Consider the following 45,699-nt stretch of genomic DNA (forward strand, 5'->3'; position numbering starts at 1 on the left):
CGCCCGCTTGACGCTCGAAGCGGCCACGGCGAGCTTCCGTCTCGCCGTCATCGGCCTGGTGCTGACGGCTCCAAATGAGGGGCTGTACGGCACAGGTAGCACGCTTGAAATCATCTTGACTTACCGCGAGGCCGTCACGGTCTCCGGTGTGCCGTATCTCGGTATCACGCTGGGCAGTGGTCCTGATGCCGAGACCGTTCACGCCGTCTATAGCGGCACCGCAGGAGAGAACGGAACAGCGCTGCGGTTCACGTACGAGGTGCCGGCTGGGCTGAGCGCTCTGGACGGTATCGTACTCGATGCGCAGCTGTCCCTTCCGGACGGCGCGGCGATCCTTTACAGTGGCTCCAGCGAGTCGGCTGTAACGTCATTTGCCATCCCGGACACGAGCCGGGTTCGCATCGCATCTGTCTTGCCGGCAATTGAGCTTGCCGCCGGCAGTGGTGCCGGGACCACTGCCGAGATTGCGGTAACGGCCAGTGCACACGGAAGCGCAGCGGGCAATACACTCACTCACCTGAGATGGCTGGTCGGCAGCCGCACGGTGGTAGACTTTGATGGCGGCACCAGCGGCGCCGATCTATTGGCAGAGCGAACCTTCACGGTGAGAGAGAACCGTTCGTATACGGTTTATGCCAAAGACGCTGCAGGCAACGAAGCGGTCGGTTTGATTACAATCAACAGTATCGTTACACCCGTCTATCCGTTCCCAGTTGATCAGCCGCCGGTGAAGACGGATGACGAACCTGGCGGGACTGAGGAGCGGCTGTACACGCTGCAGCTCGCCACAGGTGCCGAGAGGCTGGAGGTCGAGTGGACGGCGCAGGACTTGACGGCCTTGCTCCGCGAACTGGACGGTCGTGCCCTTGCATCCGAGCCGGATGGGGTGTGGACTCTGACCCTGCCCAAGGTGACTGCCTCTGCACTTAACCCGGACAGCATGCTGCATGTGCGAACGGGTCTGGGTGATTATCTCCTGCCCGCGGCCCTGCTGCAGGAGCTCGATGATCAGTCTTATAGCGAGGTTCGGATCGCGCTATCCGAGGGCTCCATATCGGAGCGCCGAGGGCTGCAAGCTGCAGCAGCAGCTCTCGGTGCGGAAATACAAGGTCAGCCTCTTCACTTGAAGGTCAGTGCAGTGATTGCGGGGGCCGAGCGGGTACAGGCGGAGTTCGACCCTGCCTTGACCCTCATGATGCCGCGGCCTGCAGGGCCGGGGCACAACCAATCTTTTGTTGCGCGCTATGATTCTGTGCAAGGAAGTTTCGCCTATGTCCCCACTTCCGCTTCCTCGGGCGAGCAGGATTGGACATGGCGCGCACGCTCAGGCGGTCTCTATGTGATCCTGACATACGACAGACAATTCCTTGACATGGAAGGCTCTTGGGCGGCAGAGGCCGTACACCAACTCGCTTCGCGCCTGATTGTGCAAGGTGTAGACCATGAGAATTTCGCACCCAAGGCGCCGGTTACCCGTGCCGAGCTGACAGCAATGGTTGTGCGCGCGCTCGGCTTATCGACGGATGCGGCCGGTCAAACCGAATTTGATGATGTCGATCGTGGCAGCTGGTATGCAGCCAGCCTGGCTGTAGCTGTCCGCGAAGGGCTTGTACAGGGCGATGCCCAGGGTGGATTCCGTCCCGACGCCTCGATTTCCCGCCAGGAGGCCGCCGCCCTGTTGCTGCGTGCGCTCCAATGGGTCGGTCCTGTACCGGCTGCAGGCTCGGAGCAAGCACTGCATGGCTTCACGGATTCGGATCGTATCGCCCCGTGGGCGCGTACGATTCTCGCTGATGCTGTGAGCAGCGGCCTCTTGCAGGGAGATCCGGAGGGTCGTCTGAAGCCGCAGGCGAGCATTTCGCGTGCAGAGGCGGCTGTCATGCTCGTTCGATTATTGGAGAAGACAACGTCGTTTTAAAAAAATGGGTTGCCTCTTTTGTGTAAAATAATGTATGATGGCCCTAATAGCTCTGAGGTGAAGCACACCCAAGCAGGACGTCCCGTGACGTCTTGGCTTGGGTGTTTTTTTTGTCTACAGGGACACATGGGGAGGTTAGGATATGAATACAGTCAGGGTCTACGAGAAGCCAGAGCAGTTCGCCGAAATGATGCAGGGGCAGTTAAGAGAAGCGACGGGGATGCGTGTGCAGCCTAAGGGAGACAACCCGTTACTTTTGGAAGTGTGGCCGGACACGAACCGGCCGGAGGAGAAGGTAGAGATCAGTCTGCATGAGACGTACGGCATCTATCAGAATACAGGGGACCTGAACATGGCGGTTGACTATCTGAACGGGATGGTACGGTCGACGCTGTATGTGCAGCAGCATGAGGAGAAGCTGATGACGATCAGCGCGCGATATCTCTATCCGGCAGTCCGGGACGAGCGGTATGTAGTGGATAACGAGGATATGGGGTTCGTTTCGGAGCCGTTCCTGCCGGGGCTGCGGATGGTCTTTCTGGATATTAAGGACGATGTCGTGAAGGTCGTGAACCAGAACATGCTAGAGCGTAACCCCCGGTTCACGGAGGAGAAGGTCAAGCGGATTGCCAAGAATAATCTGCGGGCAGAGGGCTGGCAAGAGCCCAAGCTGGAGCTGCCCAGTCCAACGCGCAAATCCTGCATCATTGATGTCTATCAGGACTATCCGTATCCGGTTGAAGCCCAATTCTTCACACCAGAGCTCAGCGGCAAGCACATGCCAGAGTCCTATGCCATTGCCTTCACGAACCGGCGTATTGTGCTGACCTTGCGTTCCAGCGAACCCATGGATACGCCAGAGCGGGTCCGCGAGCTGGTACACCGCTCCAAATTCAAGGAAGTCGTGCAGCGGAGCTGCCGTGTGATGCCGGGGCCGGTGTCGGAGCAGATCTATTGGGTACATAAGGGAAGCCCGTTGCTCTTGTAGGACTGCTGTGAGAGGCTGACTACTCCTCAGGCCCGTTCTCATCCCCTAGTTTCACCCGGATATAGTCCGTTCCCTGGACTCGGTACCCGTCCCTGATTTCGGAGCCGACCGCAACGGTAAAGGCAAGCGGTTGCTCCGGGACCACGTCAGGATGCGAAAGGTCCACCAGGACTGTCCCGCGGCCGCCTCCTTGCGGGGACACCTCTTCACCCGGTAACCAACCGATCTTCAGGTCCGTGGCCCACGGCGCATCCTCGCCAGCGGTCGTCCATATAGAAACTCCGCTGCCGGGTTCCAGCTCCGAATGGCCGTAAGGATAGCTGCTGCTGACCTCGTCGATCTGCCACCCATGCGGGAAGCTGAAGTGCACGCCGCCCCAGTCTAGCGGATCTATCGTGAAGGAGGCGACGATGCGGGTCCGGGCGGGGGCATCCCCTTAGAACACAGTGCCCTCGACGGCTGTGGTCAGATCGGTGGAGTCGGATGCCACCTCGAACTGCTGGACGAGTGTGATTCCATCATTAACCTGCACATGCTCATCGATAGGGGGGCTCCTGAACGGGTACAGCAGGAGTACGACCAACAGGATCGCAGCAACGGTGACGGACACGATAGTTACTCTCGTCTTCGCCAACGGATTGTCCTCAGTTCGCGTCATGAAGTTCGCCTCCTTGTATGCACGATCCCGTACATGGCCGCATTCCCGGACCCAGAATCATGAGGAGGTCGAATGCTGGGCTCGGAACTCTGAGGGGGTCATGCCGGTATATTTCTGGAACACTTTGGTGAAGTAGCGGCGCTCTTGATATCCAACATGGGCGCCGATGCGGGCAATGGACACCTCACTGGAGAGCAGCAGGGACTTGGCCGCATCCATTCGCTGCCGGGTGACATACTCCACGAAGGTCTCGTGGAAGTGATTCTTGAACAATAGACAGAAGTAACTCGCGCTGATACCGAGGTGGGCTGCGGTCTCCTCAATGCCGAAATCGCTGCCCAGCTGACGCCGGATATAGGATTCGGCTGCCTGCATGAGTCGCTCGGGCGACCGCTTGGCCAGGCCGAGCGGTTCTTCCGGCGTCTGTGGCAGCTCCTGCAGAGGCTGTACTTCAGCGATCTGTCGCTTACGGATTTCTCCGGCCAGACGGTCGATGATGTGCGCCAGCTCCTCATAGTCAATCGGCTTGCTGATATAGTCCTTAACCCCATAACGCAAGGCGCTGCGGGCGTATTCGAACTCATTGAACCCTGTCAGCAGGAGGACTTCGCAGTCATGGCCTCGCTCCCGGATCTGTCGGAGCATCTCCAGGCCATCCATCAAGGGCATCCGGATATCGCTGAGGATCAGGTGCGGCCGGCTCGCCTCTACAGCGGCCAGTGCTTCGGCACCGTTGCGCGCCAGCTGGACGATCTCGATGTTCATCGCTTCCCATGGCAGCACCTGGAACAGGTTGTTCAGAATCGGCTGTTCGTCGTCGACGAGCAAACCTCTAAGTCTCGACTGACGCAAGCTTCTCACCCGCCTCCTGTAGTGGAATGACACAACGTATCATCGTTCCCTGACCCGGCGCTGAGCAGACGAACAGGCCGTAGCGGCTGCCGTACTGATAGCGGAGTCGGTCCGCCACGCTTCGAAGTCCAAGCCCGCGGCGCTCGGGATGAGCGGAAGACTCCGCATCTGTAGCTTCGTCACTGGTCGGGGCATAATGCAGCGCCTGCAGCTGCTGCGCCGTCATGCCGTTTCCGTCGTCGTTCACGGTCAGGAGGAGCCGCCCTCCTTCGGCCCGGGCAGTGACCGTCAGTCTGCCCTGGTGAGCGATTCCATCGAAGCCGTGCTGCAGACTGTTTTCTACAAGCGGCTGCAGTGTCAGCTTCAGCACTTTGACGGGCAGCAGGTCATCCGGTATATCAATCGTGTAGTCGAACAGGTCCCCGAATCTGAACTTCTGGATATCGAGGTAACTGCGCAAATGCTCGATCTCCAACTGCAGGGGGATCTCGTCTGCGTCCTGGATGCTGATTCGCAGGATGCGAGCCAGCCGCAGCACCATCTGGCTTACCTTGCGGCCTTCATTCTGCACAGCCAGCACATTGATCGACTCCAGTGTGTTGAACAGAAAATGCGGTTTGATCTGCGCCTGCAGCAACCGCAGCTCAGCGGCGGCCTTCTGCTGCTGTTCGCGCTTCACCTGGTCGAAGAGCGCGTGGATTTTGTTCATCTGGTTGTTGAATCCCTCTTCGAGCAGCCGCAGCTCGCCGCTGCCGTTTTCCTCTACCCGCACGCCGAGCTCGCCGTCTTCGACTTTGCGCATGAACCGGACAATCTTGCCGATCGTTCCCGTAATCCGGTTCATGAAGACGAGGCTGAACACCATCGCCGCGAGTAGACAGAGGAAGACGATGGCCATGAACCATCGGGCAAAAGTGACAATTTCGCTGGACAGATAGCTCCAAGAGATAACCGATACGAGTCGCCAGGGAGTGTCTGGCATCGGGTAGATGGAGATCAGGCTCTCCTGGCCATCGAACGTTTCTTTGAAGCTCTGATAGGTTGGCGCCCACGCAACGGGAGGATCGATGAACTGCAGGATGTCCCGTCCGTTCAGCCGCCCTTCATCGTCATAGAGAATCATGCCCTTGTCGTTCACCAGCATATAGCGCGTGGTTTGCATGTTGCTGCCCAGCTTCAGATTTTTGAAAATATCTTCAAATTCCCAGTTCTTGATCTGCACGAACAGGATGCCGATCCGCTCCAGCTTGCTGAGCTCCTTGATCAGCCGAATCTGGGTGAAGACATGGCCAGATCCGGTCAACTCGGGGTACTCGTACGGAGCGATCCAGATGGGCATGCCGTTGCGCTGCATCACTTGCTGGTACAACGGATGTGCCATGAACTGCTCATAAGGCAGCGTCTCGAAGTTCTCCTTGTTGAAGATCGTGATGACCCGCGATTGCGTCGGCTGCTCCCCGGTGAACTGATACAGAAAGGCAAAATCGATCGAAGGATGGCTGTACAGCAGAGAGCGAAAATGACGCTGATTGGCGTTAAGCGTCAGCTGATCGGCATCGGTCAGATTATGGACATCCGGCTCACTGGAGGACAGGGAGCCCTGGAAGACGCCTCGGGCAATGCCGGTGTCCGTCACGCTGTCGATGTTGTCGAACACATTCGTGATGCTGTAGCTGATCGCTTTGAGCGCATATTCAGCCTGCTGGCTGTGCTTGGTCTCGATCGAGCGAAAGGTGACCAGGAAGATGATGACGCCCAGTATGCACAATGGAACAATGACGAGTGCCATAAATGCGGTTAACAGCTTCAGACGCAGGTTCATCACATTCGCTCCCGGAAGATTTGCGTGTAGTATACGGTAATTTTTATGCTCTTGGGGCCCCCGCAAAGTATCAGAGTACGCTTTGAAGCCAAGCTTCACTTTATGGGGATATAGTTAGCCTTTTACACTGCCGGCTGTTACCCCTTCAATAATCTTCTCCTGCAGGATGGCGTAGATGATCATCACCGGCAGCACGCTGAACACGATGCCAGCGGACATCTGCGCGTAATTGGTGTTGTACGCATCCCGGAAGCCAACCATGCCTACCGGCAGCGTCTTTAGCGCATCATTGGACAGAAAGTAATTGGCGAGCAAAAACTCATTCCAGTTCCCCAGGAAATTGATGATAAATATGGTTACAATGGCTGGTATAGTCAGGGGTAAGATTATCTTAGCAAATAACCCCGCAGGTCTCAATCCATCCATTACGGCGGCTTCTTCAATCTCGCCAGGGATAGACCGCATGAAAGCAGTCAGGATGATGACTGTAAAGGGAATCGCATTGGCTGTATACGGCACAATGAGCGCCAAATGGGTGTCGAGAATATCCAGCTGGCGCATCATACCGTAGATCGGCAGGAGCAGCGCATTGTTGGGAATCAGCATGCCCAGCAGAACCAGTTGGAAGAGCAGGGCGCTCGTGCGGTGGTAGCGCATCCTTGAGATGGCAAATGCCAGCATCGCCGCGAACAGAATCGACAGGCAGGCGGAGAGGATGCCGATATACAGGCTATTAAAGAAGTACGTGCTGATCTTGGCATTCACCCACGCGTTGATGTAGTTGTCCCACTGAATCGCGCTTGGCCAGCCGAACGGACTGGCGGCGATCTCCTGATTGCTCGTCTTGACGGATGAGAATAACACGAACAGGAAGGGATACAGGATGACGAGCAGGTAGCCCATCAGAAACACATGGGGGATCGTCTGCTTGACCGTTCTCATCGGGAATCCATCCTTTCGACCCGCCTGGCAACGAGCAATTGGTATGCGGCAGTGATCAAAATGGTGAAGACGAAGATCAGCACGGCAATGGAGTTGCCGAAGCCATGCTTGAAGCTTGTAATGGCGTAGCGGATCATATAGGTTGCCATCACATCCGTGGACCCCGCCGGCCCGCCTTTGGTCATGACCAGGACGATATCTGCCGCTTTCATCGCGCCCGCAATCGATAGCATGATGACGACGGAGATGATCGGCAGGATGAGGGGCAGAGTAATCCGGAGCGCCCGCTGCAGACCGGTGGCACCATCGATGACGGCAGCTTCCTCCAGCTCAGCGGGGATGGACAGGATGGCGGCCAGCACCATGATAATGTAGAATCCGGTCCACTGCCAGCTATTCGTGATCAGGATCGCCAGCATCGCCCACTTACGGTCCGACAGCCAATAGACAGGCTCGATGCCGAGCAGGCCCAGCGCTTCATTCATCAGGCCGAAGTCTGGATGATAGATGAAGCCCCACAGGATGCCGATCACCGCCGTAGACATAATGGAAGGCAGGAAGACGGCCGTTTTGTACAACCCCTTCAGTTTCTTTACCTGCGCGATTAGCAGGGAGAAGATGATGATGACAGGTACTTGGATCAGGCAGGAGAACAGGATGAAATACCCGTTGTTCTTCACGGATTGCCAGAAGGCGGCATCGTCTAGCGCGGTCGTATAGTTGCCGAGTCCGATCCATGCTTTGTCCTGGGAAATGCCGTTCCAGCTCGTGAAGCTGTTATAGACCGCCGTGAACACCGGATAGATGAAAAAGGCCAGAAACAACAGGAGTGCGGGCAGCACAAACAGCAGATAGGTCAGGGGGTTGCGCAGCGCTTTGTTCATGGTAACCTCCGTGAAGAAAAAGGGCGCCCCGTGCAGCACACGGCCTGCGCCCTCTTTGTATAGTTTAGAATTCAGGTGCTTCGGGTCACCGTTATTGCTCCGCAGCGTTGGCGGATTCCTGTGCGGACTGCACCGTCTCCAGCATCGACTCAGGCGTGCCTTCGCCCCCAATGATTTGCTGAATGCCAATACTGAGAGCAGTGTTCACGTCAGCTTGCACAAGCGCATCGAAGGCCGGGAAGGAGATGTCGATCTCGCTCACTGCAGCGAAAATATCTTGCATGAGCGGATCCTCGGATGCAGTTTTCATCTTCTCCAGATCGATTTTCATGGCGGGCAGCACACCATCCTCTTCAAGGCCGCGCAGCTGCATCTCTTCGGTCCACATATTCCCGATGAAGGCTTTTACCGCCGCCAGCTTCTGCGGATCGTCTGCCACTGCGGCGGAGAACCCGTAGCCGTTGTTGGCATCCTGCATGACGACCACCGGGTCGCCTTCCTTCACTGGAGGCATATTGAAGTAGCCGATCTTGCCCACCATATCGCCCGCCTGTTCCGGATCCCGGAACACCGAGTTCGCCCACGAGCCGTCCATCATCATCATTGCCTCGCCGGTGATGATCTGATTGCGCATGTCCGCATATTCGAAGCCCAGCTCGCCTTTTTTGAAGTAACCCTTTTGCACCCACTCCTGGTGCTTGGCAACGCCCTCTACTACACTCGGATCGGTCCATTTGGTTTCGCCGGATTTGAAGCCATAAGTGATCTCCGGTCCGCCGTAGTAGGACCACAGATTATTGGTTGTCATGAGCGGAATCCAGGCATCTTTGGAGGACTGGGCGAATGGAATCTTACCGTCTGTCTTGATTGCTTCGGCGATCTGCTCCAGCTCTGATAGCGTTTTGGGGATGGTCAATCCTTTGTCTTCAAAATATTGCTTGTTATAGAAATAGCCTTCTACAGAACCCCCGATGGGCAGACCGTAGACCTTGCCTTCATAAGTAAAGGGGTCAAGGGTGGTGAATTGATCCTGAATGCCCAGCTCGGCAATGATTGGCGTGAGATCCAGCATAAGTCCTTCCTTGGCGAACAGGGCGGCATCTGGACTGCCGAATACGTCGAACACCTCTGGCGGCTTGCCCGCTGCCATCTCGCCGCGGAGTTTCTCCTTGCGGTTTACCTCAGAATCAACGCCGTCCAGCTTGATTGTTAGACCCGGGATGTCTGCTTCCGTCTGCTTGACGACATCCTCTAGCATCGCCAAGCGGAATTTCTTGGATTCTCCGACCTGTGTGTGGCGAATCGTAATCTCAAACGGCTCATCCTCGGGCTGGGTGTTGTTCTCTCCGTTGGTTTCCGTTCCGGTGCCGCCGCTATTTCCGTTGTTTCCGCCATTTGCAGGCGCATTCGAGCCTGCGCATCCTGCTGTAATGACTGATGCAGTAAGCAGCAGTAGCGTCAGCTTCACGATATCCTTCCTCATCCTTATGTCCCCCTTAACGATATGGTTGGCGCCATATCTTCATTATAGAAAGGCCAGATGAGGTTGATAAGTGCGACATCTCTCTATTTAGGGGATAATATCCTCTAAAACCACGCTTAACTTACTAGCGCTCCTCCGCTCCCGGAAGGGAAATGTGGTATACTAAGGACAGCCGAACAGCTTGGACTACAATTAAAGAAAGGGCGCAGAAGGATGCCTGAATTTGAAGACTGGAATTTAAAAGTAAAGAAAACATTCAACGCCACCAGCAACGAAGAGGTGCTGACCGTAACGGAAGCCGGGACCCTGATGGGACTGTCCAAGGACCAGATGAAGGCCTACGTGGATAAAAGCCAACTGACTAAAGTGCCGATTAGCCGTAGCGTTCATCGATACCTGTTGCTGAAAAGCGAGATTGACGAGATCGTCAATAAGCGCTAGCTATTGGGTGGACGGTGTGGTATAATTAGTACATCGTATATGAGACTTCCGAGTCACATATTGGAAAGGGTTGCGATGCTGCTGCCTTTTTCAGTAGTGACTTTTTTTACATCGGTCCATGTAACAATCAGGAAAAGGAGGAGATATCATGCAACAAGGAACAGTAAAATGGTTTAACGCTGAGAAAGGCTTCGGTTTCATCGAAGTTGAAGGCGGCGAAGACGTATTCGTACACTTCAGCGCAATTACGGGTGAAGGCTTCAAAACACTGGACGAAGGCCAACGCGTCGAGTTCAATGTCGTTCAGGGCAACCGTGGACAGCAAGCCGAAAACGTAGTAAAGCTGTAATAAGGAGAGCCGCCTTGCTTAGCCGCAGGGCGGTTTTTTTAGTAGGATAGAATGTATAAGTTTTTCGGGGGCCCCCGCAAAGGTTCTGGCTAAGCTTCGAAGAAAAGGCTCCACGTTGTGGGGATATTTTACCAAGGGGAGGGTTAGTCGATGTATATTTCTCGAAAAAAATCGACAGAAGAAACGCCTTGCGAGGAAACGGCGATCTGGTCGTGTACGAACGATGGTTGCAATCTGTGGATTAGAGACGATTACTCGTTCGAAGACATTCCCAGTTGCTCTCAATGTAACGTACCCATGCTGCGTAGTACTAAAATGCTACCCGTTCTTTTGGATTCAGGTTACGGTCTGAAGAAAGGGTAACGGAACGCACCAAAAAACCCGATGACATGCATCGGGTTTTTTGGTGCGTTTAGCCGCTTGGGCTTGGGCTCTTCCGTCACTCAGCGCTCCGAGACTGTTCTTGCCGGAACCGGAGTTGGTTTGTCAGGACTTCGCTGAGCACTTCAAGCTTGACTGGCTTGCTGATATAGTCATCCATCCCGGCAGCCAGACAACGTTCCCGATCCCCTTTGAGCGCATTAGCGGTCACGGCGATGATACGAGGACGCTGGCCGGGGGGCAGCTTGGCCTTGATGGCGCGGGTAGCTTCGAGCCCGTTAATCGAGGGCATGAGAATGTCCATGAAGATCAGGTCAAACGGCTGACGGATCGCTTGCTCGATGGCCGCCTCGCCATCAACAGCCACCGATACGTGGTGGCCCATCCGCTCCAGCATCGTCTTGAGCACCAGCGTATTGATCTCATTATCCTCGGCGACGAGAATATTGACAGGCACCATGGCCGTTGTTGCAGCTGCTGGAACTGCAAGATCCTCGGCAGCTTTTTCCTTCAGAGCGACGGTGAAATGAAACGATGACCCCTGCTTGCCATCACTGCAGGCATGGATACTCCCGCCCATCAGGTCGACAAGCTTGCGGCTGATGGCCAGGCCCAGCCCTGTGCCGTCGTACTGGCGTGTCATCAGACTATCGATCTGGGAGAAGGGCTCGAAGATATCCTCCAGACGGTCCGGCGGCACACCAATCCCCGTATCCTTGACCACAAACGCCAATTTCCGCTCGTCCCGGTCTTTTTTGACCTCTACAGAGACCTGGCCGCTAGGCGTGAATTTGACGGCATTGCTGAGAAGATTCAACAGCACTTGTCTGAGCCGGTCCACATCGCCATAGACATAATCAGGCACATCATGGCTGATTGTGTAGGAGAGACCCAGCTGTTTGTCCTCGGCTTGGGAGGAGACGACGGACAGGCTGTCCTTGATACACTTGCGCAGGTCAAATGTAGTCTCCTGAAGCTCCACCCTTCCGGCCTCGATTTTGGAGATATCCAGAATATCGTTAATAATCGCCAAGAGAGACTCACCGCTCTGGCGAATAATCTCCACATATTCCCTATGGTCACGACTGAGCTCGGCATCAAGCAGGAGCTCGGTCATCCCGATGACGCCATTCATGGGCGTGCGAATTTCGTGGCTCATCATAGCCAGGAATTCGCTCTTGGATTTATTCGTGGCTTCGGCGCTTTCTTTTGCCAACTGTAGCCTTTTATGTTCAGTCATATCTTTGCAGATCAGATAAAAACCGATGTTGCGGTTATTAACAAAAATCGGTGCGATACTGGTGAGGACCTCCACAGCTTGTCCATCTTTTCCGGTTATGGTGTCAATAAATCGTTCCACCGTGCTGTCGTGCAGCGCATGGGCCAGCACGCGATCCACATTGGCTTGTCCGATCAGATGACCCAGATCCATCCCGAGGAGCTCATTCTCGACACCGTAGCCTGTCAGCTTCTCAGCCATCGCGTTGCCGTTGATAATTTTTCCATTGAGATCAAACGACAGCACGGCATCATGATTATATTTTTTCAAGGACGTGTAACGCTCTACGGACTCCTGCAGGCGCAGTTCAGACTCCTTTTCCTTCGTAATATCACTCACTTGGGCAATGTAGTACAGGGGCTCGCCCTCGTCACCGCGAAACAACCGCATTGTGAGCCGCGTCCAGATCAGACGGCCATCCTTTCTATAGTAGCGACGGTTCAGTTGAATCTCTGTGCCGTTCTCGCCCATCCGTGCCTTCAGATCATCGATAGTCTGCACCGGTTCATCCGGATGAACGAAATGCCCGAACGGCTTGCCATCGAACTCCGCGGGGCTGTAGCCGAAGATGCGCTCCATCGCAGGGTTGACTGTGAGGATGATGCCGTCAGGCGTAACGAGCGCGATGCCAAAGGATGCGTACTGAAATACCTGTCCATTGAAGGAATTCGGGTCCAAGTTTACACGATGCATAATAGACCTCCAAGTTAGGTGTGTATAGCCAAAGTCTAGCTCCTGATTAACCGGTTTGTCAACGACCTTCCAAACGGTTCACTGTTCGTTAGAGCGCTGGTAATTGAACGCTTACATGTCTTGGACGATGGCCAATCAGAATCCACTTTTCCAATGATTATCTCCCCTGTCGATTGGCGTTATCTAATATAATGGGAGCATGGGAGGGAATGAGGATGAAGATATTGATTGTGGACGATGAGCCTAGACACCGGAGGGGCATGAAGAATCTTATCGGATCCCTGCGTCCGGCAGATCAGGTCATCGATGCCGGCGACGGTCAAGCGGCGTTGGCGCTGATACGGGATGCACAGCCCGACGTTGTGCTGACCGACATCCGCATGCCCAACATGGACGGACTGGCCTTTCTTCGTTTGCTAGAAGATGAAAGCGTTAAACCCAAGGTGGTGATGATCTCCGCGTATGACCGATTCGATTATGCCCAAACCGCGATACGTCATGGCGCATACGACTACCTGCTGAAGCCGGTGGACGCGGACAAGGTGGAACAGCTGCTGCGGCGGCTGGAAGCTTCCCTGCAAGAGGAAGCGCTTCAGCAGACGGAATCGGAGGCAGTGAAGTTGCAACTACGAGAAGCGAAGACTGCCTATCGGCGACGGCTCCTCCTGTCGTGGCTCAATGGCAGCTTAGACGAGCCGGAGCGGCAGGAGCTGGCGAAGCTGGAGTGGCTTCGTGGCAGAGGTATCGTGCTGATCACCGAGTTGTATACGGGAGGGGGCAGCGCTTATCGGAAAGAGGTAGCCGCTTCGTTGTCCGGGGAGCTAGCGCAGCTTTTGGCTCCGTACGGCCCATTGTGTATCCTGTGCCCGGATGTCCAGCCCGATGCATCCCTTGAGCTGGTTACAATCGTCCAGACGGAGCTGCCTTTCCCGGAGGGTCAAGAGCAGCTGTGTCAAGCGCTGCAAGCTTTGAACGGGCAATGGCAAGAGGACAGGGGCCTCAGACACAGCATCGGCGTCGCCTCTACATCGCTGTGGGAGCAAGGGACGTACGCTTACCGTAAGGCTCGGGAAATTAGTGCTTATCACTTCTATGAGAAAGGTGGCTGTGCACTAGTTGAGCAGAAGGCCCCCCGGTTGACCCAAGGGGCGGCTGTGGACAGTGAAGCGCTGCTGCAGGCTCTGCAGCACAAGGACCCTGCTGCAGCAGTTCAACTGAACATTCGGGTCTTTGAGGATCTGGCTGCAGACGGCAAGCGGCCGCCTACCGAGCTGAGAGAGCATGCAAGTGTACTGCTCATGAAAATCAAAAGCCGCAACCACGTGGCGGTGGACCAGCAAATCGACCACCAGCTGGCGCATGCGGCGGTTGCCGAAGTGCCAGCTTGCCGCACCTTCAGTGAGCTAATGGACGTGCTGAAGACGCAACTGCTGCTGCTGCACCAGTCGATGCATGCCGGACGGGGGGAGCGAGACATAGAGCTGGCCGCTGAATGCGTCAAGTGGATTGGGAATCACTATCAGGAGCCCATCACACTGGAGACGGCGGCGGAGCGCTTCTTCTTCAACCCGTCTTACTTCAGCACCTGGATCAAGCAACACACAGGCAAGACGTTCACAGAGCATCTGCTGGAGGCACGCATGGCCCACGCAGTCCTGCTGCTGACCCAGAGCCGCCTGAGAATCTATGAGGTTGCCGCCGCTTGCGGCTACACGGATACGAAGTATTTTTGCCGTGTGTTTAAGAAGCGGTTCGGTCTCTCTCCCGAGGGGCACCGGCATGCAGTCCTGATGTCAGGGAGAGAGGGTTCACCATGAGAATGTCCTTCCGTACGAGACTGCTGGCAAGCTATGTGTTCCTGATTGTCGTACCGCTCGTCACTTCAGGCATGATTTTTTATACGAAAAGTCTTCAGGTTGTTACCGATCAGGCCCAGCGCAATGTCCAGAGCATCCTAATCCAGAATAACGAGCTTATCGACACCAAGCTGGGCATCGTCGACCGCAACAGCCAGGCTCTGTTTGTTGATCGTGAATTGTTTGACATCTTCAACACACTGAACCCGGCCAATGAAGCGGAGCTTCTCGCAGCCGACCGGCGGGTAAACAGCGTGTTAAGGTCTTACTTCTCGCTCATTGAAGACGTCTATGCTTACCAGCTATGGACGTCTTATTTTACATTTGGACAGATTCTTCCACAGGGCCAGCCGCAGGATTCGGCCATTTATCGTGATGCCGTGCAGGCCGGCGGCCGCATGGTCTGGTATCCCACCTATGACTTCACAACCATGTTCGGCCAGGCTTACCTGAATCAGAGCAGGCTGGAATTTCGCTACCTGTATTCAGCGACACGTGTAGTGGATTTCTCTTATCTCAACAACTCCTCGTTAGAGCGGTTAGGCGATAATGTGGAGCGGCCGGTTTTAGCGGTCAGCTTCAAGGCAGAGTCGCTCACGAGACTGTTCGAACAAAGTATTCCACCGGGCTCCCGCTATCTCATTCTGGATTCGGACAACCTGGTCGTAGCAAGCAGCGACTCGGATGAGATTAGCTCGCGTTATGGCAGCGATTGGGTGAAGGAGCTGCAGGCGCTAGGCAGTGGTACTAGGAGAATGACGTTGGATGGGGAAACCGTGATTGTGTGCTATGACCGCTCCCGTGTCACGGGCTGGCTGTCGATCGTCATCACGCCGCAGTCAGCGCTTGTCGCGGAGCTGGTGCCTGCCATCCGCAACTCAACCCTGCTACTGTCTCTGGTCATGATTGTCATTGCATTAGCTTTTGCTTATGTGATCTCAGGGAAAATTACCCATCCGATCAAGCGGCTGCTCGGAGCGATGCGCTCGGTTGGAGAGGGTGATTTTCACACGCGGCTTGCGGTTCGGGTCAATGATGAATTTGGCCTGCTGATCCAGCGCTTTAACCGGATGAATGACCGCATTCACAGGCTGGTAACGGAAAACTATGAGAGCCGACTGAAGGAGCAAGAGGCGGAAATCCGGGCATTGAACATGCAGATGAACCCGCACTTTTTGTACAATACGCTGAATGTCATGAACTGGACGGCCATGGAGAATGGACAAAAGGAGCTCAGCAGGATGCTGATCTGCCTCTCGCAGATGCTGCAGTACACGACGCGCAAGGAATGGGATACCGTTACCCTCTCGGAGGAGATGGAGTGGATGCGTAGTTACTTCTTCATTATGGCCGTGCGGTTCGAGGACAAGTTCATCGTGCATTACGATATTGAACCTGCCTTGCAGGACAGCTCCCTGCCGCGTCTGCTCTTCCAGCCCTTCGTGGAAAATGCTATCCTGCATGGCTTCGCCGACATCGAAGCAGGAGGTGTCATTGAAATCCTGGGCCGTCGGGATGGAGGGGGAATCCGCTTCGAAATTCGTGACAATGGACGGGGGATGAGTGTCGAGACCGTACATGCGATTCTGCATGAGCCATCGGCCTCCATTGGCATCCAGAATACCATTGCCCGCATTCGTCTGGCGTATGGCGAGCCGTATGGCGTAACGATCGACTCAGCAACCGGCCAGGGGACAACTATCAGCATTACGCTTCCCTTCAGGCATAAGGAGTAGCTGTCTAGAAGGATGGAATGATGCGAATTACCCCAACGAAAGTCCACCAAACCAAAGATATTGGGAATATGTAAGCGCTCCATTATAGCCTATACTGGGGTCATCATAGACTGCAGGCTATGCGGAAGGAACCGACATTTTGAAGATACGGAAAGGGGTTACGTTCCATGATGGTGCGTGGTACAAAAACAATCTCAATGCTGCTGGCGGCAACACTGTTGGCAGCAACAGTAGCCGGATGTACGAGGCCAGCAGCTGATCCTTCGCCTCCGAGCGGCGGGGAAAATGGAGACCAAGAGCCAATCACGCTGCGCATGTCGGTCTGGGGGGCGCCAGATGAACTTGCGGCCTACAAGGTCGCCATTGATCGTTTCGAAGAAGAATTTACGCATATTACAGTGGACCTGCAGCATATTGCTACTGATTATGATACCAAGCTGACAACCATGGTGGCCGGCAACGATGTGCCGGATATCGCCATGATGGAGTCCGGGACCATTGCCTTCCCGCTCGCAGAGGAGGGCAAGTTCCACAACCTTCAGGAATTCTTGGATGAGGATCCGAATCTGAGTATCGATGATTTGGTACCGAACCTGCTGTATTCGCTGGAGCCGGGTCATGTCATCGGCATCGCCCCGGGACCTGAGTCGTTCGGTCTCTTCTACAATGAAGCGATGTTTGCTGATGCAGGCGTCGAGCCTCCGCCATCAAAAGCGTCTGAGGCGTGGACGTGGGATGAGTTCGTCGAGGTGGCAAAACAGATGACAATCGACAACCAAGGCCGCAATGCTGCAGATCCCGGCTTCGACCCCAAGAATATCAAACAGTACGGAATCAACTTCCCGACATGGTGGGGCGGATACAGCAACTTTATCTACTCCAACGGCGGCGATTTCGTCTCGGCGGACGGCGAAACCTTCGCTCTTAACCAGCCCGAGGCCGTAGAGGTGTTTCAGAATATTGCCGATTTGATCAACGTGCATCATGTTTCACCGTCCCCCGTGCAGTCCAAGAACATCCCGGCCACCAATGTGGCGTTGCAGACCAAAAAAGTAGCGATGGTTATCGACGGCCAGTGGGCCTCTACTTCGCTGGCCCAATCGGACTTTGATTACAACGTAGGCGTGCTCCCGGTTATGAAAGATCCAATGACAACCATCGTCTGCGGGATGTTCTCCATGTTTAAATCGACCAAGTACCCACAGGAATCCTGGGAGCTGATCAAGTATCTGATTGATCCCGAATCTTCCATTGACATGATTACAGCTGGTACGTGGATGCCCTCTTACAAGAGCTGGTATACAGAGCCTGAGCTGCTCGCTAGATGGACGGAAAATCTGGCTTCGCGCCCATCCGGCTATAAGGATGCCATCGTAGAGGTCCTGCTGAGCAACAGCCATCAAACGCCAACCGGTTATGTGAAGAATTTCAGTAAAATCATGGACGTTGTTAGTCCGGCGTTGGATAAGGTGTGGCTGGGACAGCAGTCGGCACAGGAAGCACTGGATGCTATCGCGGACAAAGCTCAGGTGCAAGTACAAGGGCGCCGAGATATTCAGCAGTAACAGCCGGCGTGGACATAAGAGCAGGCGGCCTCCGAACGGCCGCCTGCCCGATTTTTGACAGGAGGTATCCATGAGAAAAGGACTGTTCTACGGTTTGCTATTCACCTCGCCCGCTATTCTGGGATTCCTGCTGTTCACGCTGGGTCCGATGATTGCAAGTCTGGTGCTTAGCTTAACCGACTACAATGTATTCAAAGCTCAAACTTCATTCGTCGGGCTGGACAATTATGTGCGTCTGTTCGGCGGGGAAGACGAGTTATTCTATCGGTCACTGGGCGTCACCTTCTACTTCGTGCTGCTACGGGTGCCGGCTGTCATCCTGATCTCGTTCGCGGTAGCACTGCTGCTTAATATGAATGTGAGGGGCAAGTCAATCTTCCGCACCATTATCTATCTCCCCAGTATAGTACCAGCCGTGGCATCTGCGATGATCTGGATGTGGCTGCTGAATCCCGATCTCGGACTTGTCAACTCGGCACTCTCGGCCGTCGGTCTGCCGACCAGCAATTGGCTATATGCAGAGAATAGCGTTGTGCCCTCGGTCGTGCTGACGACGCTGTGGGGCATCGGGGGCACGGTCATCATTTTTTTGGCAGGTTTGACCGGTATTCCGAAGCAATACTATGAGGCAATCGACGTCGATGGCGGCGGCTGGTACAGCAAGCTGCGCCATATTACAATTCCGATGGTCACGCCGACGATTTTTTTTAATACCATTATGACGATCATCGGCTCCTTCCAGGTATTTAATGAAGCTTACATCCTCACGGAGGGCGGGCCGAACAACCGTAGCTTGTTCTACGTCTTCTATCTGTGGCGTACGGGATTCCGGGATACCGAGATGGGTTATGCGTCTGCGCTGGCCTGGGTGCTATTCTTGATTATCCTGTTCTTTACCTACCTGGTCTTCCGCAGCTCGAAATCCTGGGTTTACTACGAAGGAGGGGGACGCTCATGAAGACATCGCAGTCTGTTCAGGTGCTGGGCTACCTCGCGCTGTTGATCGTGTCGGCGCTGTTTATGACGCCATTTGTCTGGCTTATCCGCAGTTCGCTAATGGATCTGTCACAAATCTTCACCATGCCGCCGGAGTGGTTGCCACGACCGTTTCAATGGGGCAATTTCAAAAAAGCGCTCACCATTCTGCCCTTCGGGACCTACTTCCTGAATACCACAATTATTGTCATGGGTACGCTGGCCGGCACGGTGCTAACCAGTACCATTGCCGCCTTCGGCTTCTCGCGTATTCAGTGGAAAGGGCGGGATCTCATCTTCGGCATTCTGCTCTCAAGTATGATGCTGCCCGCAGCAGTTACGCTGATTCCGAGCTTTTTGGGCTGGCAGATGCTAGGCTTTTATGACACCTACTATCCGCTCATAGCCCCGGCTTTCTTCGGTGGCGGCATGTTTAATATCTTTTTGCTGCGGCAATTTTACCTGACAATTCCGAGGGACTTCGACGAAGCGGCCGTCGTGGACGGGGCGGGATATTTCACCATCTACTTCCGCATCATTCTGCCACTCAGCCGGTCGGCGGTCATCGTCGTGGCGCTGTTCACCTTCTTGGCGACATGGAATGATTTTATGGGGCCCTTGATTTATCTCAAAAGCGACAGTCTGTTCACGCTGGCACTCGGTCTGCAGATGTTCCAAGGCACGTATACCGCGCAATGGGACCTGCTGATGGCAGCTTCGACAGCCGTAGTGCTGCCTTGTGTCATCGTTTTTCTGATTGGACAGCGTTATTTCTTGGAAGGCATTACATTAACGGGACTAAAAGGTTAACCGATTCTAGCGTTAAGAGGAGGCGAATGCCATGCCCAGTACAGCAACACAACTTCAGCGATGGAAGAGCGTGCCATTTACGAAAGTAGGGATAGAGGAGGGCTTTTGGCTGGAGCGCCTGGAGATTGTGCAGCGAACCACGCTGCCGGTCTGTCTGGCGCAGTGCGAGAAGACGGGAAGGCTGGATAACTTTGCAAAAGCGGGAGGATTGATGGAGGGGGAGTTCCAAGGCCTCTATTATGATGATTCTGACGTATACAAGGTGCTGGAGGGCGCGGCGTATTCACTCATGCTCCATCGCGATTCCGAGCTTGAAGCCGAGATTGACCGGATCGTGGAGTGGATTTCGGCGGCACAGGAGCCGGACGGCTATCTGACCACTTACTACACGCTTAAGGAGCCAGCCGGCAAATGGACGGACATGGAGAAGCATGAGATGTACAATGGCGGTCATCTGATTGAGGCTGCCGTCGCCTACTATGAAGCCACGGGCAAGCCGCTCATCCTGGAGGTAGCTCGGCGTCTGGCTGATCATTATGACAGGATGTTCGGTCCCGGTAAACGGCATTGGGTCGAGGGCCATCAGGAGATCGAGCTGGCACTGGTCAAGCTCTACCGGCTCACCGGCGAGGAGCGGTATTGGAAGCTGGCGCTGTGGCTGCTGGAGGAACGCGGGCGCGGGCATGGCGCCGGGCGCATATGGGACATCCCGGAATGGGGTCCTGCGTATTGTCAGGACGATGTACCGGTAGCGGATATTGAGCAGGTGACGGGACATGCCGTGCGCGCCATGTACCAGTATGCGGCGATGGCTGACGTGGTACATGCGTCCGGCGATCCGCACTATGTGGAGGCGCTGCACCGGGTATGGGCTCATACCGTGGAGCGTAACATGTACTTGACCGGAGGCATCGGACCATCCCGACACAACGAGGGCTTCACCGAGGACTATGATCTGCCCAATGCGTCTGCTTACTGCGAGACTTGCGCGGCAATCGCCATGGCATTTTGGAATCACCGGATGAATCTGCTGTTCGGTGATGCCAGATACGCGGATATCGTGGAACGTGAGATGTATAACGGAGCACTGGCAGGCCTCTCACTCTCTGGCGACCGCTTCTTCTATGTCAACCCGCTGGCGTCACAGGGAGACCACCACCGAGTGGAATGGTTCGACACCTCATGCTGCCCAACCAATCTCGTTCGTTTCCTGCCATCCATTGGGCAATATGTGTATGCGGCCAGTCATGACAGCCTGATCGTCAATCAATATATGAGTGGTGAAGCAGAGCTGAAGCTGGCGGACGGCGCGGCTGTCCGTTTGAGGCAGACGACCCGTTACCCGTGGGAGGGTGCGGTGGCCCTGGAGGTGGAACCATCACAAGAAGCCGGCGAGTTTGCCATCGGAATGCGGGTGCCGGGTTGGTGCAAGAGCTACCGGATTTCGCTGAACGGAACCTTGCTGTCTGGTGAGGCTGCCTTATCTAATCGTGGCTATGTTACGCTGCGCCGCCACTGGGATGCGGGTGATCGGCTGGTCCTGGAGCTGGACATGCCGGCCCTGCAGGTGCAAGCTAGAGATGAGGTCGAGGCCAATATCGGCCGTCTGGCTGTGCAGCGAGGGCCCATCGTCTATTGTCTGGAGGAGGCCGACAATCCCGATCTGGCTTACGATGCCTGCGTTATCCAGCCGGGCGGAGCTTTTGCGACGGAGCACCGACCGGAGCTCCTGGGCGGCGTGACAGTTCTGCATAGCCGTACAGCAGACGATACGCCGTACACGTTGATCCCCTATTACGCGTGGGATAACCGCGAGGCAGGGCACATGCAGGTCTGGCTCCGTGCAGCGGAGGACCGCAGGCTGTATACTTGAGAGTAAGGCTAAGAAGAACCCCACTGCTGCAGCACGAGAGAGGAGACTACGATGAGCGTGAGCAAGGATAAACGGACGTCTGGCAACCCGGTGTTCGCGGGCTGGTATGCCGACCCGGAGTCCCGTATATTCGCAGGCAAGTACTGGATTTATCCGACCTGGTCGGCGCCGTATGCGGAGCAGAAGCACTTTGACGCCTTCTACTCGGAGGACCTGGTAAACTGGAGCAAGGCAGATCGCATTCTGCAAATGAGCGATATCACGTGGGCCCATCAGGCCTTGTGGGCACCCTCCCCGGTAGAGCGAGATGGACGCTATTATTATTACTTTGCAGCCAATGATATTCAGAGTGACGCGGAGCTCGGGGGCATCGGTGTTGCCGTTGCAGACCGGCCGGAGGGACCCTACCGCGATGCGCTGGGCCAACCGCTGATTGACCGTTTTGTCCATGGGGCGCAGCCGATTGACCCGCATGCCTTCATCGATGACGATGGTAACGCCTATCTCTATTATGGCGGTTGGGGGCATTGTAACGTGGTCCGGCTGGGCGAGGATATGGTGAGTCTAACTCCGTTTGCGGACGGAGAAGTGTACAAGGAAGTGACGCCCGAATTGTTCGTGGAGGGGCCGTGCATGTTCAAGCGGGACGGCAGGTACTACTTCATGTGGTCGGAGGGCGGCTGGGGCGGTCCAGACTACTCGGTAGCCTATGCCATCGCGGACTCGCCACTCGGCCCCTTTCAACGGGAAGCGAAGATTCTGGCGCAGGACCCGAACGTTGCCACAGGCGCAGGGCACCACGGTGTCCTGAACATCCCCGGAACCGATGAGTGGTACATCGTGTACCACCGCCGGCCGCTGACCGAGACGGATGCGAATCATCGTGTGGTCTGCATTGACCGGATGACCTTCGCTGCAGAGGGGCGCATCCAGCCGGTCTGCCTTACCTTCGAGGGCGCCCCGGCCCGCCCGTTGCGTAACGACTAGCGACAGCAGCAGAACTCTAGTCCCCGGCAGACGACGGTTGAACGCTGTTCAATCGCGTCTGCCTGCCGGACATATCCGTCCCCCCCAACCCCTCTCCTCGCCAAAGATGAAGCAGCCATTTCACCTTGTTAATCCCATTAATAACCTATACGAATCATCGTAAGCACGATACACTGATAAGAGCAGATGACGTGAGCGTAAAGGGGAACGGAAGCATGGCAGGGCAGCAAGCCTGGATCAAGTGGAGTGTGGTGCTATGGATTGGAATCCTAGCTACCTTACTCACCGGAACGGTGGAAGCTTTCGCGGAGGAGAGCAAGCGGAACAAGGCTGAGCGCATCCTATGGGAAGCTTATTATTACGGCAATGTACCGGATGGGGAGCTACCTGGTGAGTGGCGGGCCATTTCCGACTTGGATCTGGATAAACAGGGTTCCAGGGCAGGGAGCGAGCTCTGGTTGAGGGCGGATTTGCCGCCGGAGCAGCACAGGATGGGTAACTTGCTCATCTCAGATTATAAAGTCCATGACTATGAAATAGCCGTATTCGTGGGGGAAGAGAAAATCTTTACGTCCAAGCAAGTATTGCCTTCGGGATTCATTACCTCCCGAGTTGTCTCCTATCAGCCCGGAGATAGCCAGCAATCGCTGCTGGTCCGGATTTCGCCGCATCAGCATGTGGAGAAAGGCTTCGAGGTATGGGTGGGCTCATCTGCCGCCCTCTTTCTCAAACAGCTACAGCGGGAAGGCCCAGCATGGGCGGGGGCTGCGGCTCTACTCGTATTAAGCTTGTTATCACTGATTGGCTATGGGTTTCAACGATCTCAGCCGGTTCTTTTATATTTTTCTTGCTTCTTATTAAGTCTGGCTGTAAGCTTAGCGACACTATGGGGAAGCTGGCAGCACCTTGTCACGGAGGAATCGTTGGGGGCATGGGGCACGTTCATCCATTTTAACTGGTATATGGGACATGCCAGCGGCATTCTGATCACCCATGCCATTGTGGCAACAGGGCGCGAGAAGTGGCTGCGCCGCACGGGCTACGGCATAGCGGGTTATGCCGTGGTAGGAACGATAGGCACACTCTTGTTTGGTGAACAGGTCCAACAGTTCTTTTACACCTTGTTTTATGACTACTTGTCAACGGTCCTTCTGGTGGTCATTATGGTTGTGCTGTTGATTGCGCTCAAACGACGTCGTGACTGGGAAGTACGCCTCTTTGCATTGGGCAATGCGTTGTTCCTGGTGGGCGTGGTAACGGGTCGGTTGATCAACGGGCAAATAGTGGGAGCGTCTTCCCCAACCACCATTTTGACGGCCAGGGATGCCTTGATTCAGATTGGATGGACCTTCGTCGGATTCACTGCTGAGATTGCCTGTGTGTCTATCATTATTGGCATGCGCTTCCTGCGGCTGGTCCAGTTGAGTTCGACGAATGCCGCCTTGAACGAGGCCAACACTAGGCTACGGATATCGAATGATAAGCTGGAGCGAATGGATAAGATTCGCAGCAACATGTACTCCGAGGTGAGCCATGAGCTCAACACGCCGATTACGTCCATTAAGGGCTATGTACAGTTAATGCTAAAAGGCACGATTCCCGCCGGTGATCCCCGTTATCTCAATATCATCTACGAGAAATCGCAGGCCATGGAACGGACGGTGGATGACATGCTGGAGATGGCCAGACTGGAGAACAAGCAGATTCATTTGGAGAATGAGCGATTGGATTTGTCTGCATTTTTGGACCAGTTGTGCAGCAAATGGGAACTTAGCATGGCTGAGCGCGGACTCGATTTCAGTTGGGCACTGCCGCCACAGCCAGCAGTGCCGGGACGGACAGCGGCCCTTCATGCCGATCCGATGCGTGTGGAGCAGGTGCTCGTGAATCTGCTGTCCAATGCACAGAAGTTCAGTCAGAGCGGAGGCATCATTCGTGTGGAGGCTTCCCTGGAAGGCCTTGGCCCGGAACCGGACACCGTATTGATTCGGGTGAGGGATAGCGGCTGCGGCATTGCGGTGGAAGAGCAAGACCACATTTTCGAGAGGTATTACCGGGGAAAGGCCGCTAAGGCTAATGCCATCTCGGGCATCGGACTCGGACTGTCGATTTGCCGCATGATTATGCAGGCGCAGCAAGGCGAGATCGGACTGGAGCATTCTTCTTCCGAAGGCAGTACCTTTTATCTCATCTTCCCTCTGTATTGGATGGAGGACGAATAACTATAATCTATGGAAGCCTGCAGGAAGGAAGGTGCCGGATGAACACAGGACATATCTTGATTGTCGAGGATGAAAAAGATATTCGGGAGCTGCTCCGTCTCTGCATAGAAGGTGGTGGATTCCGCGTATCGGCAGCAGGAGGAGCAGAGGAAGCCCGTCGTCTCTTGCAGGCCGGACCGCCTGACTTGGCCTTGCTGGATGTTAATTTACCGGATGGAGACGGGATGGAGTTGTGCAAGGAGATTCGCGAACAATCCGATATGCCTGTCATCCTGGTCACGGCCCGCAAAGGCGGTGAAGATATTGTGGCGGGTCTGGAGGGCGGGGCCAATGATTACATCGTCAAGCCGTTTGATGTGGATGTGGTCATGGCCCGGATTCGGGCACAACTCCGCAGTTATGCCTACTGGAAGCAGACGTATCAGAGGAATCGGCTCAACAGTAGCGAACTCCAGATTGATCTGCAGAGCTTCACGGTAAAGGTGGAGGGAGAAGCAGTGAATCTGTCGACCAAAGAGCGCCAGCTGTTATTCTTTCTGGCCAGCCATCCCAACCAGGTGTTCAGCGCCAGCATGCTGTATGACCGAATCTGGGGACTGGACGGGACGAGTGAGGAGAGTACAGTGAGTGTGCATATCCGCTACTTGCGCAAAAAGATAGAACGAAACCCCTCCCAGCCCAAGTATATTCAAACCGTGCGCGGCTTCGGGTACAAGCTATCCTGGAGTGATGAGCAGGCCTGATGCCAGGTGCCTCTCCTCTAACCCTTATCCTATTAGCACCATACCACCTCCCAGCATCCCGCAGCCGACAGGCTAGCGGGTTTTTTGACATTCGCGTCTCCGACATCTCAGCTACAGTCACACCTCCGTCACACCTTGAGAAATAAATCACAATCGCCACAGGTTCGTGTGAAATTAATCACATATGCCGCAAATACTTCTCTCCTATAATGATGAAGTCGAAGGGAGAGATTCAACTATGGAAGCTGTCGAGCTCGCCAGATTACAGTTCGGCATCACGACAATTTATCACTTTTTGTTCGTGCCGCTGTCAATCGGACTGGCGTATTTAATCGCCTTTATGCAAACGATGTATGTCATCCGGGATGATGAGAAGTACAAGCGCATGACGAAGTTTTGGGGCAAAATTTTTCTGCTTAACTTTGCGGTAGGGGTCGTTACAGGGATTATGCAGGAGTTCCAGTTCGGCATGAACTGGGCCGATTTCTCCAGGTATGTAGGCGCCGTGTTTGGGGGGCCGCTGGCGGTAGAGGCGCTGGTGTCGTTCTTTCTGGAATCCACGTTCCTGGGCATCTGGATCTTCGGCTGGGACCGGCTGTCCAAGAAGCTGCACCTGGCCTGTATCTGGCTGGTGGCCATCGCGGCCACGTTGTCGGCGCTATGGATTCTCAGCGCCAACGCCTTCATGCAGGAGCCTGTAGGCTATGAAGTTGTGAATGGCCGCGCGGAGATGACCGATTTCTTCGCACTGCTGGGCAACAAGCAGCTGTGGGTGGAATTCCCGCACGTGATCTTCGGGGCATTCGCCACGGGAGCTTTCTTCGTAGCGGGAATCAGCGCGTACAAGCTGCTCCGCAAGCAGCAAACCGAGATGTTCCGCGCCTCGTTCAATATCGCGATTATCGTGGCGCTGGTATCGAGCCTGCTGACCGCCTTTGCCGGTCATGATCAGGCCCAGCATCTGATGACCTCGCAGCCAATGAAGATGGCGGCATCCGAGGGACTCTGGCATACGACGGGTGAGAGCGCGCCATGGACTGTCATCGCGTCCATTGATCCAGACAACCGGGAGAACGGCTTTCAGATCGAGGTCCCTTACCTGCTCAGCGTGCTGTCCTACAACAAGCTGACCGGTAGTGTGCCGGGGATGCTGGAGCTCCAGGCTCAATATGAAGCCGAATATGGTCCAGGCAACTACATTCCGCCGGTGCGGACGACGTTCTGGAGCTTCCGGGTAATGCTGGCTGCTGGCATGACGATGATTCTGCTGGGCATGATCGGCACGTACAAAGTGATCCGGGGCAGGGTAGAAGGATCATTGCATTACCTGAAATGGATGCTGCCGGCGATATCCCTGCCCTTCATAGCCAATACGGCGGGCTGGATTATGACGGAGGTGGGCCGCCAGCCATGGGTTGTCTTTGGACTGCAACGGACAGAGCAAGGGGTTTCGCCGCTCGTCTCCAGCGGCATGGTAGCGACGACGCTGATCGGCTTTACTGTTGTCTATGGATTAATCGCTGCCGCCTTTATTTATTTGGTGGTGCACACGGTGCGTCAAGGCGCGGAGGTCGAGACGTCGCATCATCACACCAAGTCCGGGCAGCAGGATCGCGGCACCGCCGCGATGCTGTAGGGATCCTATGAGAAAGCGGGGCGAGAGGTAGCATGCTGGAGACGGTATGGTTCATTTTAATTACGGTGTTGTTTATCGGGTTTTTCTTTTTGGAGGGCTTTGATTTTGGCGTGGGCATGCTGATGCCCTTCCTTGGCAAGACGGACACGGACCGGCGGGTCGTCATCAATACGATCGGACCGTTCTGGGACGGCAATGAGGTGTGGCTGATTACAGCCGGCGGCGCAATGTTCGCGGCATTCCCCAACTGGTATGCAACGTTGTTCAGCGGCTTTTACATGGCCCTGTTCCTGATGCTGCTGGCGTTAATCGGGCGCGGCGTGGCGTTCGAATTCCGAAGCAAGCTGGAGAACAAGCGATGGCGGGCGCTCTGGGACTGGATTATCTGTATCGGCAGTATGCTGCCGCCCCTGCTGTGGGGTGTAGCCCTGGCCAATCTGATGCGCGGAGTACCGATTGACGAGAATATGAACTATGTCGGCTCATTCTGGGACCTGCTGTCCCCTTACTCCATCACAGCGGGGCTGAGCATGGTATTGCTGTTCCTGCTGCACGGCGCATTGTTCCTTACACTCAAGACGGAGGACGTGCTGCGGGAGCGGGCGCGCGGCGTAGCGAAGCGAATCGGTGCATGGACGAGTGCGGTGCTGATGTTGTTCGTGGTCCTGAGCTATTTTGAGACGGATATGTTTGCTTCCCAGGGCATTAACCCGGGCCTGATCCCGGTGCTCGCGGGTATGGCGCTGTTGTCTGTGCATTTCTTCATCAAGGCGGGCCGCGACGGCTGGGCCTTCATCATGACGGGGGCAACGATCATTCTGTCGACGATAACGGTCTTCATGCTGCTGTTCCCGAATGTGATGATTTCCTCGCTTAATCCGGAATGGTCGCTGACGATTCATAACGCGTCATCGAACGCTTATACCTTGAAGGTCATGACGATTGTAGCGGTGACGGTGCTGCCATTCGTACTGGCCTACCAAGCCTGGACGTATTGGGTATTCCGCAAGCGAGTAACAGCCAATGACCACTTAGACTATTAAAGATTAACCATGTGAATAGGAAGGGAGCGGCGGGGATGATGAAGAAACTGTTCGAGCAGGTGCAAGGGACGCGCAAGTTGTTTGCCATCAGCATCCTGCTGGGCGTACTAGGCGGGCTGCTGTTGATTGCACAGGCTGTCTATATGGCCCGGGTGGTGAATGGCGCGTTCTTGGGCGGACAGGGGCTGTCGGTGCTGCTCCCTTTGTTGTACGTGCTGTTGGGGATTATTGCCCTGCGGGCTGTGCTGCACAGCGCGGGGGATTATGCAGCATCGGCGATGGCGCAGCGGATCAAAGACAAGCTGCGTCTGCAGCTCATCCGCAAGCTGTCGGAGCTGGGGCCCGAGTATGGCAAGGGCGAGCGCAGTGGCGAGCTGGTAGGAACGGTCTATGAAGGCGTCGAGCAGCTGGAGAGCTACCTCAGCAAGTATTTGCCGCAGCTCGCGCTGTCGATGTTCGTGCCGGCGGCCGTATTCTTTATGACGTTAAGTGTCGACCGGCTCTCGGCAATTATATTCGGTATCACACTGCCGCTGTTGGTCCTGTTCATGATCCTGATCGGCAAGACGGCCAAGAGCAAGACCGACAAGCAGTTCAAGCTGCTGGGCCGGTTGGGCGGTCATTTCCATGATGTGCTGCGGGGTCTGCCGACCCTGGCGATCTTCAATCGCAGCAAGGCCCAGATCGAGATTATCGACCGCATTGGCGAGCAGCACCGGCGCTCCGCCATGGGCACGCTGCGGCTGGCCTTTCTGTCGGCGCTGGCGATGGAATTATTCGCCTCATTAAGTACCGCTGTCGTGGCGGTGTTCCTGGGGCTGCGTCTGGTCGATGGCCAGATTGGCTTCGAAGCGGCATTCCTGGTGCTGCTGCTCGCACCCGAGTTCTATACACCAATCCGGACGCTGGGCGCTCAGTTCCATGCCGGTCAGAACGGCATGAGCGCGTTCAGCCGCATGGTTCGCATCCTGCAGGAGGAAGTGCCGGGCTGGCCCGAGCGTCCGGATGCCGCACCGCTGCCTGCGTTTCCTGAGGGATATCGGATTCAGTTCGAACGGGTGACGGTCCGCCGCAGCGGCGCGGAGCGGGATGCGGTACACGAGCTGAGCTTCACGCTGGAGCCAGGGGAGCGGATTGCCTTGGTCGGTCCGAGCGGGGCTGGCAAAAGCACTGTGCTGGAGCTGCTCCAAGGCTACATTCGGCCAACCTCGGGCCGGATTCTGATTGACGGCATCGACATGTCCGAGCTGTCGATGCACGAGTGGCGCAGCCGCCTGTCGGCGCTCCCGCAGCGGGCGCATCTGTTCGCCGGGACGGTAGCCGACAACATCCGGCTGTCCCGGCCAGAAGCGACGGATGCTGAGGTCCGCGCAGCCGCCACGCTGGCACAGGCTGATGGCTTCATCCGCCTGCTGCCGCAGGGCTATGCTACGCCGCTGGGCGAGGCAGTGCGGCTCTCCGGTGGTCAAGCTCAGCGGATCGCGCTGGCCCGGACGCTGCTGCGCCCGGCTCCGCTGCTGTTGCTCGACGAGCCAACAGCGGGTCTCGATGTGCTGCACGAGACAGCTCTGACGTCGGCGCTTGCGCCCGTATTGACGGAGCGAATGTCCATTATGGCTGCACACCGGCTGCACACCGTACGCCAGGCCGATCGGGTCATCGTGCTGGCAGAGGGACAGCTCGTAGAGCAGGGAGCACCAGCGGAGCTGCTAGCAGGAGGCGGGCTCTATGCAAGGCTGTGGCACGCCGCGGGCGGCAGGGACGGGGCTGAAATGGGGCCCACAGCTCCAGCACCCGGTCCAGTTGACGAACAGCAATCAGCTATGGCAGAGCCAGACCTTGCTGTACAGCGCACAGCTGCTGGATTAGCGCAGCCGAATCTACTGGATGTTGCAGCCAGATCGACAGCAGGCCCCGAGAGGGACATGACCACAGGGTGTAACGATCCCGGGGGGCCATTGGAGCGCCGCGCCAATGCTGTGCAAACAGTACCAGATTCTCCACCCGGCGATAGCGTGGGACGCGCCCAGTCCCCGTTGCGGCGGAAGCAGAAGGCGGACACTGGACAGCTTGGCGGCTTCGCTGTGCTGCGGCGCATGCTCCGCTTCATCATGCCCCATAAATGGCGGCTGCTGGCCGCCGTGTTGATTGGGTTCGCTACTGTAGCGGCCAATACGGGCTTGATGGGCGTCTCGGGTTACCTGATCGCCAAGGCGGCGCTGCGCCCCGAGAATATCTTGATGCTCTATGTACCGATTGTCGGTGTGCGATTCTTCGGTATTGCCCGGGGCGTGCTGCGCTACGTGGAGCGATTAGTCTCGCATGACTTGACCTTCCGTATCCTCAAGCAGCTGCGGACATGGCTGTATGCCAAGGTGGAACCGCAAGGCGTAAGACTGCTGGAGCGGAGACGCAGCGGGGATCTGTTGGGCTCGGTGCTCAGTGACGTCGAGGAGCAGCAGAACCTGTATCTCCGGGTCATTGCCCCGCCGGTCATTGCGCTTCTCGCAGCGGCTCTGGGGTTTGTCGTTCTGGCTAGGGGGGCTGTCTCGCTCGGCTGGCTGCTGCTCGGCATGATGGCATTGACGGGCATTGCCGTGCCGTGGCTCGGTCACGTGCTGGGGCGGCGGGGATCGCAGGCATTCGTTGAGACGAGGTCGCGACTCTACGAGGAGACTTCGGACCTGCTCGCGGGCATGGAGCCACTGACGCTATATGGCCGGTCCGGGTGGCAGGAGGAGCGGATTGCCCGGCTCCAGCAGCAGCTCAACCGACATCAACGGGTTCAGCATGCCATCACGGCCTGCACAGGCGGTATCATGAGTGGTCTGGCCCATCTGACCATGTGGCTGATTCTGGCCGCGGCCATTCCGCTCACGGCTTCGGGCCTGCTGCCAGGCTACATGATTCCGGCGCTAATGCTCGCGGGCTTCGCCTGCTTCGAAGCCATTCTGCCATTGCCGCAGGCCTTCCAGCATTACGGCCGGACCATGGCGGCCGGGGGAAGACTACTGCAGCTTGCCGATGAGGCTGACCGGATGAACGAGGGGCAGGGGACGAGTTCGAAGTCCGGCACCTTGCATCCGGCAACCGCGGCTGAGTGCCCGCCGATGACAAGGCACGCCGCCGCGGCAGCGACGGCTTCCCGCCCGGCAGCTTCCGATCGCCAAGCGGTGTCCGGTCGAGCTGTCGACACGGAAGCCCTGCCTTCCGTGCAGGAGCGCCCATTGGCCGCTCCGCCTCCGTTCGTGCTGGCAGGCCAGCCGTCGGGCTGGCGTATCGAGCTGCGCGGGCTGTCCTACCGCTATGCTGAGGGTGAAGCTTATGCGCTGCAAGATATCCGGCTCTCGCTGGTACCTGGGCGCCGGATCGCCGTTGTAGGCGAGAGCGGCGCTGGCAAGAGCACGCTGCTACAGCTGCTGCTTAAGCTGCGAGCGTACGAGGAAGGCAGCGTAACGGTTGGCGGGCTGGAGCTGTCGTCACTGGCCTGCGAGGAAGCGCGCGCCCAATTCGCTGTCGTGTCCCAGCAGGTGCAGCTGTTCAATGCAACGGTTGCCGACAACCTCAGGCTTGGTCGCCCGGATGCCCCGATGTCCGAGCTGCGTGAAGCAGCCCGGATCGCCATGCTGGAGCCCGTCATTGCCAAGCTGCCGCAAGGCTATGATACAGTTATTGGTGAATGGGGGGCCAAGCTCTCGGGGGGTGAACGTCAGCGGCTGGCACTGGCACGAGCACTCGTGATGCGCACGCCGGCCTTGCTGTTCGATGAGCCTGGCACCGGGCTTGATCCGCTCACGGAGCTTGCCTTTGGCGAGAAGCTGCAACCGGTGCTGGCAGACAAGGCGGTGCTGTGGATTACGCATAGGCTGAGCGGTCTGGAGCAGATGGATGAGATTGTCGTGCTGCAGGCTGGCAGGATCTGCGAACGCGGCACCCACGCAGAGCTGGTGCAGGCAAGAGGCGCTTACTACCGGATGTGGAGCCTGCAGCAGCAGGACGCGTGGGCGAAGCATCTGGCTTGAAGCGATAGGTTACAGAGCACAGACATCTAGAAAAGCATGTTCGGCATTCGTATGCCAGACATGCTTTTTTTGCTGCTTCATAACTGAAATCTCTCGTAGTGAGCGTTACAGCGGTAAAGAGGCTGACCTACAGCAAAGCCTCGGCAATCAGCCGGTCGAGCTTGCGAATATCGATACCTTTTCTCAGATTAATCTTGATTTTGCCCGCTTTGGTCCACAGCTCGACCTCCGCATTCATATCGAGGAAGCTGCCGGCATTTTCAGTCGACCACATATGAATGGAATCGTATGGCAGCGAGTAGATTTCCACCTTCTTGCCGCTGATGCCCTGGGCATCCCGAACGATCAGCCGTTTATTGGTGAATACAGCGCTATCGCGGACCGTTTTGTAGGCGGCCACCGCCCGTTCACCCTCAATTAGAAGTCCGTTTACGTCCGCAGGAACGGGGCATTCCGACATGAATGTCCACTGCAGCAATTGTTGTATGCCAGACATGAATGTACCTCCCTCAGAAATCCTATTTTCTTTCCGTTTTGCATTCGATTGAGCGTCTGTTGAATCCTCTTTTTTCCTGTTCTAAACGGGCCTCTTTTTTCGTAACCATTCGTTAGGGAGCTCCGTATGTATCATACGAATCATTCAGGGCAAAAAGACATCAGAGACTCCCAAAAAAGAAGAGGTAGACATCCCATGACCATGGTTCAACACATTGCCGCGGATCGCGCATACCGCATAGCTGAGAAACAAGCCGCTCAATATCTGGCTTCACTGACGGAATCCGTCCGGACAGGCGGTTACCGGCAGGCCCTGACAGAAGACTTTCGTGATTGGCAGCCCAAGCATATTCGTTCCTTGACGTGGGGCTCGCGGTTCGTGCAGGGCGTAGGCGGCGATACAGACGAGAGATATATCCGCTGGCTGCATCGCAGCGGCAGGCTGGATGCCTATTTGGAGCGTAGTGTAACGTACTTATATATGAGGGACCTCGGGCAGGCGCCGGACGAGCCGGCAACGAAGACCGCTATTGCACGCATGACCGCCCGGCTCAAGGATAAGCTTCTGCAGGCTCCTGCTGGAGCAGGACTGGCACTGATGGGAGTCAGCGGCTTCTATCGCTGGGCGCAGTCGGAGGGTGTGGAGTCGGCAGCGATCTGGGTAATTGGCAAGCTGCGACGGGTTGCCGCGAACCTCCCGGACGAAATGGAGGCCCAGCATGCGCAGCGCAAGCTCATGAAGATCATTCTGGGCGTGGTGCTGCACGCGATCGAAGGGATGGAGGAGGGGGCGCCCCCGGAGGAACGCTCCCGCCGGATCGCTGAAGCGATTCGGCTCGGGTATGCCTACGGACTTACGTATCCTTTCATCGATGACCTGCTGGATTCGAAGGCGCTGACAACGGAGGAAAAAGCGCGCTATACGGAAGCGATCCGGACGACGCTCGTGACGGGGCAGGTGCCGGAGGACATCGATTGGGGAGGTCAGGAAAGGCCATTGCTGACCTATGTCTATACCGAGCTGAGCGAAGCGTTTGCGTTCATCAAGGCGCATCAGCAGCCTGGGGCGACGGCGCAGTTTTTTGAACAGGCCTATGTCTTCTTTCACGCGCAAGAGTTGGATCGTCTAAAATTGCTGACCGATGCTTCTTATTCAGAAACAGAGCTCTACCTGCCGATTATTCTCAAGTCTGCCTCCTCGCGTCTGATTGCCCGTGCGGTGCTCAGCGCTCCGGATGATGATGGATTCCAGCGGCGCACCTTCTACTATGGTCTCTACAATCAGCTGGCCGATGATTTTGCCGATCTGGCAGACGACCTGCGGGAGGGGGCGGTCACGCCTTATACGTACTACTTGACGCATAGGGTGGAGCGGCCGGATCTGATGAACCCATTCGAGCTGTATTGGGCGGTCATTCACTATCTGATTCACGAGGTCTACGGCGGGAATGACCAAGCGAGGGAGGTTATCCTGAATCGGGCCATCGGCGGGCTCAAGCGATGCAAGGCGAGAATCGGGGAACAGTCGTATTCCGAGCTCATGACTGCGTTAACCCCGCCTGAACCGGCATTCCATCGGATGATCCAGCGGATGGTGGAGCGGGCCGATGAGGTGGATTTCTTCGACAAGCTGCTTCGGGACCGGCTAGCTTCGCACTTACAGGAGGAGCGGACGATCCGGGCGGCGTTTGAAAAAAACGCGCGGCGCGCCAGGGAACGGATTAACGCTGCGCTGTCGCTGGACCAGGGTGCTGCTGTCCAGGCCATTCAGCCCTTGGAGGAGCCGCTCACCGAGGCGGCCAACTACATTCTTGCCAGTGGCGGCAAGCGTCTGCGGCCTGTGCTGAGCTGGATGCTCGGGGTAGAGGTGTTCGGATTGCCGGAAGCCGCCCTGATGCCAATGCTGCGCTCGCTGGAGTATATGCACACGGCCTCGCTGGTTTTTGACGATCTGCCGTCGCAGGATGATGCCGAACTCCGCCGGGGCCGTCCGACACTGCACCGTGTCCACGACAGCGCGACGGCGGAGCTGACCGGCCTGCTCCTGATCCAGCGAGCGGTGCAGGAGCAGGCCTCGCTCACTTCCTTTGCACCGCAGGCCGTGCTAGCGCTTATTCGCTACTCCGCCGAGAAGGCAGAGGACCTGTGCCGGGGACAGGCCATGGATTTGCAGGCCAAGGGCAAGGTGCTGTCACTGGAACAGTTGGAGAGTCTGTGCTTCTATAAGACGGGGATCGGGTTTGAGGCTTCGCTCATCATGCCTGCGCTGCTTGCGGAGGCTGGAGCTGCCGAGCTGGATGCACTCAAGCGCTTCGCTTATTATGCGGGCATTGCCTTTCAGATTAAGGATGACCTCCTAGATGGCGAGGGGGACGATCAGTTGGTTGGTAAGCCAGTGCGACAGGATGAGCGCCGCGGCCGCCCGACGTTCGTGACCATGCTGGGTGAGGAGGAAGCGCGCAGACAGATGTGGGAGCGCTACTGCCTGGCAGTGGAGACACTGCGCGAACTGCCGCGCGGCGGGGATGTGCTGGCGCAGGCGCTGGACTATATGGTGCATCGGGAACGGTAGGCCTTGGCTTGCCGTTTTTGTTGTGCCTTCAGGGGGTAAGAAAAATAAGGGAATTTGAGTCCTGGTTTCCAGTACATATAAGTCTTACGTCTTACTCGGCCGTGTGGAAAGCGCGGGTCGATCCACCTATTTTTGGAAATGTCTGTCGCTAGGCCCGCAAAGGCTGTGCTATGATCAATTTAGACGAACATACGATCTGATATGACTAGAGGAGGCCAAGCTGTGCAAGAGACGATTAAGCCACCGGCGGAGGTGCTGTACGAGAAGCAACTGAAGGCCCTGCGAGAGGAAGATACGGGCAGTCGTCCGCCGCATTGGCTGCTATCCCCCAGAAGCGTAAGGGATTTTATCATCGGGCGAGAGCAGCCTGCTCTGCTGGAGGGCCGGGAAATCGCGATTACGCGCAAGTTTTACGGTAATGATGTGCTAATTGAACGCGCCATCGTCACCCTCGCAGGCAATCGTGGACTGATGCTGGTGGGTGAACCCGGCACGGCCAAGACGATGCTCAGCGAGCTGCTGTCGGCTGCCATTTCCGGTACGAGTCTGAATACGGTTCAGGGTACGGCAGGGACTACCGAGGATATGATTAAATATTCGTGGAATTATGCGATGCTGCTGGACCAAGGACCGTCCGAGGCAGCTCTCGTTCCGTCCCCGTTGTATCACGGCATGAAGCACGGGGTTCTGACCCGTTTTGAGGAGATTACGCGCTGCCCCGCTGAGGTGCAGGACAGTCTCATCAGTATTCTCAGTGATAAAGTAATGAGCATTCCCGAGCTGGAGGGCGGCGTTTTGTTTGCCAAACCGGGATTTAATATTATCGCTACGGCGAATATCCATGACAAGGGTGTTAACGAAATGAGCGGCGCCCTGAAACGTCGCTTCAACTTTGAGACGATTCGCCCGATTGCCAACATGACGATGGAAGCTGAGATTATTGTCTCGCAATCCAGGACGCTGCTGGAGCACAGTGGCGTGGAGGTGGAGGTTGACCGGGGCGTCGTCGAGCTGCTGGCGACGACCTTCATGGAATTGCGACAAGGCATTAGCCGGGAGGGCTACAAGCTGGAGATGCCACAGGCGACACTGAGTACGGCGGAGGCCGTATCGGTCTATGTGCAGAGCGCTATGACTTCTTATTATTACGAAGGCGGCACGATCGGACTCGACCGGCTGGTGCAGAACATGCTGGGGACGATAGCCAAGGAAAACGAGAAGGATCTGGGCATTCTGAAGAGTTATTTTGCCAAGGTGGTCAAGGCGCGGGCTGGCGAAGATGAGCTGTGGAAGGCCTTGTATGAGGAAAAACGATGGATCGGTTAGGTGTGTCAGCCCTTGATGGTCCGTCTATGCTGCAAACGCAGCCATCGGAGCTCCCAGGCTCCACACCAGGAGAGCTCCCGTCGTTCGCGGAGGCAGCGGGCGACGGTCTGGCGGAGCGGCTGGCATCGTTGTGCAGCGAACGTGTATATAACCTCTCGGAGCCTGTGGTTTATTTTCCTGTACGGCATCATAGCCCGGTCTGCTCGCATCATTTGCTTCGCGTCATGCGCGCTTACCGCCCGGAGATTGTCCTGATCGAAGGACCGGAGGGGGCCAGCGAGCTCATTCCCGTGCTGGCGGATGAGGCAACAGAGCCGCCGGTCAGTCTGTATTGTACATACGAGAGCGATGAGGAGAAGGCGGCATGGTACTATCCCCTGCTCAGCTGTTCGCCGGAGTATACGGCGCTGAAGGAAGCGGCCGCGCGTCAGATCCCGTGCAGCTTCATCGATCTGGACTACCGTCCCCGGCCGGGAGCAATGGAGGAGGTCTCGGCCTCCCTTCAGGACGAGAAGCTGCTGACCAGCTCGGATTTCATGGCGGAGCTGTGCCGCCGCATGAACTGCCGCAGCTTCGAAGAGCTGTGGGAGAAGGTATTCGAGATTGGCGGTTTGTCCGCCCAGACGGATGCCTTTGTCCGTGATGTGTTCACCTACTGCACGCTCTCCCGCATGTGTTATTCGGAGCAGCGTCTGCGGCGCGAGGGCGAATTGGACCGCGAAGCCAATATGCGCCTGCATATCCGGCAGGCTCGTGAGCAGTATGGACGCGTGCTGGTCGTAACAGGCGGGTTTCATACCTATGGTCTGCTTGACCCCGAGCCCGAGGGGCCGTGGCAGGCTGTCCGCGATTCAGACATTGCAGACGCGGCCAGCCCGAAGGAGGCACCGAATGAAGATGACACGCCGGCACCAGGTACAGACCCACCCATGCGCAAGACTGATGGGGGCGAGGACACAGTAACACCTGAGGCGGAGCGGTCTGAACAGGCAGAGTCCGGCAAGGCTTCGCCCGGCGAGCAGACGTATTCGGGAAAACCATCTACGTCCTTGCCTGAGTGCTCGCCTGGCCGCATCGGCAAACGGCAGCATTATCCAATGATCTATACGTTCGAAGAAGCGGATCGCTTGAACGGCTATGCCAGCGGAATGCCGTATGTCAGTTACTACGATGAACTCTGGGCAGAGCTGCGTCGCGGCCGCCGCTCACCCTACGCTCGAGTCTCGCAGCGTCTGCTTGCTCGCCTGACTCGCGAGATGCGCAAGCAGAACGAGCCGGTGTCCACGAGCGACGCCATCGAGGCTTACAGCATGCTGCAAGGGCTCACCGCCCTGCGTGGCAAGCGAGAAGGCGGCGTCTATGAACTGATGGACGCCGTGCTCGCCTGCTTCGTCAAGGGCGAGTTCACGTTGGCGACCGATGCGCCACTGCGGCGGCTGCGAGCGCTGCTCACAGGCGACAAGATCGGCCGCGTTGCAGATAGCGGCTGGGTCGTTCCGATTGTAGAGGACGTGAAGCGCCGAGCAGCAACCGCCCGTCTGGAGCTGCGGGCCACAGGGAAGCGCAAGCGCACCCTGGATCTGTATGCGAAGCCACGGCATCGGGCGGTGAGTCAGCTGCTGCATTGCCTCAGTTACCTGGTACCGGACTTTGCGAAGCGGGAGAGCGGGCCCGACTGGGTGAGCGGAAGGCACATGAATCTGGTCCGCGAGACATGGAGCTATGCATACTCCGCCCGGGTCGAAGCGCGTCTCATCGAGCAATCGCTCTATGGCGGTACCCTGCACGAGGCTGCAGTACGCAAGCTGGAAGAGACGGCGGCGGAGCTGCCCGATCATCATAGCGGCGAGCTTGCTGAGCTGCTGCTGCAGGCCTTGCTGATGGGATTGCAAGAGACGGCGGATCAGCTGTACGCGCTGGTGAAGGCTGCACTCCGCAAGGATGCCCACTTCCTATCGCTATGCCGCACGCTGCATGCGCTGGATCGTCTACACCAGCACGGCCGGTTGCTCGGACTGCGCCCGGACGAAGCTCTGCCTGCGTTGCTAGACGAGGCATACGGCCGGGCAGTCGATCAGCTCCCTGCAATCGCCCGCGCCGCCCCCGAGCTGCATGATGAGATGATTCAAGGACTGAAGCTGCTGATCATGCTCGCGCCCGCGCGGCCGGAGCACGGACTGGAGGAGCGGTTCGCGGCATTATTGGACGATCGGGAATTGGCGCCGCGTCTGGAGGGTGTCTGTCTGGTCTTGGCCATCAAGCAGGGCTGGCGCCTCCGCAGGGAACTAGTGACCCGTGCCAACGGCTATATTCGCGGCACGCCGGAGCAGGTGGCCAAGATTGCGATTTACTTGCAGGGGGTGTTTGTGGCGGGGCGTGATGTCTTCCTGTATGATGATGAGCTCCTGAGTGAGGTCGATGCACTCATCTCGGAGCTTCCGCATGACTCCTTCGTCGAGATGGCCGCTGATCTCCGGCTGGCCTTTACATTTTTCACGCCCGGCGAAAAAGCGCTGATCGCAGGTCGCGTTGCCCGGCGGTTCGGGGTTCGGGAGTCGGAGCTGGACCGTCCGGCTGTCGACGAACGCCTGCTGCTGCGCGCCGAAGCGCTCGATCAAGCGATTCGAAGGGAGTTTGCTGCATGGAACCTGACGTAACGAACCAGACGCTTAACCGCTGGCGGTTGATTCTGGGCGCGGAGTCGGAGCAAGCGCTGTGCGGTGGCCAAGATGAGGCAGCGTCAGAGAAATTTGTCTACGCCGAGATGGACGAGGCGCTTGGCTATTTGTACGACCGGGAGTACAGCGAGGAGCAAGGGTACCGCCGGGAAGGCGGGCAAGGGCCCTCCCAGCTCACCGTTCCGGAGTGGCTCCACAAGATCCGCAAGCTCTTCCCCAAGACAACCGTCGAGACCTTGGAGAAGCAGGCTTTGGACCGATACGGACTGACAGAGCTGCTCACCGACCGCAAGCTGCTGGAATCACTGGAGCCGAACATGCATCTGCTGAAGCAAATTATGACCTTCAAGAGCCGAATGAAAAAAGACGTGCTTCACAGTGCCAAAGCCATTGTCCGTACCGTCGTAGAAGAACTGCGGCGCAAGCTGGAGATGGGTGTCCGTTCCAGCATTCTGGGCAAGCGCAGCCGGCATGCCGCTACGCCCGTCCGGTCGCTGCGCAACTTGAATGTCAAACGAACGATTCGTCACAACCTCAGGCATTATGACCGGGAACGCCGCCGCTTTGTGATCGATCGACTGTTTTTTGACGGCCGGGTGCAGAGCTTCAACAAATGGGATGTGGTCATCGCTGTGGACGAAAGCGGAAGTATGCTGGATTCCGTTATCTACAGTGCAGTAATGGCCAGTATCTTCCACCGGCTGAGCGCCTTGCGCACGCATCTCATTATTTTCGACACCCAGGTCGTTGACCTGACGGACAGGCTGGAGGACCCGGTCGATTTGCTGATGAGCGTCCAATTGGGCGGGGGGACGCATATTGCCAAGGCGTTGCGCTATGGCGAGCGTCTGGTGGACAATCCAGGTCGAACCATCTTCGTGCTGGTAAGTGATCTGGAGGAGGGGTACCAGCTTCGCTATATGTATCAGGCCTGCAAGGACATCATCGATAGTGGGGCACGGCTGCTCGTGCTGACCGCCCTCGATTATAGCGGAGAGGCGGTATACAACCGAGCGGCAGCCCAGACCCTGACCGATATGGGAGCTCATGTCGCAGCCATTACTCCTGACGCGCTGGCCGACTGGATTGGTGAGGTCATTCGTTAAATAACCGAATACGAGGAGGAATCATTGATGCTTACAGAAGACAAAGTGTTGCCAAATGCCAAGGCCGAGAAGTGCTTGAAGCAGCTGGTTGAGGATTACAATCTGGATGTGAAGGACGCCGAGCGTGTCCGTGACTTCGTGTCGGGTCAGGGGACACAGGCGCCCAACATCAAGAAAAAATCCCATTACTATGGGTTCAGTACGATGGATGCCCTTCGGAAACTGGGGGCCGACAGCGACGCAGATGAGGATACACGCTACCGGCTTGGGGCGTTGCTCCTTCGAATTGAACAGAGTCACTGGGCAGGGGGGATCGTCAGGGATGTCGTAGGCATAACGTACGATGTCGGCGGCCTGCGTGACCGTTGGAAGCTGCAGGGGGCCCGGGCGTCACAGTTACAGGAGCCGCTGGTCAAACTGTTGGACTATGCAGGTGAAGAGCAGGCGCTCGCAATGATTGAGGAAAGCCTTCAAGCGGGTGGTCTGGGGGTTCGTCAGAACCGCAACGCCTATATGCTGGTTCAGGGTCTTCTCCTGCTCCAGGTTTACGCTCTGGCTCGTCCCGCGGTGGCCCAATCCAGACTGGACAAGCTGCCTCCGCTTGTTCGGGCCGTCGTCATGGAGCAGGCGGACGAAGTGGACCGCCTGTTACGGGAGTTGCTGGCGCGCCCGCTAGCCCAGCCATCGAACTATCGCGATCCACGATCCTCGCTTGATCTTGATTCGGACTGGCGGCAGGAGCGGCGGGAGCGCGCGATGAACGGCCGCTACGGGAGCGGAACCTCCTTTTCGGACAAGGAGCGGGTATCCAAGCAGGCAGTTGAGGACGCAATTTGGCTGACCACCTCGCTGCTGCTCTACCGGATGCACGCCCACGGCACCAAGTCGAGGCTGCTAGCGGAGGCCGGACCGATCGATCAATGGCTGCTGCAAGCGGTGCGCGAGCTGCATGAGGTCTATCCGTTTGAGGTGCGTGAAGGCTTGCTGGCCCTCGACAGCCGCTGGTCTGCTCCCGATGAGCTGCTGGAGGGTTTGGTGCCGCTGGATGAGCCCTTCTATTTCATTGAGCAGCTCCGGGATGCGCTGGACCAGAACTATATTCCGTGGAAGAAAGTCAGCACACTCATTCTGGCTGAACCGGAGCTCAGTAGACGAGCCTATGCCATTCTGGAGCATCCGTTCATCTCTCTCGTCATTCACAAAACACTGGCCGAGCATGGGGAGGAGTTGCCTGAAAATGCAGGTACTGTAGAGGCAGCGGCACTTGCGATGATGCGGGCTCCATCCTACGGCAGCCGTTATGGGTTATTGCTGTCCCGCTATCTGGGCGGCGAAATGACGAAGGAGGCCTACCTGGCAGATCCGACGTCCCAGCATGTCTTTAACAACCTCAACCGAGATCAGAAGCGTATTCAGGTCGTCATCGCGTCGACATACCAACCGCTGCAGAGTGAGGCCGCCCGTCGCTTGGCCCGTATCGTGACTGCTGAAGGCATGAACACGCGGGCTTGCCTCTCGGAGCTGTATCAGTCGGACGTCTTCGATGGCCCGCAGTTGCTGGCTGTGCACGGTGAAGATCCGGAGGTGAACCGGGACAAGCTGCTGGAGGCTTTGATTCTGCTTAACGGTCTCAAAGGCTATAGCACGTATGGCGTCAACTATATGCCGGAGAATGACTACCGACAGCTGCTGAGCAGTCATCTTGGAGAAGCGCTGGCCACCTACGACGAGCTCTCCACCTATGCGCGGGAGCTGGTCATTGAACTGGCCCTGGAGCAGGGAGATCGTCTGCAGCCAGAGCTTCGAGTCGCCATCTTCCGGACTGGACTATCCGAATCGTCCAAGAAGCTGCGCCGCAAGGTATTGTCTGTTTTTGCCTCAACCGAGGATGCAGAGCTGTACAAGCAGGTGTATCAAGCGGAGAAGAAAGCGGCTATCAAGGAGCTGACGCTGGGGCTGCTGCGCCGCACACCAGAAGCCAAGACCGTGCTGGGTGAGCTGTTGGTGAAGGAAAAAAATGCCGGGCTAAAACAGCTGATCGAGGTGCTGCAGGAGACAGCAGATCAGGGACCTGCTCAGGCACACGCCGCACTTGCCCGTCAGGCAGATGCGAAGAAATCGGCTCGCCTGGCCTGGATTTCCATGGGCGATCTGCCTGACTTGAAGGATCAGCAGGGCCAGCCGCTCGACCCGGACGTGCGTACGTACATCCTGCTGCAATCCGTGGATCACAATACGGCGCCCAATGAGCTGCTGGAAGAGATGGAGTCCTACGTGGATCGGCAGTCGCTTGCGGACTTGACGGCAGAGCTGATCCGCCAGTGGATTCAGGAAGAAGCGCCAGCCAAAGAAAAGTGGGTCCTCCATCTCGGGGCGCTGTTCGGTGACCGCCAGCTGATCTCCCTGCTGGGCAACCGGATCAAGGGCTGGGCGGAGAACAGCCGCGGCGCGGTGGCTGCAGAGGCTGTCAAAATTCTATCGTACGTGAAGGAAACCTCAGCGCTCATCGCCATCGACAATTTCAAGCGTACCATCAAGAACAAACAGGTACGGGGCGCGGCAGAGGAGGCGCTGGAGCTGGCCGCCGAGAACGCCGGTCTGACGCCGGATCAGTTGGCTGACCGCCTCATCTCCAGTCTTGGATTCGATAATCAAGGCGTGCAGACCTTCAGCTACGGGCCGCGCAGCTTCGAGGTCCGGGTTACCCCTGATTTGCAGTTGTCGGTCGTCCAGACGGATACCGGCAAGGCTGTGAAAAGCCTGCCAGCGGCCGGAGCCAAGGATGACGCGGATCAGGCGAAGCAGGCCAAGGCCGCTTTTAACCAGCTCAAGAAGGATCTTAAGACGATGGCGGGTATTCAACTGCAGCGCCTGGAAGAATCGTTGTCCAAGCAGCGTCTCTGGTCAGCACAGGAGTGGAAGGACCTGTTCGTCGAGAATGTTATTATGCACCAGTTCGCCATTGGTTTGATTTGGGGCGTGTATGCGGACGGCAAGCTGGTTCAAACGTTCCGTTACATGGATGATGGCACCTTCAATACGGTAGATGAAGAGGAGTATGATTTGGCCGGGGACGCGCAAATCGGCCTGGTGCATTCGCTGGAGCTTGATCAGGAGGAGTTGGCCGGTTGGAAGACGCAGCTGGCGGATTACGAGATCAAACCGCCGTTCGAGCAACTGGAGCGTCCGGTCTATCTGCCGGAGGAAGAGGAGCGCCAGCTCAGCGCCTATCTCAAAGTGCCAGACGATGAGTTGTCGCCGACGGGATTCCCGAAGGCACTGGAGAAGTATGGCTGGACCAAGGGGCCAGTCGAGGATGGCGGCTGGTATCATGAATTTTCCAAGGATTATGGAGATCTGATCGCCGAACTCCGCTTCAGCGGAACCAGCATTGCTTATTATGAAGGGCTGGAGAAGATCACGCTGCAAGGCCTGTATTTTTTCAAAAACAAGCGCAAGGCCTATCATAGTTACTACAGTGAAGATGGCATCAAGCTGGGGAGTGTGCCGACCCGGGTGTTCAGCGAGTCGGTCTATGACGTACTGCGGGCGTCTGGACGATAGGCGTGAGTAATTTGGTATTTCACCAAAACTTTGTGACCTTCATCCAGTCGTGCACAGAGGATTATCTGATTCGTCATGCCAATAAAGGGCTGGTTAACCGGGCTCGCAAGGATCTGGACAAAGGCGCGGCAGTTGAGTTCGAGCTTGGCAACGAGGCAGTCACTTGCCGGATCAACGATGGTACGGTTTGCACGCTGACGGAGAGCATGGAGCGTTGGAGTTGCAGCTGTCCTTCGCCCTCGCTCTGCAAGCATGTGCTGATGGCGATATTTGCGTATCAGGCCCAGCTGACGGATGGTATGGAGGACGAGCAGACGGCTGTAGAAGCTCCCGCGCGAGATTTTTCCTGGTTGTTGTCCGAGGAGCTGCCCCCGCTGCTGGCGGGGTTCAAGCCTGGCGCACTAGAGGAGGCGTGGTTCCGTATCCGTTACGATGAAGAGTTGGCTATTCAGCGTGACACCCTGTTGACCGTACGGTTGCTCCGCCAAGACGTGGAGGTCTCGTATCCGGAAGAGCCCGGAGCGCTGCAGGCACTCTGTAGAGTGGAGGGGGCCGAGGCTGAGATACTTAAGGCAGAGGCGCTCTTGCGTTATCGCCGGAGTCAGGGGATTGATGATACAGAGGCCATGCAGCACCAGGTGGCGCTGGCGAGTTACTCTGCAGCTGCGGTCAGCGAGATCCGGTCCATGTTGGAGCAACTGCTGCATACCGGACTGGCCAGGCTGCCTGAGACCAGTTTGTATCAATTGGAGACGCTGGCTGTCGCTGCCCACAGCGGTGGCCTGCCGGAGGTAGAGCGGCGCTTGCGGGCGCTGAAGGGTGAGTTGGAGCTGTTCTTCGCTCGCCATGTGCGCTTCGGCATGCCACGGTTTCTCATGCTGCTCAGCACGCTGGCACTGGCGCTCAGACAGCTGGAGCAGGGGGGACTGCCTCCAGCCAAGCAGGCTGAACTCGTCGGCGTGCACCGAACCCGCTATTATACCGTTCCCCAGCTCAGGCTGTATGGATTGGGAGCTGACCCATGGGAGACGGCCTCCGGCTATCGGGGCACGACGTATTATTTTTACTGCGAGGATGATCGCGAGCTATACACGTATACTGATGTCCGGCCGCTCTACTATGAAGGCGGCAGCTATGATTATGCGGCGCAGTATCTGTCCTTCACGCCGTGGCAAACGGGAATGACGCTGAGTCAGCTGGGCAAGTCGCAGCTGGTCCTTCGCGGCATTAAGGTCAACCGAGAACGCCGCCTCTCCTCTGGGGAAGTGGCCTCGCTGCGCTCGCTGCCCCGCGAGGCCATCGAAACCGTCGCCCGGGAGGGGCTGCTGCATCGCTCGGACACATCGCTCCTGGAGGAGGATGACCCGCGATTGTTCGTACCGCGTCCCGAGCGCGTGGTCCTGCTGAAGCTGAGCCGCATCAAGGAGCGGGGGTTCGACATCGCCACCCAGACGCTGCTGCTACTCGCGGAGGGTGCGGCGGGTGACGAGGTTCGACTGGAGCTGCCCTACACCCCGGAGTGGGCGGGGGCGTTCAAGCGACTGGAGCAGCTCAGCTTAGAGAGGCTGACGGATTTCTATGCGCTAGTGCGCATCGAAGCGGGTACGCTGCGTCCCATCAGCTTCCTGCGCGGTACCGAGGTAACCAATCTCAAGCTCGACACATACTGATCCAACACTTTGTGTAATGCGAAGTTGAATGTATTTGCTGCAAGGCAAGAAAGTTTCGTTAGAGGAGTCGTGAGCGGCTAGTTGGGTGCTGCAAGGCAAGAAAGTTTCGTTAGAGGAGTCGTGAGCGGCT

32 protein-coding genes are annotated in these 45,699 nt (G+C 56.9%); 23 read left to right on the top strand and 9 right to left on the bottom strand.

Going from position 1 to position 45,699, the window contains the following annotated elements; all coding sequences use genetic code 11:
• The coding region (locus F556_RS0128745) for an S-layer homology domain-containing protein (protein WP_169447653.1) at positions 1 to 1,918 on the top strand (1,918 nt) is incomplete at its 5' end.
• A gap of 142 nt (positions 1,919 to 2,060) precedes the next feature.
• Positions 2,061 to 2,906 (top strand): hypothetical protein, encoded by an 846-nt coding sequence (locus F556_RS0128750; protein ID WP_020620457.1) that lies wholly within the window; start codon positions 2,061 to 2,063, stop codon positions 2,904 to 2,906.
• A 19-nt stretch (positions 2,907 to 2,925) separates the two neighbouring features.
• Here the strand turns inward: F556_RS0128750 and F556_RS0128755 are convergent, their stop codons facing one another.
• From F556_RS0128755 to F556_RS0128785, 7 genes are all read right to left on the bottom strand, one after another.
• Positions 2,926 to 3,276: a hypothetical protein gene (locus F556_RS0128755; protein WP_020620458.1), complete on the bottom strand. Its 351-nt coding sequence runs from the start codon at positions 3,274 to 3,276 to the stop codon at positions 2,926 to 2,928.
• Positions 3,277 to 3,342: 66 nt separating this feature from the next.
• A complete protein-coding gene (locus F556_RS0128760; RefSeq protein WP_020620459.1) occupies positions 3,343 to 3,564 on the bottom strand; it encodes a hypothetical protein in 222 nt (73 codons plus the stop codon).
• Between the two features lie 57 nt (positions 3,565 to 3,621).
• Positions 3,622 to 4,416 carry a response regulator transcription factor gene (locus F556_RS0128765; protein ID WP_020620460.1) on the bottom strand — a complete coding sequence of 265 codons (795 nt, stop codon included), beginning with the start codon at positions 4,414 to 4,416 and terminating at the stop codon, positions 3,622 to 3,624.
• Positions 4,397 to 6,238: a cache domain-containing sensor histidine kinase gene (locus F556_RS0128770; protein WP_020620461.1), complete on the bottom strand. Its 1,842-nt coding sequence runs from the start codon at positions 6,236 to 6,238 to the stop codon at positions 4,397 to 4,399. The genes F556_RS0128765 and F556_RS0128770 overlap by 20 nt, the downstream gene beginning before the upstream one ends.
• A 114-nt stretch (positions 6,239 to 6,352) precedes the next feature.
• Positions 6,353 to 7,180, bottom strand: coding sequence for a carbohydrate ABC transporter permease (locus F556_RS0128775; protein WP_020620462.1), 828 nt, complete (start codon positions 7,178 to 7,180; stop codon positions 6,353 to 6,355).
• The gene (locus F556_RS0128780) at positions 7,177 to 8,064 is read right to left on the bottom strand and encodes a carbohydrate ABC transporter permease (RefSeq protein WP_026297555.1); all 888 of its coding nucleotides are present in this window, start codon (positions 8,062 to 8,064) and stop codon (positions 7,177 to 7,179) included. Before F556_RS0128780 ends, F556_RS0128775 begins: the two co-directional genes overlap by 4 nt.
• A 91-nt stretch (positions 8,065 to 8,155) precedes the next feature.
• Positions 8,156 to 9,547 carry an ABC transporter substrate-binding protein gene (locus tag F556_RS0128785; RefSeq protein WP_020620464.1) on the bottom strand — a complete coding sequence of 464 codons (1,392 nt, stop codon included), beginning with the start codon at positions 9,545 to 9,547 and terminating at the stop codon, positions 8,156 to 8,158.
• A 213-nt stretch (positions 9,548 to 9,760) separates the two neighbouring features.
• Between F556_RS0128785 and F556_RS0128790 the strand changes: the two genes are divergently transcribed.
• The 3 genes from F556_RS0128790 to F556_RS37425 all read left to right on the top strand — a co-directional run bounded on the left by F556_RS0128790 (position 9,761) and on the right by F556_RS37425 (position 10,700).
• A complete protein-coding gene (locus F556_RS0128790; protein WP_020620465.1) occupies positions 9,761 to 9,988 on the top strand; it encodes a hypothetical protein in 228 nt (75 codons plus the stop codon).
• Between the two features lie 148 nt (positions 9,989 to 10,136).
• Positions 10,137 to 10,337, top strand: a complete 201-nt coding sequence (locus F556_RS0128795) for a cold-shock protein (protein ID WP_020620466.1) — start codon at positions 10,137 to 10,139, stop codon at positions 10,335 to 10,337.
• A 150-nt stretch (positions 10,338 to 10,487) separates the two neighbouring features.
• Positions 10,488 to 10,700, top strand: coding sequence for a cold-shock protein (locus F556_RS37425; RefSeq protein ID WP_083938164.1), 213 nt, complete (start codon positions 10,488 to 10,490; stop codon positions 10,698 to 10,700).
• A 76-nt stretch (positions 10,701 to 10,776) separates the two neighbouring features.
• Here F556_RS37425 and F556_RS0128800 read toward each other — a convergent pair whose 3' ends face one another.
• The gene (locus F556_RS0128800; RefSeq protein ID WP_020620467.1) at positions 10,777 to 12,690 is read right to left on the bottom strand and encodes a PAS domain S-box protein; all 1,914 of its coding nucleotides are present in this window, start codon (positions 12,688 to 12,690) and stop codon (positions 10,777 to 10,779) included.
• Positions 12,691 to 12,905: 215 nt separating this feature from the next.
• Between F556_RS0128800 and F556_RS0128805 the strand changes: the two genes are divergently transcribed.
• From F556_RS0128805 to cydD, 12 genes are all read left to right on the top strand, one after another.
• On the top strand, positions 12,906 to 14,507 hold the full coding sequence (locus tag F556_RS0128805) for a response regulator (RefSeq protein WP_020620468.1): 1,602 nt from the start codon (positions 12,906 to 12,908) through the stop codon (positions 14,505 to 14,507).
• Positions 14,504 to 16,282, top strand: coding sequence for a sensor histidine kinase (locus tag F556_RS0128810; protein ID WP_020620469.1), 1,779 nt, complete (start codon positions 14,504 to 14,506; stop codon positions 16,280 to 16,282). Before F556_RS0128805 ends, F556_RS0128810 begins: the two co-directional genes overlap by 4 nt.
• 167 nt (positions 16,283 to 16,449) lie before the next feature.
• A complete protein-coding gene (locus tag F556_RS0128815; RefSeq protein WP_020620470.1) occupies positions 16,450 to 17,847 on the top strand; it encodes an ABC transporter substrate-binding protein in 1,398 nt (465 codons plus the stop codon).
• 70 nt (positions 17,848 to 17,917) lie between these two features.
• The gene (locus tag F556_RS0128820) at positions 17,918 to 18,805 is read left to right on the top strand and encodes a carbohydrate ABC transporter permease (RefSeq protein WP_020620471.1); all 888 of its coding nucleotides are present in this window, start codon (positions 17,918 to 17,920) and stop codon (positions 18,803 to 18,805) included.
• Positions 18,802 to 19,632 (top strand): carbohydrate ABC transporter permease, encoded by an 831-nt coding sequence (locus F556_RS0128825; protein ID WP_020620472.1) that lies wholly within the window; start codon positions 18,802 to 18,804, stop codon positions 19,630 to 19,632. The genes F556_RS0128820 and F556_RS0128825 overlap by 4 nt, the downstream gene beginning before the upstream one ends.
• A 31-nt stretch (positions 19,633 to 19,663) precedes the next feature.
• Positions 19,664 to 21,505, top strand: a complete 1,842-nt coding sequence (locus F556_RS0128830) for a glycoside hydrolase family 127 protein (protein ID WP_020620473.1) — start codon at positions 19,664 to 19,666, stop codon at positions 21,503 to 21,505.
• Positions 21,506 to 21,556: 51 nt separating this feature from the next.
• Positions 21,557 to 22,492, top strand: a complete 936-nt coding sequence (locus F556_RS0128835) for a glycoside hydrolase family 43 protein (RefSeq protein ID WP_020620474.1) — start codon at positions 21,557 to 21,559, stop codon at positions 22,490 to 22,492.
• 215 nt (positions 22,493 to 22,707) lie between these two features.
• Complete coding sequence (locus F556_RS0128840; RefSeq protein WP_020620475.1) at positions 22,708 to 24,714, top strand: sensor histidine kinase; 2,007 nt, start codon at positions 22,708 to 22,710, stop codon at positions 24,712 to 24,714.
• Positions 24,715 to 24,752: 38 nt separating this feature from the next.
• Positions 24,753 to 25,457 (top strand): response regulator transcription factor, encoded by a 705-nt coding sequence (locus tag F556_RS0128845; protein ID WP_020620476.1) that lies wholly within the window; start codon positions 24,753 to 24,755, stop codon positions 25,455 to 25,457.
• Positions 25,458 to 25,695: 238 nt separating this feature from the next.
• Positions 25,696 to 27,093 carry a cytochrome ubiquinol oxidase subunit I gene (locus F556_RS0128850; RefSeq protein WP_020620477.1) on the top strand — a complete coding sequence of 466 codons (1,398 nt, stop codon included), beginning with the start codon at positions 25,696 to 25,698 and terminating at the stop codon, positions 27,091 to 27,093.
• Positions 27,094 to 27,125: 32 nt separating this feature from the next.
• A complete protein-coding gene (gene cydB / locus F556_RS0128855; protein ID WP_020620478.1) occupies positions 27,126 to 28,136 on the top strand; it encodes a cytochrome d ubiquinol oxidase subunit II in 1,011 nt (336 codons plus the stop codon).
• A 35-nt stretch (positions 28,137 to 28,171) separates the two neighbouring features.
• Positions 28,172 to 32,158, top strand: coding sequence for a thiol reductant ABC exporter subunit CydD (gene cydD / locus F556_RS36730; protein ID WP_020620479.1), 3,987 nt, complete (start codon positions 28,172 to 28,174; stop codon positions 32,156 to 32,158).
• Between the two features lie 127 nt (positions 32,159 to 32,285).
• Here the strand turns inward: cydD and F556_RS0128865 are convergent, their stop codons facing one another.
• Positions 32,286 to 32,654 (bottom strand): PH domain-containing protein, encoded by a 369-nt coding sequence (locus F556_RS0128865; RefSeq protein WP_020620480.1) that lies wholly within the window; start codon positions 32,652 to 32,654, stop codon positions 32,286 to 32,288.
• 195 nt (positions 32,655 to 32,849) lie between these two features.
• On the opposite strand from F556_RS0128865, the gene F556_RS0128870 reads away from it, so the two are divergent.
• The 6 genes from F556_RS0128870 to F556_RS0128895 all read left to right on the top strand — a co-directional run bounded on the left by F556_RS0128870 (position 32,850) and on the right by F556_RS0128895 (position 45,569).
• The gene (locus F556_RS0128870; RefSeq protein WP_020620481.1) at positions 32,850 to 35,225 is read left to right on the top strand and encodes a polyprenyl synthetase family protein; all 2,376 of its coding nucleotides are present in this window, start codon (positions 32,850 to 32,852) and stop codon (positions 35,223 to 35,225) included.
• Positions 35,226 to 35,426: 201 nt separating this feature from the next.
• A complete protein-coding gene (locus F556_RS0128875; RefSeq protein WP_040718795.1) occupies positions 35,427 to 36,551 on the top strand; it encodes an ATP-binding protein in 1,125 nt (374 codons plus the stop codon).
• On the top strand, positions 36,539 to 39,208 hold the full coding sequence (locus F556_RS0128880; RefSeq protein ID WP_020620483.1) for a DUF5682 family protein: 2,670 nt from the start codon (positions 36,539 to 36,541) through the stop codon (positions 39,206 to 39,208). Before F556_RS0128875 ends, F556_RS0128880 begins: the two co-directional genes overlap by 13 nt.
• On the top strand, positions 39,193 to 40,335 hold the full coding sequence (locus tag F556_RS0128885) for a VWA domain-containing protein (protein WP_026297559.1): 1,143 nt from the start codon (positions 39,193 to 39,195) through the stop codon (positions 40,333 to 40,335). Before F556_RS0128880 ends, F556_RS0128885 begins: the two co-directional genes overlap by 16 nt.
• Before the next feature lie 27 nt (positions 40,336 to 40,362).
• The gene (locus F556_RS36735) at positions 40,363 to 43,899 is read left to right on the top strand and encodes a DUF4132 domain-containing protein (protein ID WP_020620485.1); all 3,537 of its coding nucleotides are present in this window, start codon (positions 40,363 to 40,365) and stop codon (positions 43,897 to 43,899) included.
• A gap of 2 nt (positions 43,900 to 43,901) precedes the next feature.
• Positions 43,902 to 45,569: an SWIM zinc finger family protein gene (locus F556_RS0128895; protein ID WP_169447654.1), complete on the top strand. Its 1,668-nt coding sequence runs from the start codon at positions 43,902 to 43,904 to the stop codon at positions 45,567 to 45,569.
• The last annotated feature ends 130 nt before the right edge of the window (positions 45,570 to 45,699 follow it).

Source organism: Paenibacillus daejeonensis DSM 15491 (assembly GCF_000378385.1).
Lineage (GTDB): Bacteria > Bacillota > Bacilli > Paenibacillales > Paenibacillaceae > Paenibacillus_D > Paenibacillus_D daejeonensis.

Bases quoted from the DNA above. Each gene is read 5' to 3' on its own strand.
- F556_RS0128750 (WP_020620457.1), top strand. From the start codon at position 2,061: ATGAATACAGTCAGGGTCTACGAGAAGCCAGAGCAGTTCGCCGAAATG.
- F556_RS0128760 (WP_020620459.1), bottom strand. From the start codon at position 3,564: ATGACGCGAACTGAGGACAATCCGTTGGCGAAGACGAGAGTAACTATC.
- F556_RS0128770 (WP_020620461.1), bottom strand. From the start codon at position 6,238: ATGAACCTGCGTCTGAAGCTGTTAACCGCATTTATGGCACTCGTCATT.
- F556_RS0128775 (WP_020620462.1), bottom strand. From the start codon at position 7,180: ATGAGAACGGTCAAGCAGACGATCCCCCATGTGTTTCTGATGGGCTAC.
- F556_RS0128780 (WP_026297555.1), bottom strand. From the start codon at position 8,064: ATGAACAAAGCGCTGCGCAACCCCCTGACCTATCTGCTGTTTGTGCTG.
- F556_RS0128785 (WP_020620464.1), bottom strand. From the start codon at position 9,547: ATGAGGAAGGATATCGTGAAGCTGACGCTACTGCTGCTTACTGCATCA.
- F556_RS0128790 (WP_020620465.1), top strand. From the start codon at position 9,761: ATGCCTGAATTTGAAGACTGGAATTTAAAAGTAAAGAAAACATTCAAC.
- F556_RS0128795 (WP_020620466.1), top strand. From the start codon at position 10,137: ATGCAACAAGGAACAGTAAAATGGTTTAACGCTGAGAAAGGCTTCGGT.
- F556_RS37425 (WP_083938164.1), top strand. From the start codon at position 10,488: ATGTATATTTCTCGAAAAAAATCGACAGAAGAAACGCCTTGCGAGGAA.
- F556_RS0128800 (WP_020620467.1), bottom strand. From the start codon at position 12,690: ATGCATCGTGTAAACTTGGACCCGAATTCCTTCAATGGACAGGTATTT.
- F556_RS0128805 (WP_020620468.1), top strand. From the start codon at position 12,906: ATGAAGATATTGATTGTGGACGATGAGCCTAGACACCGGAGGGGCATG.
- F556_RS0128810 (WP_020620469.1), top strand. From the start codon at position 14,504: ATGAGAATGTCCTTCCGTACGAGACTGCTGGCAAGCTATGTGTTCCTG.
- F556_RS0128815 (WP_020620470.1), top strand. From the start codon at position 16,450: ATGATGGTGCGTGGTACAAAAACAATCTCAATGCTGCTGGCGGCAACA.
- F556_RS0128820 (WP_020620471.1), top strand. From the start codon at position 17,918: ATGAGAAAAGGACTGTTCTACGGTTTGCTATTCACCTCGCCCGCTATT.
- F556_RS0128825 (WP_020620472.1), top strand. From the start codon at position 18,802: ATGAAGACATCGCAGTCTGTTCAGGTGCTGGGCTACCTCGCGCTGTTG.
- F556_RS0128830 (WP_020620473.1), top strand. From the start codon at position 19,664: ATGCCCAGTACAGCAACACAACTTCAGCGATGGAAGAGCGTGCCATTT.
- F556_RS0128835 (WP_020620474.1), top strand. From the start codon at position 21,557: ATGAGCGTGAGCAAGGATAAACGGACGTCTGGCAACCCGGTGTTCGCG.
- F556_RS0128840 (WP_020620475.1), top strand. From the start codon at position 22,708: ATGGCAGGGCAGCAAGCCTGGATCAAGTGGAGTGTGGTGCTATGGATT.
- F556_RS0128845 (WP_020620476.1), top strand. From the start codon at position 24,753: ATGAACACAGGACATATCTTGATTGTCGAGGATGAAAAAGATATTCGG.
- F556_RS0128850 (WP_020620477.1), top strand. From the start codon at position 25,696: ATGGAAGCTGTCGAGCTCGCCAGATTACAGTTCGGCATCACGACAATT.
- cydB (WP_020620478.1), top strand. From the start codon at position 27,126: ATGCTGGAGACGGTATGGTTCATTTTAATTACGGTGTTGTTTATCGGG.
- cydD (WP_020620479.1), top strand. From the start codon at position 28,172: ATGATGAAGAAACTGTTCGAGCAGGTGCAAGGGACGCGCAAGTTGTTT.
- F556_RS0128865 (WP_020620480.1), bottom strand. From the start codon at position 32,654: ATGTCTGGCATACAACAATTGCTGCAGTGGACATTCATGTCGGAATGC.
- F556_RS0128870 (WP_020620481.1), top strand. From the start codon at position 32,850: ATGACCATGGTTCAACACATTGCCGCGGATCGCGCATACCGCATAGCT.
- F556_RS0128875 (WP_040718795.1), top strand. From the start codon at position 35,427: ATGACTAGAGGAGGCCAAGCTGTGCAAGAGACGATTAAGCCACCGGCG.
- F556_RS0128880 (WP_020620483.1), top strand. From the start codon at position 36,539: ATGGATCGGTTAGGTGTGTCAGCCCTTGATGGTCCGTCTATGCTGCAA.
- F556_RS0128885 (WP_026297559.1), top strand. From the start codon at position 39,193: ATGGAACCTGACGTAACGAACCAGACGCTTAACCGCTGGCGGTTGATT.
- F556_RS36735 (WP_020620485.1), top strand. From the start codon at position 40,363: ATGCTTACAGAAGACAAAGTGTTGCCAAATGCCAAGGCCGAGAAGTGC.